Below are 57671 nucleotides of genomic sequence, written 5' to 3' on the forward strand. Positions count from 1 at the left end.
GCCGGTCGGCGCGGCCACCGCCACGCCCAAGGAAGGCCGCAGCATCGCGGCCGATCTGCGCGGCCTGCCCGCCGGCATGCCGGTCGAACTGCGCGTCATGCCGGGCCTTTATTGGCACCGCATCACCGAGGCCGCCGGCATCGGCTTCTTCAGCGACACCTGGAAGGTCGCCCCCGAAGCCGACCGCATCGGCTACCGCTTCAAGGGCGGCAGGCCGCTCGACTTCGTGCCGCGCGAGCCGCCGTTCGGCGCCGGCTCCGATCCCTCCAACATCACCGATGCCTGCTACCCCTATGGCTCCATCCAGGTGCCCGGCGGCACCGAGCCGATCGTGCTGCATCGGGACGCGGTGTCGGGCGGCGGCTATTTCCAGGTCGGCGCCGTGATCTCCGCCGACATGGATCTGATCGGACAGTTGCAGCCGAATACGCCCGTCAAGTTCATCAAGGTCGACATGGAGACCGCGCTGGCGGCACGCAAGGAGAAGGCCGAGCTGTCCGCGAAGCTGCGATCGGCGCTGGCGTAGCTCGTCATGCAGACCGCAATGGCCAAGGGATCGATGTTCGTCGCGCGGTCGGTGCCGGACGCACTGGCGGCGCTGGCCGAGCGCGGACCGACGGGAGCCGCCTTCGCCGGCGGCACCTGGATCATGCGGTCGCCGATCCGCGATGAGCCGCTGGCCGCCGACTACGTCGCAACCGGCAGGATTGCGGAGCTGACGGCGGTTACGATCGACAGCGACACGATCGAGATCGGTGCCGCCGTCACGCACACAAAGCTGGCCGCGGCGCTGGAGGGTTTGCCGGAATTCGCGGCGCTGGCGACTGCGGCAGGCAGCTCGGCCAATCCGGCAGTCCGCAACGCCGCCACGATCGGCGGCAATCTGGCGACCACGGCATTCGCCGCGGCGGATTGCGTGCCCGCCTTGCTCTGCCTCGATGCCGAGGTCGAGATCAGTTCGCGCGACGGACGCGAGCGGATGTCGCTCGAAGGTTTTCTCGGCATCAGGTCGACGCTCGCACCAGGTCACCTGCTCACTCGGATCATCGTGCCGCGTCACGGCCGCAGCAGCGCGCATGCGCGGCTGCCGCTTCGCAAGGCCGGCGACTATCCGGTGGCGATCGTCAGCCTCGCCATCAGCTGCGATGCCGCGGGCCGCGTCGCGACGGCGCGCGCCGCCGTCGGCTCGGTCGAGCCGGTCGCACGCCGCTGGCAGCGGCTGGAAGCCGCACTCATCGGTCATCCACTCGAGCCGGCGCGGCTGGCGAAGTTGGCCCAAGACTTCACTGATGACTTCACTGGCCGCGACAGCGTCGAGGTGCCCGCCTGGTATCGCCTCAGCGTGCTGCCGAGCCTGGTGCGGCGTGCGGCCACAACAATGCTGACGCATGCTTGAGATGGGAGGACGCCGCGGATGGGCCTGAGCTTGAGCATCAACGGCGACCGACTGACGTCGTCGGCCGATCCGATCACGCCTCTCGTCGATGTCCTGCGCGAGGAGTTTCATCTCACCGGCGCGAAGCCGGTCTGCCGCGAAGGATTCTGCGGCGCCTGCATGGTGCTGGTCGACGGCAGCCCGGCCCTGTCCTGCCTGACACCGCTGGCGCTGGTGGAGAATTGCGAGGTCCGGACCGCCGAAGGGCTGTCCGCCAATAGTGCACTGTCGCCGGTTCAGGCAGCGCTCGAGGAGGCCGATGCGGTCCAGTGCGGCATGTGCTTCCCCGGCATGGTGGTGAGCCTGACGCACGTGCTGGAGACCAACCCCGGCGCGACGCGAGATGACATCCGGGCCGCGTTGACCGGGAATATCTGCCGCTGCACCGGCTATGAACGCATCATCGAGGCGGCGCTCACCGTCATCCAGACATAAGGCAAGCCTCCGATGTCCGACGTCTCCGCCACGATGGACTTCCGCCGGCGCGACGCCCGCGACAAGCTGCAGGGCCGCACGCGCTACACCGTCGACCGCTATCTGCCGGGCATGCTGCACGCTGCGGTGCTGCGCGCCAATGTCGCGTCGGGGCGCATTCTCAAGCTCGATACCTCTCGCGCGTCGCGCATGCCCGGCGTCCGCGCAATCGTGACCGCTACTGACGCGCCCGGCATGATCGGCATCGGCATCGCCGACCATCCGTTGTTTGCACGCGACGTCATCCGCTACAATGGCGAGCCGCTGGCGGCCGTTGCCGCCGATACGCTGGCGCAGGCGCACGCCGCGCTTGCGGCGATCGAGGTCGAGATCGCGCCGACGCCAGCGCTGCTCAGCATGGCGGATGCGCTCGCCCCTGAGGCGGCGCTGATCCATCCCGACTGGGAGAGCTACGAGGTCATGTTTCCGGGCGGCGCGCGCGGCGGCAATGTCGCCTGGGAGGCCACCGTGGTGCGCGGCGACGTCGATGCCGCCTTCGCCCGGCCCGACGTTGTGATCGTCGACAGCAGCTTCCGCGTCGGCCGGCAAAATCACGTCGCGTTCGAACCGCGCGCCGTCGTCGCTGCTTACGAGGACGGACGGTTTCACCTGGAGACCTCGACCCAGGTGCCGTGGACGATCCGCAATGCCACCGCGCGGCTGCTCGGCGTGCCGGCGTCGCAGGTGCGCGTCACGGTGCCGCCGGTCGGCGGCGGCTTCGGCCTCAAATTCGATCTCGCGATCGAGCCGTTCGCAGCGCTGCTGGCGCGCGCCAGCAGCCGGCCGGTGCGCCTCGTCAACTCCCGCGAGGAGGAGATGCTGACCTGCCTGTTCCGCGAGAACGCCGAGATCCGCATCCGCTCGGCGGTGACACCAGACGGCGAGATCGTCGGCCGCGAGGCCGTGGTGCTGATGGACTGCGGCGCCTATGGCGGCGAGCAGATTTTCCTGACCACGATGACCGCGCATACGCTCGGCGGCAACTACAAGCTCGGATCGGTGCGGCTTGTGTCGCGCGCGGTCTACACCAACACCGCGCCGAACGGCGCCTTCCGCGCCTGCAACGGTGTCTACAACACGTTCGCGCTGGAGCGGCACACCGACGAGATTGCGGCGCGGCTCGGCATGGACCCGGTCGCCTTTCGCCGCCGCAACGTGCTCGGCGACGGCGATCTCGGCGCCACCGGACAAACCTTTGAAGGAAACGTGCTCGGCCCGATGCTCGACCGTATGGCCGAGATGCGGCCTGCTCCGCACATCCGCAGCGACGGCCGCCTGCACGGTCGCGCCACGACGGTCGGCACCTGGTTCGTGTTCGTCGGACCATCGGCAGCGACGGTGAACATGAATGCCGACGGCACGGCGACGCTGGTCACGTCGGGCGTCGAGATCGGCTCGGGCTCGATGATGCAGGGCCTGCCGCAGATCGTCGCGGCGACGCTCGGCCTCGATCCGGGACAGGTCATCGTGCGCGCGGCCGACACCGATGCCGCCGGCTATGACGTCGGCGTCGGCGGCGGCCGCACTACGGTGTCGCTCGGCGCCGCCAGCCTGTCGGCGGCGCAGGAGGTGCGCGCCAAGCTGCTCAAGATGGCGTCCGAGATGATCGAGGCCGCGCCCGAAGACCTCGTGCTGCGCGACGGCCGCATCGAGATCGCGGGCGCACCGGGTTCGGGCCGAACGATTGCCGAGGTCGCCACCCGCGCCCAGGCCACCTTCGGCCCGGTCTCGGGCACCGGCGCATTCACCGGCGGCCACGTGCCGGCCATGCCCGGCTGCGCGGCGGGGCATTTCATTGACGCCATCGAAATCCCCGTGTTCGCCGTGCATGATTGCGAGGTCGCGGTCGATCCCGACACCGGCCATGTCGAGGTCCTGAGCTACCGGGTGGTGCAGGATGTCGGAAGGGCGCTCAACCCGCGCGCCATCCGCGGCCAGATCCAGGGCGGCGTCACTCAGGGGCTGGGCTACGCGCTCCACGAAGAGGTGACCATCGGCGACGATGGCCGTGTCTGCCAGAGCGGCTTCGAGACCTACCGCGTGCCGCTGGCGCTGGATGTCGTCCCGGTGGAGATCACCCTGCACGAAGGCGCGCCCTCGGCGGGACCGCTCGGCACCAAGGGCGCCGGCGAAGTGCCGATCCTCAATGTCGGCGCCACGATCGCCTGCGCGGTCGCCAATGCCACCGGCAAGCGCGTCCAGGAACTGCCGCTGACGCCGCCACGGGTGCTCGGATTGATCCTCGGCCGCACGCCCGAGCTCACTTTCCCGCACATCTCCGATCGCTGGGATGACAATCTGGTGCGCCCGCATCGAGCATCGGAAACCTAGACGCTGCCTGAAGCCTGCCCTGCCCACGTTGCTGTTCAACAGGGAGTCCATGCGATGCGGACGAGTTACACGACCAGCGATATTCCCCGCCACGACCGGCGTCAGTTCTGGCAGGACATCGTCTCGCAGACCTACTTCCCGCTCGACCTGCGCTTTGCCAGCGGCAGCAATCTCGACGGCCATCTGCAGGCGTGGTCGCTCGGCCCGCTCTCGGTGTCGCGCAACGTCTCCGACGGCCTGCTCTATCGGCGCCAACAGCATCATCTCGTCGCCGAGCGCGAGGAGAGTTTTCTGATCACGGTGCCGGACCGCGGCGAAATCCGCTTCGTGCAGGACGGCAAGGATGTCCGCTGCGGCCCGGGCGCCTTTCTCGTCGAGCGCAGCCATTTGCCTTACGAATTCAGCCATCGCGATCCGGCCGCGCTCTGGGTGATGAAGATCCCGAGCGCGGTGCTGCGCACCCGAATCGCTCATCCGGAGCGGCTGGCGACCCTGCAATTCGATGCCACGCGCGGGGTCGGCGCGCTGTTCGTCGACACGCTGCGCATTGCTGCCATGCGCCTCGACGAGATGAGCGATGCCGCGCGCGCCGTGACGGGCACGCACCTCATCGAACTGCTGGCGATGGCGGTGGAGGCCGATGAGCGCCTGCTTACGGGCCACGCTTCGCCGGTCCGCAATGCGCATCTGCATCGCTGCGAGCACTTCATCCGGACCCATTTGCACGACGTCCGGCTGGCGCCGCAACGGGTGGCGGATCGCTGCGGCATCTCGCTGCGCTATTTGCACCAGATCTTCGAGGCGGAGGGGATCACCGTCTGCAGCTATATCCGCAACCAGCGGCTGGCGGCGTGCGACGCGGCGCTGCGCGACTCCCGGTGCCGCGACAGCCTTGCCGACATCGCCTATCGCTGGGGCTATGGCGACCAGGCGCAGTTCAGCCGGCATTATCGCAGCCGTTTCGGCCGCTCGCCGAGCGAGGCGCGCGCGGCCTATCGCGCTTCCGACCCGTGAGGGGTTATCGTTCCGTCCGGATCGCGATAGACTGCCCGCTTCCGCCATCAGAAAGTCCCCTCTTCCATGCGAACGAACTCCCTGCACAGCAAAGACATCGCCCACCAGATCCATCCCGCGACCAATCTGCGGCGGCACGAGCGCCTCGGCCCGATCGTGATCGACCGCGGCTCCGGCATCTATGTCTATGACGACGAGGGGCGCGAATATATCGAGGGTCTCGCGGGGCTGTGGAGCGTCGGCGTCGGCTTCGGCGAGAAGCGCCTGGTCGAGGCCGCGACGCGCCAGATGGCCAAGCTGCCCTACTATCACATCTTCGCGCACAAGACCCACGAGCCCTCGACCCTGCTGGCCGAGAAGCTGGTGTCGATGGCGCCGGCCAATCTCAAGCACGTGTTCTTCACCAGCTCCGGCGGCGAAGCCAACGATTCCGCCATCAAGTTCGTCTGGTACTACAACAACGCGCTCGGCCGGACCGACAAGAAGAAGTTCATCGCCCGCCAGGGGGCGTATCACGGCATCACCATCGCCGCCGGCAGCCTCACCGGCCTGCAGGCCAATCAGCGCGGCTTCGACCTGCCGCTGCCGTTCGCCAAACACCTCACCTGCCCGCATTACTACCGCTTCGGCCTGCCCGGCGAGAGCGAGGAGGCGTTCACCGAGCGGCTGGCCAAGGAGCTCGAGGACCTGATCCTCAGCGAGGGCCCGGATACGGTCGCGGCCTTCATCGGCGAGCCGCTGATGGGCGCCGGCGGCGTGATCGTGCCGCCGGTGAACTACTGGCAGCGCATGCAGGAGGTCTGCCGCAAATACGACGTGCTGGTCGTCGCCGACGAGGTCATCAACGGCTTCGGCCGGCTCGGCACCCTGTTCGGCTGCGACAGCTTTGGCATCAAGCCCGACATCCTGGTCTGCTCCAAGCAGATCACCTCGTCCTACCAGCCGCTGGCTGCGGTGCTGATCAGCGACAAGATGTACCAGGCGATGGCCGACCAGTCCGACCGGCTCGGCACCTTCGGCCACGGCTATACGGCGAGCGCCCATCCGGTCGCCACCGCAGTGGCGCTCGAAAATCTGGCGATCATCGAGGAGCGCAACCTCGTCGCCAACGCCGCCGAAGTCGGCGCCTACCTGCATGAGAAGCTCGCCCGCCTGGCCGACCATCCGCTGGTCGGCGAGGTCCGCGGCCGCGGCCTGATTGCGGCGGTCGAGCTGGTCGCGGACAAGGCGACCAAGGCCCGCTTCGAGCCGTTCGGCAAGGTCGGGTTGAAGTTCTTCGACACCGCCCACCAGCACGGCCTGATCATCCGCAACGTCGGCGACAGCATCGCGATCTGTCCGCCGATGATCATCACGACCGCGCAGGTCGACGAGCTGCTGAAGCGCTTCTCCGCGACGCTCGACGACGTCACCGATTGGGTGAATGCCGGCATGCCGGAGGGCTGAGGCGGAGCATGCACGGGCCGTATCGTCGGCCCGTGCGTTCGCCACCTCCGCACCGCTGCACAATGCAGTGCCCTCGCCCCCAAGGCGAAGCGAAGCTTCGCCAGGGTGGGAGAGGGCATCGCCGGCTGATCCGCAGGCTCGGTCGGGTGAGGGGTTCTCTCCGCGAGCGCGACTCGTTGAGACAGACCCCTCACCCAACCGAGGTCGTTGAGATGCCGTACATGCCCTCTCCCACCGTGGCGAAGCTTCGCTTCGCCTAGGGGGCGAGGGCGCAGTCACGGCCGTCGTGCCCGCGGCGAGGTCGATTGGTTTCCCACTTCTCCATAAGATTGCTCTCCATGAACACGCGGACAGAGTGTTTATGGTCCGATGTACAGCGGCCGCCCCGCCGCGGGATCTCTCCATGAACACGCCGTCGGCGTGTTCATGGTCCGGTGTGCAGTGCCGCCTTGGCTTTTGACCCTCTCCATGAACACGCCTCTCGGCGTGTTCATGGTCCGGTGTGCAGTGCCTCGGCTTTTGCCCCTCATGGTGAGGAGCGCCGCGGCTGTCAGTAGGCCGTTGTAGCAGGCTGCAAGCTCGCGGCGCGTCTCGAACCATGAGGCCGAGCTGGGGCCTCGCCCTTCGAGACGCCCGCCTGAAGGCGAGCTCCTCAGGGTGAGGGTTGAAAAGCTTTCTCCACGGAGACGAGAAGCGAGCCGAGCCGACACGTGATCTGCGTCTCTGATCAATGCAGTACACGCATTCTCGTTCTCGCGGCGCGATGCGCGTCCGAGCTTTGCGAAACGATCGCCCTCATCAATGAGAGGGCGCGAGGAAGGCCGGGCGCTGGCCGCACCCATGGCTGCGCGCAACACGCACGCGGTAGTCACCACAGGTTCAGCCGGACATCCGGCCTTCCCCGCGCGACGGGCTACGGCGTACTCCGTGCTCTCCCTGGTGCACCGGCTCTTTGGCCACCATCACCTGCGCGATACCCTCAGGCATCCTCGCAAACTTGATACCAGCGTCGGGGTATCAGGACCACACGGCTTGACCGTCCGCCACGGCACCAGTCGTCTGCGCGCAAGCGCGCCCGACACCGCAACGGCCATCGCTCCCCGCCTCCACGCATCGTGACGATCGCGAAACGCCCCTCGTCGATGAGGCAGGATGGAGGCAGTGAACATCAATTTCTGATAAAACGCAACACGAACATTGGGCCCTGCAGGGCAGGACCGCAATCAACGCATTGAAACCACTGGCGGAATATTTTTCTATCGTAGACGATTTCGCTGCTCCGAGATGACGCAACAGCCACGCACGGCCCCAATCTGATCATCGCGCGCTCGATCGAGTCGCCCGTCGGGCAAGCCCTCACACGTGCGATCTTTCAATATGTCAGCCGGCCGCCGTGAAGCAGAGACCGCCGGCCGAGTCCCACGACGACGCGAGCAGCCCAGTACGGACATCCCAAGCGCAGCCTGGGTAGTCCGAGTCGGGCCAATTGCAAACATCCGGCCGGGGTGCAGCAATACGATCATCGAGCGCTAAAGGATAGCACGTCGCTGCGCGTGAGTTTCACTCACGCTTCAGCAGCCACGGCAGATACCGTGAATTTTCGAATTAATCTTCTTCTGCTCGTCGACCCACTCGGCAGGCCATTGTCCGACTGCCCAGGGCAACTGCTTCCTGCTGGCAAACTTGATGGGGACTGTGAAGGTGAAGCTATCGTCCCTCACCTCTGCGGGCGGCTCCGGAAACGGCTCCGCTCGTTCAATCAGAGTTAGGGCCGCCGTATCGAGTATCTCGGAGCCGGCGCTTTCCACCAGTTCTCTGGAAATCAGTTTCCCCTGCCGATCAATGACAAACTTGACCTTGGCCGTGCCACTTTGACCGGCCGCCCCGGGCGGCAATGCTTTCTTGCTCACTAACAGTATGAAAATCTTCTTTATCCACGCTTGGCGAGCGTCTGCCTGAGCGCCAACACTTTCCGTTTGCGCATATGAGATAGACGCCGAAGCCAGTAGCAGTACGATCAGAGCGGCCAGTGAAGGAATTCTCGCGTTCATAGGCGGATTTCATCATACCCGAAGATAACTCACAACCAAAATTGCCGTATGGCGCAGTTACGCGAAGCGCCCATCCCGACGACGGCTATCTAGGGCAGGCCCGACATCACCAGCTGCGGCTAAGAATTGGGGCCCCAGTGCTCTCTGGCGCAAATTTTCCTGCACTCTGCGTCAAGCCCCCAATCGGGGTCGTGCGCATAATCCCTGTCGAACCCGCCACGTCCGCAGCACGAGCGATCGTTCGGCCCGCTGAACCGTGGTTCCGACCAAACCCGCGAAACTGCCGCGACGCCCGCCTGGCGCGTTCGAAAGGACCTTGCATCGTGCAGACCATCCGCGTGGCCGTCGACGTCGGCGGCACCTTCACCGACATCTGCATCATGGACGAGACGACGGGCCTGATCCGCGTCGAGAAGACATCCTCCACGCCGGATCCCATCGATGGCATCATGGGCGGCGTCGCCAAGGCCGGTATCGACCTCGCCGAGGTCGCGCTGTTCTCGCATGGCACGACCGTGGCGACCAACGCCCTCATCACCCGCCGGCTGCCGCGCACCGCAGTGGTCACCACCAAGGGGTTCCGCGACGTCATCGAGATCCGGCGCGCCAACAAGGAGGATCTCTGGGACACCTACAAGGACGTCGTGAAGCCCTACGTGCCGCGGCGCGACCGGCTCACCGTGCCCGAACGCGTCGATGCTGCCGGCCGCGTGATCGAGCCGCTCGATGTCGAGGCGGCCCGCGAGGTCGCGCGCATCCTCAAGCGCCGCAACGTGGCGGCGGTCGCCGTGTGCTTCATGAATGCCTATCTCAATGGCGAGAACGAGCGCGCGATGCGCGCGATCCTGCGCGAGGCGATGCCTGACGTGCCGGTCTCGATCTCCTCGCAGGTGCTGCCCGAGATCTTCGAGCACGAGCGGTTTTCGACCACGGTCGCCAACGCCGTCGTCAGCCCGGTCGTGGTCGACTACACCACGAGGCTCGGCGAGCGCCTCGCCAAGGATGGCTACACCCGCGATCTGCTGTTGCTGCACACCGGCGGCGGCGTGATGACGCCGGCCAGCGTCAAGGATTTTGCCGCCCGCCTCGCCGGCTCCGGCATTGCCGCCGGCGCCATCGCCAGCCGCACCATCGCGAGCCTGTGCGGCTATCCGCATTCGATCGGGCTGGACATGGGCGGCACCTCGACCGACGTGTCGCTGGCCTATGAGGGCCAGTCGCGCATCACCAAGGACTGGTATGTCGAGTTCGGCTATCCGATCCGCTTCGCCTCGATCGAGGTGCTGACCATCGGCGCCGGCGGCGGATCGCTGGCCTGGACCGATCCCGCCGGCTCCTTGCGCAACGGCCCGCAATCGGCGGGCGCTTATCCGGGCCCGGCCTGCTACGGCAACGGCAATCCGCAGCCGACCAACACCGACGCCAGCGTCACGCTCGGCCGGCTCGGCACCAGTCTCGCGGGCGGCAAGGTGATGCTCGATCCCGCGCTCGCCCGCCAGGCGGTGGAGGACGGCGTCGCCAAACCGTTCGGGCTCGGCGTGCATGAAGCGGCCGACGCCATCCTCAAGGTCGCCAACGCCAACATGTCCGATGCCGTCCGGCTGATCTCGATCAGCCGCGGCTATGATCCGCGCGATTTCGCGCTGGTCGCGTTCGGCGGCGCCGGCGCGCTGCATGGCGTCGACGTCGCCCGCGAGCTTGCCATTCCCGTCGTGATCGTGCCGCCCAATCCGGGCGTCACCTCCGCGCTTGGCTGCCTGCTCGTCGACATGCAGCACGACTTCTCGCAGAGCTGCATGGTCGATGCGGCGGCGGCCGATCCGGCTGCCATCGAGGCGCAGTTTGCCGCGATCGAGCAGGAGGCGCTGGATCGCCTCACCCATGAAGGCGTAGCATCGGAGAACATCGTGCTGCAGCGCTCGATCGACATGATGTATCGCGGCCAGTGGCGCTCCCTCGCGGTCAATGCGCCGCGGCCGCTGGGGGCGATCGAAGATCTCGTCGACAGCTTTCATGTCGAGCACCAGCGCGAGTATAATTTCCGCCGCGACAGCGCGCCGGTCAGCTTCTTCCGGCTCAATCTGAAGGCCGTCGGCATCGTGCCCAAGGCGGGATTTGCCGTGCACGGACCCACCGGGGTTACGCCCGAGCCGGTCACGAGGCGACCGGTCTGGTTCGAGGGTGAGGCGCATGACACGCCGGTGTTCGAACGCGAGCAGCTGCCGTGCGGCTTCAGCTTCCGGGGTCCTGCCATCGTCGAGCAGATCGACGCCACCACCGTGGTGCCGCCGGGAGCGACGGCCGAGGTCGACAAATATCTCAACATCATCATCCGCGTGAAGGAGTGACGCCATGGCTAAAGATCTGGCGCTCGATCCCGTGACCTTCGAGGTGCTGAAGAACTCCTTCATCACCAGCGTCGACCAGATGGGCGAGCAGGTGCTGCGCACCTGCTACTCCTTCGTGATCTACAATCACGACTTCTCCAGCGCGCTGCACGACGCCAAGGGCGAATGCGCCGCGCAAGGCAATCAGGACATCGCCGTCCATGTCGGCACGCTGCACTTCACCTGCCAGGAGGTGATGCGCCATTTCGAGGGCGACATGCACGAGGGCGACGTGTTTGCCATCAACGATCCCTATGCCGGCGGCACGCATTTCTCCGACGTCCGGCTGATCCGACCCATTTTTGCCGATGGCGAAATCATCGCCTTCAGCCAGTCGAACGGGCACTGGTCGGATGTCGGCGGCAGCGTGCCCGGCTCGTTCGACGTCGCCGCGCGCGAAATGTTCCGGGAAGGCTTGCGCATCACCCCGGTGCGGCTGTTCGACAAGGGGCGCTTCTGCAAGGACGTCGCGCATCTGATCGCCTCGAACACGCGCGATCCCGCTTCCATCATCGGCGACATCCAGGCCCAGGCGCAGGCGACCCAGGTCTGCGAGCGCGAGATCCTGCGGCTGGTCAACAAATATGGCCGCGACACCGTCGAGACGGGCCTCGCGGCCGTGCAGGACTATGTCGAGCGCTCGGCGCGCCAGCGCATCGCGGCGCTGCCCGACGGCACCTGGGAGACGGTCGATTTCATCGACCGCGATCCGGCCGGCGGCGAAGGCATGATCCCGATCCGGATCAGGATGACCATCAAGGGCGACCGCGTCACCTACGACTTCACCGGCAGCCATCCGACCATCGGCTCGATCTACAACTCCGCCTTCGGCGCCACGTTCTCGGCGGTGGCGGCCGGCATGAAGACGTTCTTCCCCGATCTGCCGCTCAATTCCGGCTTCTACCGCTGCTTCGACATCATCGCCCCCGAAGGCTCGATCGTCGACGCCAGATGGCCGATCGCGGTTACCGGCTTCCTGATGCCGTTCGAGAAGATCATGAACTCGATCTACGAGATGTGGTCGAAGCTGATGCCCGAGCGCGCGCTTGCCTGCGCCTTCAATCTCGAATATCTGCTCACCGGCGGCCTCGACGGCCGCACCGCCGACAAGCCGATCTTCATGTTCTACGACTGGCTGCCCGGCGGCTGGGGCGGCCGCAACGGCAAGGACGGCAGCAACGTCACCACCGCCTGCTTCGGCACCGGACTGATGTCGCAGCCGATCGAAGGCCAGGAACGCGCCAACCCGATCCTGACCACGGCCTGCGAGATCCTCACCGACTCGCCCGGCCCCGGACGGTGGCGCGGCGGCGCCGGCGTGCTCAAGACCTCGCGCATGCTGGAGGCCGAGAAGACCGTCATCTCCTACATCTGCGACCGCGAGCGCGCGGTGGTGTGGGGCATCGAAGGCGGCCTGCCCTCCATGCCCCACGGCCTCACTCTGCATCGCGCCGGCCACGAGAAAGAGGAACGGCTCGGCTCGATCTTCTCCGACGTGCCGATCGGCGAAGGCGACGAGTTCTCGCGCCCCACCGCCGGCGGCGGCGGCTTCGGCGATCCGCTGCTCCGCGATCCCGAGGCCGTGGTGGAGGATATCAAGGACGACTACGTCTCGGTGGCGCGCGCGGCGAAGGACTACGGCGTGGTGGTGCGGACGATCGACGCCGAGCTGTGCGACTACGAGGTCGACCTGCCGGCCACACAGGCGCTGCGGGACAAGATCCGCGCCGAGCGCGTCGCCAACGCCAGGCTCGATCCGGAGATCGTTGCCGCGCGCTATCGCAATGGCGAGCTCGACGCGATGGACGCGATCCGCCAGCATGCCGTCATCCTCGACTGGGACAGCGGCGCGCTGCTGCCGGAATCGACCCGCCAGTTCCGCGAGGTGTTCGAGCGGCGGTCGGTGGTGCCGTGGCGGTAGGTCGTCAGCGCGCCGTCACTTCGGACAGGGCTGCCCGGCGGCGCCCCACAGGGCCACGTCCTTGACGTGATCCTCGAATGTCCCGGGTGGTGTCGAGCGGCCGGCCCCGGGCGCCCATCCGCGCGGGATGAAGCCGTTCTGCGAGGCGTCGTGCCGCAGATGTTCGACGAGGCCGGCGGCATCGCGGCCACCGTTGCGCTGGGGATCCTTCAACTGGGCACAGATCTCGGCGCCGCTCTTGCCGAACCAGATGAACGCGACCGGGGCGAGCTGCCAATCGATGCCGGCGCGCGGCGGCGCCGGCGCAGGATCGTTCGGCATCGCCGAGGTCATGTGACACGTCCCGCACGGCGCCGCCTCGGCGCCGGCGCGGCTGTCTCCGCCGTGGATGTTCATGCCATGCACGCGCGGCTTGCTCTCGCCGGCCGGCGTCCATATCGGAATCGCCTTGGCATCGACATGGCAATTGGCGCAGCGCGGGTGGGTGATCACCGCCTCGATCCGCTTCCAGGCCTCCAGGCCCTGCGTCCGGCTGACGCTGCCCCGCGGCAGCACGTCCTTCGCGGCGTCGTCCTTGGTAGCTTCGTCCTTGGCAGCGACGATGCCCGTGAGGGCGGCGACCGACGACGCCGCGATGACCATCGCAATCACAGAGCGCTTCATGATCCGCCTCACACGAAATCGATGAATTTGTCGAACGGCATTTCGCGGATGCGCTTTCCGGTCGCGGCGAAGATCGCGTTCGCGAGCGCGGGCGCGACCGGCGGCACCGGCGGCTCTCCGACGCCCCGGACCTTGGGGTCGTTCTCGAGCCCGCGCACCTCGATGACGGGGCATTGGTACATGCGCATCGCTTCGTGATGGTTGTAGTTGGTCTGCTGGACCGCGCCCTTGGCATAAGTGAGTTCGCAATTGATCGCGTGGCCCAGCCCCCAGACGATGCCGCCCTGCACCTGGCTCTCGAAATTGACGGGATCGATGATCTTCCCGACATCCACCGCGGCCCAGACCTTGTCGATCCGGATGCCCCGGCTGGTTGCCGTGACCTCGACGACCTCGGCCACGGGCGTGCCGAAGGATTCGACGAACGCGACGCCGCGACCCCTGCCCTTGCCGAGCGGTCCCGTCCAATTCGACATCTCTGCGACGGTCTCCAGTACCTTGCGATAGGTCGGCACCGCGCACATCTCGATGCGCGCCTTCATTGGATCTAGGCCGGCCGCATGGATCAGTTCGTCGATGAAGCTCTCGGTGAAGAAGCCGCCCGCGGACGCGCCGACCGAGCGCCAGGTCGTGCTGGGCGACAGGCCTTGCGCCTCGTAGGTCGTGGCACGAAAGTTCGGGATGTCGTAGTAGACGTTCCACAGGCCGGCGGCCAATTGTGCATCGGGCTCCTTCAAGGGCGATCCCATGCGCTCGAGCAGCCCCTTGAACGGCGCCGTCGCCGCCAATTGCAGATCGAGCGCGACGATCTTGCCTTTGGCCACGCTGCCCTTGTGGCGGGCGATCGCGATCTGCCGCGGGATGTCCTGGAGAAAATCCTCCTCGCGCGAGAACACCAGCTTGATCGGCGTTCCCCGCATCTGGCTTGCGATCTCGGCCAGCGCCCGGACGTTCTCGAATTCGAGACGATGACCAAAGCTGCCGCCGGCCCATTGATTGTGGAAGGTCACCTGCTCCGGCTTGAGCCCGGCCGTTGCTGCCGCGATGGATTGGACCGCCTGGGGGCTCTGGTGGGCGACCCAGATCTCCATCCCCGCATCGGATGCGACGGCGACCCCGTTGAGCGGCTCCAGCGGCTGGTGACCGACATAGGGCGCGCGGTACTCGGCCTGGATCGGCTTGCCGGCTTTCAAGCCGGCGTCGATATCGCCGATCTTGCGCCACTCCTTGCCCAGGAATTCGGGCTTGAACGAGCGCTCGAGCGTCCTCCAGTGATCGGCCTGCTCGGCGGGATAGGTCGACGGCGTCCACTCGCAATCGATCGTGTCGACCGCCTTCATCGCGTACCAGCTGTTGGTCGCGATCGCCGCGACACCGTTCTTGAGACGAAGGATCGCCTTCACCCCCTGCATCGCCTGCGCCTTGGCGGCATCATAGGATTTCAGCGGCTGGCCCTTGTTGGGATTGAGCTTGACCGCGGCGTACAGCATGCCGTCCAGTCTCATGTCGATGCCGAACTTCAGCTCGCCCAGCACCTTCGACCGGACATCGAGGCGCATCATCGGCTTGCCCAGCATCCGCCACGTCGATGGGTCACGCGGCTTTGCATCGAGCACCGGCGCAATGTTTGCCGCATCCGCGGCGAGATCGACATAGGCGACCCGTGCGCCGCTCGGCAGGACCACATGGCCGGACTGCGTCCGGAGATCGGCGACGGCCACGCCGGTACGCTTGGCAGCAGCGGCCTTCAACGTTTCGCGCGCCACCGCGCCCGCAATCCGCAGTTTTTCGTAGGTATCAGGAATCGTGCTCGACCCGCCGGTCATCTGCAGTCCGGACTTTCGGAGATTTTCGAGCGCGGCGGCCCGCGCCTCTTCGGCGGCCGGGCTCTGGTCGGCAGCCAGGAACGGCGCGAGCTCCTCCTTGAAGCCCGTGTTGAAATAGGCCGGGCTCGGCCCCGCAAAGCGGATCTCGAACTGGCCGGGATCGAGGTCCATCTCCTCGGCGATCATCATCGGCTGCACCGAGCCGGTGCCCTGACCGATATCGGCGTGCTGGGCGATGAGGGTGATCTTGTCGGGGCTGATCTCGACCCATGGATTGAAGGTCACCGAATTAGGCCCGAGTCCCGCGGTCAGCGGGTTGCCATTGGCCGACGGGGCCGCCTGCGTCGCTGCGCCGTAGCTGCCGAACGCAACGCCCCCGGCCGTGGCCGCGGCGCCGACGATGAAGGCCCGACGGGAAACACTCTGCACGCTGCCCATCTCACTTCTCCGCCATTTTTCTTGCCGCCGCCGCGTGGATCGCGGCGCGAATGCGCGGGTAGGTGCCGCACCGGCACAGATTGCCGGACATGACCTGATCGATCTGGTCGTCGGTCGGCTTGGGGATCCGCTGGAGCAGCGAGATGGCCTGCATGATCTGGCCGGTCTGGCAGTAGCCGCATTGCGGCACCTGATGCTCGATCCACGCCTGCACGACCGGATTCTGATCCCGCCCGGCGAGCCCCTCGATGGTGACCACCGACTTGCCTGCGAGGTCGCCGATCCGCGACTGACAGGAACGCACGGCCGATCCATTGATGTGGACGGTGCAGGCGCCGCACTGAGCCACCCCGCAACCGAATTTGGCACTGGTGATCCCGAGTTCGTCACGCAGCACCCAGAGCAACGGCATCTCGGGCGCGACGTCGACCTGATGCCTGGTTCCGTTGACCGTCAGCTCGATCATGTCGATGGGTCCTCCACTCAGATGGCCGGTGCCGAAAGGCGCGAAGCGACGGCCCGGGCGCACGGCGACATTGCCGCGCCGAGGCCGGGCGGTATTTCCGAATCCTGCGGTATCATGTGCAATCCCTGCGCTGTTCCGGCGAACAACCACCGCCTCTTGCTTGCGCCGGACCGCAGCACAGCTCGCGATATTGTCCCGGCGTGAGATTCGTCGCCTTGCGGAACACGCGGGTGAAATTGGCCTGCGAGCCGAAACCGAACTCCAGGGCGATGTCGACCAGCGATGCGCTATTGCACGCGAGCGCGTGCCGCGCCGCCTGAACGCGGCGATCGGTCACGTAGCGGTGCGGCGACAGCCCGGTCGCCTCGCGAAACAGCCGGCAGAAATGAAACGGGCTGAGACAGGCATGCGCGGCCAGCTCGTCGAGCCTGATGTCGGTGCCGAGCGACGCCTCGATGTAGTCGAGCACGCGCTGCAGCCTGCGCGGAGCGAGCGCGGGCGATTTCTCCGGGGGACGCCAGCGATCGATCGTGTAATGGCCAAGCAGATGGGCCGCGAGCGCGGTCTGGAGCCCTTCGACGAACAGCGCGTCGGTCGGCTGGCGCGGCCGATGCAGCAGATCGCGAAGCGGCGAGCAGATCTGGAAGATCACCTGGTCGGCCAGGGCGTCCGCATAGGCGATCTCCACCTTCGCCGGATCGACATCGAAGTCGGCCAGCGCGCTCTGGTCGATGAGCGTCGGCGGAAGATAGAGATGAAGACACTCCATTCGATCGGAGAGTTCGAGATGGCTCTCCTGCGTTCCCACCGGGACGAGATAGGTCATGCCGGGACGGGCCAGGCTCTGTTGCGATTCGCCATTGCCGGTCCGGTTCACGATCCCGCCGCCCGACAGCAGCAAGACGAGCTCGTTGCAGATCGGAACGGGCGTGGCCTGACGGCCGGCCTCGAACTTGCGATGCTCGATGCCGAGGAGCGGCCAATCCTTGGCCTCGGCCAGCTTCTCGCTGTTCCGATATTTTTCGTCCCCATGCGTAGGGAGCGGCATCGTCACCTCCGCTCGTTCTGCGGCGCGTCCCGGCCACGCTGCCGGGCTGCACCGCATCTGCTATCAAGTAGTTGGCGAGGTCGCGTTCGGAGTCCAGGGAGCGAACGGTTAAAAGAGGTAAAACGAAGTGAAACAACGACTTCGGGGTGCACGGGATGCATGCCGAAGAGGCATCGCGGCCGGCCGCGCGATGCGCAGGATCCGTTCGTCTTCGCGCAAGAATCTGAAATACGTCGATGCGCGCCCGACCTAGAACGAACTGACAGAAACGTTCCTGTCGAAGCGAGCGGAGGTCGAAGTGAAGCTTGGTTGGTTCGCGCCTGGCGCGATGCCGTCTCCCCGGACCTGAAGGAGACGAGGCATGTCACTCAAGGATCTGCTGCCCGGCAAACTGGGCTTCGGTGCCGCACCGCTCGGCAACATGTTTCGCGACATTCCGGAGGATGAAGCGCTGGCGACGGTGGCCGCGGCGTGGGACAGCGGCATCCGCTATTTCGACACTGCGCCCTTCTACGGCGCAGGCCTGGCGGAGCTGCGTCTCGGCACCGCCCTCGCCGGGCGTCCGCGGGGCGACTACGTCGTCAGCACCAAGGTCGGCCGCCTGATCATGGACGAGATCGAGGACGTCGGCGCCCGCGACCTCGGCGAGAAGGGCGGCGTTTTCAAGTACGGACGCCCGAACAGGATCGTCAACGACTACTCGGGCGAGGCGACGCTGCGCTCGATCGAGGACAGCTTGAAGCGCTTGCGCATCGATCACGTCGATATCGCCTTCGTCCATGACGTGGCGCAGGACTTCTACGGCGACGAGTGGCTGGGCGTATTCGAGACGGCGCGCAAGGGCGCGTTCAAGGCACTCGACCGGCTGCGCGATGAAGGCGTGATCAAGGCCTGGGGGCTCGGCGTCAACCGCGTCGAACCGATCGAGCTGCTGCTCGCGCTCGATGGTCCGCGCCCCGACGGCTTTCTGCTGGCGGGCCGCTACACCCTGCTCGACCACGCCCAGGCGCTGCAGCGGCTGATGCCGATGATCGCCGAGCATGAGCTCGGCATCATCGTCGGCGGTCCCTACAGTTCAGGCGCGCTCGTCGGCGGTCCGAATTTCGAATATGCGCCGGCAGCGCCGGAGATCCTCGACAAGGTGGCACGGATCAAGGCGATCGCCGATCGCCATGGCATCAGCATGAAGGCCGCCGGCCTGCAGTTCGTGCTCGCCAATCCCGCTGTCGCCGCCGTCATTCCCGGCGCCAGCCGCCCCGAGCGCATCGCAGCCGATCACGCGGCACTCGCCGAAATCATCCCCGCCTCGTTCTGGTGCGAACTGCGCGCGGCCGGGCTGATCCATTCCGCGGCCCCCGTTCCCATGGCCGGGTGAAGGGCCTCGCGCAAGGTCTCATTTCCGCGGCCGAGCCGCTCCGTTCTGCAGACGGCCGCAATGGCGTGAACTCACGGACCATAGGAGAGCTGACATGACCGACGACATCGACAACGCCACCGCCATCGAGCGCCGGACCATGCTTCGCGTCGCCGGCGCAGCCGTGATCACCGGCCTTGCTGCCGGCAGCACGTCACCGGGCGGAACGGCCGCAGCTCAGGGCGCGGGCGGGACGCCGGCGAATGCACGCGACGACGCTCCCTTGGGCGCACGGCTGCAGGGCGTCCAGCACTTCGGTCTCACGGTGCAGAACATGGAGCGCGCCTACCAGTTCTACACGGAGGTGCTGGGCGGCACCGAGGTGTTCCGCCATGGCGACTTTCACGGCGACGGCGTGCAGAATACGCTGCTCGCCGACCAGGAGATCGAGGCGAACACGCGCAGCGTCAATCCGCGCACCATCGGCGTCCCCGATCTGCGAAGCGGCGCGCAGCGGCTCGACGTCCGCTTCATCCAGTTCGACAACATGGTTCTGGAGCTGCTGCAGTACCGCGAGGCCGATCAGCCGATGGGCAGCGCGGTCAGCTTCGCCGAGCCGGTGCAGCACATGAGTCCCGCCTTTCCGCGCATGATGCACATCTGCTTCTACGTGCGCGACGACGTCGATTTCAACAAGTTCATCGCCGATCTCGAAACCGAATCCGCTCGACGCGGCATGACCCAGGTCAGGGCGAACCGAACGGTCCGGGTCAGGACCGAAGCGGAGCGCAAGGCCGCGCCGCGCAGCGCCAACACCAATCGGGTGACCGAGGCTCCTTCGGACGGCTGGGAGCTGATCTATTGCAAGGGCCCCGAGGGCGAGCAGCTCGAATTCGTCAAGGCGCTCGGTCCGGTCAAGCAGCGCTTCAGCGAAGCGCTCGCCAAACGGCAGCAGACGATCACGCGCTGATCTGCCAAGGGCTCTGCGGTCGGCTGCCGCTGGAGCCTTCCGGTTCCTACGCTCGCGTCAGCGAGCCATGCCCATGCGAAAGGGATGTCCATGTCAACTCTGGTCCGCAAGTCGCTCGTGGCCACGCTGTTCGCCCTGTCCTCCCCGGGGATGCCGGCCGCGCTCGGCCAGCAGGTCCCGCTGCTCAACTACGAGGGAGTTCCCGATGGCGCCTACGCGGTGGTGGCTCAGGTCCGCGCCAGGCCGGGCCAGGAGGACGCGCTGCGGACGGCCACTCTGCCATTGATCGATCTGGTTCGCGGCGATCCCAAGAACCTGATCTATTTTCTCCAGGAGGACCGCGCCAAGCCGGGGCACTTCATCTTCTACGAAGTCTTCGCCAGCAAAGCCGATTTCGAGGCGCACAACGCCATGCCCTATGTCCAGGACTGGTTCGCCAAACTGCCGCAACTCGCCGACGGCGGCGTCGATGTCATGCGGATGACGGTCCTCGGCCCCTCGCGCAGATGATCTACGGCCGGACGAGCCTCCGCGCCATTGATGCCCGCTTGCTTGGCGGTAGCGGATTTCCCGACGACCGCCAGGCCCTCGTCGTCTCGCCTGCCTGAGAGCTTCCGCAACTGCCGATGACGGCCGTCGCTTGACGGCCACTCCGGATCAAAAAGCAGGCACGTGCTCGCACCGCGGGGCACCCGGCAGGTCGACAGCGGCCGTGGCTGCAGCGGCGTGGGTTTGGGGCGAGGCGAACGGCCGCCCTCCTCGCGCAAGTTCCCCTGCGCGGGACGCCATCCCCGGTTGCAGGATGGCGCGGACCCTTTCGCGCATAGAGGCCGCCCCCTGGCACACGACGCAATCGATTGATAGATATTCGCCCTGAGGCTTCCGCGCCTGTTCGTCAGACGTCGACGCTGAAGGGGCTCATGCGTCAAAATGTAGTGTACTCGTTTGGACCTTTCCGCCTGTTTCCCGACCGGCAACTGCTCATCCTCGACGGCGCTGCGGTCAAGCTGGGAGGCAGAGCGTTCGAACTGCTGCATGTGCTCGTCGAGCGCAGCAGCGAGCTGATCTCCAAAGAAGACCTCATGGCCGCGGCGTGGCCGGGCACCTTCGTCCACGAGAGCAACCTCAAGGTCAACATGCACAGTCTGCGGCGCTCGCTCGGCGACACGCAGAAGCAGTCGACCTACATCGCGACGATCGCCCGACGAGGATATCGGTTCGTCGCGCCCGTGCAACGAACCGTCGCGGATGCTGACGAGACGCAGGCTGCCCCCGACACGTCGCGCGCGAGCCGGCTCCCGGTCCCGCGCGACGTCATCGCGCGCGAGCGTGAGATCGCGCGTCTGCTCGACCTCCTGCACGGCACGTCACAGGTCACCGTGGTCGGGCCCGCGGGCGTCGGCAAGACCACCGTCGCGATCGCAGCTGCGCACATGCTGGAGAAAAATTGTGCCGACGGCGTCTGCTTCGTCGACCTCGCAACGATCAACGATCCGGCTCTCCTGCCGTCTGCCCTGGTCGCGGCGCTCGGGCTGCGCGGCGACATGGGCGATCCTCTGAGCGCAGCCGTGGCTTACCTGCAGGACCGGTCGATGCTGGTGCTGCTCGACAATTGCGAGCACGTGCAGCCCGCTGTCACGATCTTCGCCCGGAGCTTTTCCCGCCAGTCGGGACCATCGAAAGTCCTGGCCACGAGCCGCGAACCGCTCCGTGTGCCCGCGGAAACCGTGATGTGGCTCGATCCGCTCGATTTCCCCGCCGACAGGTCCCCCGCCAGTCTGGACGACATTCTCAGCTTTCCCGCCGTCGAGCTGTTCGCACGCAGGGCCTCCGAATGGACCGGCTATCAGCTCGTCGAGGCCGATGTCGACGCCGTCGTTCATATCTGTCGTTCCGTGGACGGACTTCCGCTCGCGATCGAACTGCTGGCCGGCGAGCTCGATGATCATCCGGTGCAGGACCTCGCGGCGCGGCTGAACCAGCATCTGGGCTTCCATGCCGATCGTTCGACTGCGGTGCCGGGACGGCATGATACGTTGCTGGCCGCAATCGATTGGAGTTTTGGTCTGCTTTCGCCGCAAGAGGCCGACACCTTCCGGCTGGCCTCGGTTTTCGCGGACGCGTTCGACCTGGAAGACGTGATCGCCGTCGCCGCCAAACAGGGCCTGTCGCCGATCGACGTCACCGTCGGCCTGGGCGGCCTCGTCATCAAGTCGCTGCTGACGGCCCAGGTCGATGGCCCTGGTCTGCGCTATCGTCTGCTCGACAGCACGCGCCGCTATGCGGCCAAGCGGCTCGATGAAGCGGGCCTCGCGGCCCGGTCGCGCCGCTGGCATGCCGAGCGCATCCTCACCTTGTTCGAGCAGTCGGAAGCCGAATGGGGATGGCGCGACAGCGGCGACTGGACCCAGCGCTACAAAGGTCGCCTCGCCGACGTCCAGGCGGCTTTGGCCTGGGCCTTCGGCGACGGCGGCAACGCCGAGCTCGGCGTCCGCCTGACCACCGCCACCGTCCCGCTGTGGTTCGAGACGTCACTCATTTCGGATACTCAGGCCAGGGTGAAAGTCGCCCTCGATCATGCGGAGGCGCTTCAGCTCGACGATCTCCTGAAGGCGAAGCTCGCGATCCCATATGCCTGGAGCATGATGTATGCGCGCCGCTTCCCGCCGGAGACCGAGGACACATGGATGAAGGCGCTCGCCTACGCACGGCGCGCCGGTCACCTGCACTCGGAATTTCATGCGCTGGTCGGCCTCGCCGTCTACCTGATGGATGTCGGGCGCATCGCGGACGCGATCGCGCGACTGCAGCAGTTTCGCACGCTGTGTGACGGGCACGAGGATTGGTCGATGGCCCCCGAAGGCGAGCGCACATTGGCCTGGGCCCGGGCGCATACCGGGCATTTGGCCGAGAGTCTGGAGGCGCTCGAACGGCTGGCGGTCCAATTTCCGCGGATTGGCAGGGACTCGCGCATGGCGGGCTTTCAAGTCGACCGCTCGATTGGAATACGCAACTATACGGCGTTGTTCGCATGGGTGAGCGGGCGTCCCGATCATGCGGCGTCCACCGCACGCGAGGCAATCGAGCTCGCCGACACGCTCGGGCATCTGGCGTCTCAGTCGAACGTGCTCGCGCTTGCCTGCTGCCCGGTGTCCTTTCTGAACGGCCATCAGGCGGACCTCGCGCACTACACCAGGAAGCTCGGCGGTATTCTCAAGGAAGAGACGATCGGGATCTGGCTGCCGATTCAGCGCTTCTATTCCGCCGTATCCGACGATCTCGGCGGCGATCCGACGGCGCTCGCCAGGATCAAGGCGTCGATCGACGAACTCATTGATAGCCGCTTCGTCATGCGGGTACCGGCGATGATGGGTATTCTGGCCGAGCGCTATTTACGGCGCGGCCTGGTGGACGAGGCGAACGACGCGATTGCGCTGGGGTTGCATTACGAGGCGCGTCAGGACGAACGATGGTGCCGATCCGAACTGATGCGGATCGAAGCGCTCATCCTGCGCCAGTCCGGACGTCATGATCGCGCGGAACGTCTTCTCCTCGACGCGATCGACGATGCCCATGCCATCATGGCGCTATCCTTCGAGCTGCGGGCAGCCAGTGACCTCGCGGCCTACTATCTCGAGGCCCATCGGCCGAAGGAAGCATTTGCCCTGCTCTCACCGATCTATCGGCGCTTCAGCGAGGGTTTTGCGACAGAGGATCTGGTCATGGCGTCACAGCTCCTGCGCCGGGCCAACACTGCAGCCACCGGACGCGCCAGCCATGCCTCCGGCGGATGAGCACGCGAGACATCGCCGGGCGTTCATCGTCCGCTGGTATTACGATGTAGTCCCGTCGGGCGCCTCGTGACGCCGAATCGGGAACGATCGTCGCGTGCACCGCTCTCGGCGTCGCGCGATCAAGCCGGCGGAAACCATCGCAAGACCGTGAGGAATGGGCGCGAAACAAGGCCTTGCATCTTTTCGATGGCCGCTCTTAGACTGCCGCCAGTCTGCACCTCCAATGAGGTCGTCGCGCGTCAGCACCCATGGCCGAGAACAGTTGTGTCAACCTCGCCCTGTTCGCAACGCAGCAAAAGCTGCTCTTTGCAGACTTCTTCAAGCTTTACCGCACCGTCGCGCAACCCTCCCGGATCTTCGTGATCGCGGCGGACGCGAACGCGATCGCTCGCGTTGAAAAGCTCGCAAGACGTACCAACAAGATCGCATTGATCGAGGGCAAGAGCTTCGTCGACATGGCGCTGCTGCGGGTGCCGATCTCGTTCCGCGACGTCGCGAGCCGAATCGAGAAGTGGGTGTCGGCGACCGGCGGTCGAGGCCCTGCTCTGCTCGCGGTGGACATGAGCTGGGGCCTGGAGACCAACTCGGCGACGGCCAATTTCGAGGGCTGGCCGGCACTTGCCGAGGCCCTCGCCCGGCAGTCGAAGATCTCGATCGCTTCGCTCTATAACCGCCGGGTGCTGATCGATGAGCAACTGCTGGTCGCGCTGCGCGGCCATCCGCAGGTTCTCACCGGCGACGGACCGGTGAACAATCCGCATTGGCTGCCGTCGCGGCTGCAGACGCGCGGCGCGCTGCGCGAGCAGGTGGATTTCTGGCTCGGCGCGATCGCGCCGGAGCTGCGGATCGGGACGTCGGCGGCAGCGCTGCACGCCGCCGAAGGCGCCGACCCGATGTGGCTGCTGCGCCGTACCGCCGAAGAGCCCGCGACCATTCACCTCGACAGCCGCGACCGCTGGAAGATCCGCTGTTTCGGACGCTTGCGGATCTACCGCAATGACGGCAGCCAGGTAAACTGGGACCCGCCGGGCGGCGCGACCCGCAAGACCAAGACGCTGTTCGCCTATCTCCTGCAGAAGGGCGGCCACGGCGCCGCCACCGACGAACTCGCCGATCTGCTCTGGCCCAATGCCGACGACATCGAGGCCGCGCGCAACCGCCTCTATCACACCGTGCGCTATCTGCGGCTGGCGCTCGGACAGCCCAACGGACGCGACGAGGCGCGCCACTATGTCCGACGCGAAGGCTCGCGCTACGTGCTGGTGCCGCCGGAACGCAGCTGGCTCGACATCTCGACCTTCGAGCAGCTCTGCCGCCAGTCGCAGGGCCACATCAAGGCCGGCGCCAGCGACGAAGCCCTGATCTGTCTGCAGGCCGCCGATCGCCTCTACACCGGCGACCTGTTCGAGGACATTCCGATCGAATATGCCGACGACGGCGAGCGCGACTGGTGCTGGAGCAAGCGCTATTGGCTGCGCGACATGTTCTTCAAGGTGCAGCGCGACGCCGCGCACATCTATCTCGAGCGCAAGGACTACTCGGCCGCGCTCGCCCATTGCCAGAAGGCGCTCGCGATCGATCCGTTGTGCGAAATGGCGCATGCCGAAGCGATGCAGGTGTTCAAGGCGCAGGGACGACGCGAGGCGATCGACCGCCAGTTCAAGCTCTATCTCGACTCGCTCAAGCATTTCGACAACCGGCCGAAGAGCACCTCGCTCCAGGAGCTGCATCGCCAGCTGACGGCCTGAGCGCGCCCGCCCGCCATCGGGCGGCGCCGCGATCCGGGCCAACCGTTTTCCGATGGAATCCGGTGTCCCGGACGAACATTTTATGACGTATTATCATAGAGTTAACGACTAAAGAAAACCCAAAGGCCACTGCCTAGAGTGAGCCGATAACAACGGTCGCCGTCGAGGGCGGCGAGGCGAATGGGAGGACGACATGCCAGGTTCGGCAGCTCAGCTGGCGCGATGCCCCTATAGCGACGCAGCGAAGGATTTCGATCCCTTCGAGATGCGCGATCCCTTCACGTTCTACGAATGGGCCCGCGCCGAGGCGCCGGTGTTCTTCTCCGAAGAGCTGAAATATTTCGTCGTCGCGCGCCATGCCGACATCAAGGCGGTGTTCGACGATTGGCGCACGTTCTCCTCGGAGAACGCCCAGGCGCCGCTTCGGCCGATGTGCGAGGAAGGCAAGCGCATCATGCGCGAGGGCGGGTTCACCGCCTATTCCGGGCTGTCGGCCCGCGTGCCGCCGGATCATACCCGCATTCGCAAGCTGGTCCAAGGCTGCTTCGGACCGCGCCGCTTCCGAGCGATCGAGCCGGAGATCAAGGCGATCGTCAATCAGGCGATCGATGCCTTCGCTGATCGCGGCCATGCCGACTTCTTCCGCGAATTCGCCTATGACGTGCCGGCGCTGGTGCTGTTCAAGCTGGTCGGCATTCCCAACGCGGACGTGCCGCGTGTGAAGTCGTGGGCCGTGAGCCGCGCGCTGCTGACCTGGGGTAACCTCAGCGACGACGAACAGGTCGCGCATGCGCGCAACATGGTCGAGTATTGGACCTATTGCCGCGAGCTCGTCTGCCGGCGTCACGACGACCCCTCCGACGATCTGCCGGGCGATCTGGTCCGGCTGCAGAAGGAAGGCGCCGAGATCAGCGACGAGGAGATCGCCGGCGTTCTCTACAGCGCGCTGTTCGCCGGCCACGAGACCACGACGACCTTGATGGCCAACGGCATGCGCGAGCTGCTGCAGCGGCGCGAGAACTGGGAAGCCATCGTCGCGGAGCCGCAGCTCATTGCGAATGCCGTCGAGGAAGTGCTGCGCTTCAGCCCGTCGATCGTGGCCTGGCGCCGGCGCGCGCTGAAGGACGCACAGATCGGCGGTGTCCCGGTGCCGAAAGACTCCAACATCCTGCTGCTGATCGGCTCGGCCAATCGCGACGACACCATGTTCGCCGCGCCGGACCGGTTCGACGTCCATCGCAGCGACGCACGCAGCCATCTGGCGTTCGGCTACGGCATTCACAGCTGCGTCGGCCAGCAATTGGCGCGCATCGAATTCGCGATCGCGCTCGGCGAGCTGACCCGCAGGCTGCCGGGGCTGCGGCTAGCCGCGGACCAGACCATCGACTTCGTTCACAACATTTCGTTTCGCGTGCCGACGGCGTTGCGGATCGAATGGGACGTCGCCTGACTCGAGGCGATCGCCGGCGGTGCACGTGTCGCGAGACACGTGTTGCAAGAGACGAGTGCTGCAAAAGACAAGTCCGGAGCCGATCCGGACGACAAGGTAGGGAACAGACGTATGGGCGCCAACGCAGCCGCATCCTTCATCGTGCCGTTCGAATCCGCGCGCGAAGCCGACTTCCCGCGCATCGGCGGGAAATGCGCGAGCCTGGCACGCATGATCGCACAGGGCGTGCGCGTGCCCACCGGATTTGCGGTCTCGACCGACGCCTACGCCCTTCACCTCCAATGCAACGGCCTCGAGGCGGCGATCAGCGAGCGCCTGTCGCGGATCGTGCTCGACAATGTCGACGACGAAGAAAAGCTGTCGCATGAGATCCGCGACGCGATCATCGCGCAGCCGATGCCGGCTGCGGTCGAGCAGTCGATCCGCGAGGCCTACCGCCGGATGTCGCCCGACGGCCAGTTGCCGGTCGCGGTGCGCTCGTCGGCAACCGCAGAGGACCTGCCCGATGCCAGCTTTGCCGGCCAGCAGGACACCTATCTCTGGGTGGTCGGCGAGGACGCCGTGGTCGAGAAGGTCAAGGCGTGCTGGGCCAGCCTCTTCAACGCCCGCGCCATCTCCTACCGCGCCGAGAACGGCCTCGGCCAGATCGACGTGCTGATGTCGGTCGGCGTCCAGAAGATGGTCAATGCCTCTGCCGCGGGCGTGGCCATGACGCTCGATCCCATCAATGGCGACCGCACCAAGATCGTGATCGACTCGGCCTTCGGGCTCGGCGAGCCCGTGGTCTCCGGCGAAATCACGCCGGACAATTTCGTCGTCGAGAAGGTGCTCCTCCAGGTCATCAAGCAGCGGATCGCCGAGAAGGATTTCGAGCTCGTGGCTGACCGCGCCGAGCGCCGCACCGTCGAGCGCGTGGTGGCGCCGGAGCGTCGCACCCTGCCCTCTCTCACCAACGCACAGGTCCTCGCCGTCGCCAGGCTCGCCAAGTCGCTGGAGCGCAGCATGGGCTGCCCGCAGGACGTCGAATGGGCCATCGACGCCGATCTCCCGGAGGACGAGAACCTGGTCGCGCTGCAGAGCCGGCCGGAGACCGTCTGGAGTCAGAAGAAGAAGCAGACGAGCACGATCTACGAGACCGGGATCGCGGGCGTGCTGGGAACGTTGCTGGCCCCGGTCCAGGCCAAGCGATGAACAACACCTGACGAACAACAGAGAAAACACCCAACGAACAATAGAGAACCCGAGGGGAAACGACGATGACAGCGCATGCGAAATTCCCAAGTCCCTATGACCTGAAGACGCCTGCCGGCGCCGAGGGCTGGGAAAAGCTCTATCCCTACTATCTCCAGTTCCAGAACAGCCTGCGCGACAAGGAGGACGGCAAGTTCTGGTTCTGCGACTCGCAGCACTGGCCGAGCCCGTTCAAGCCGTTCGACGCCGTCACCGTCGAATTCGCGGTCAAGTGCCTCGGTCAGTACAACACGCGGCATTATCTGATCCCGCCGGCGAATGGCGTCGAATACCGCATCCACAACGGCTATTGCTACATGAGCCCGGTCGCAGTCGCGCCCGAACTGATCGGCGGCCGCGTGCCGCATTTCATGGAGCGCGCCGGCTATTACTTCCAGAACTGGGATCGCCTGCTGGCGAACTGGGACAAGAAGGTCCGCGCCAACATCGCCGATCTCGAGGCGCTCAATTTCGAACCGCTGCCCGAAGCCGTGCCGCTGGAGTGGATCACGGGGGGGGTCGGCCTCGACAACACCTATGCGCTGACGGAGACCTATGACCGGGCGATCCAGCTGCTCTACAAGACCTGGCAGTATCACTTCGAATTCCTGAACCTCGGCTACGCGGCCTATCTCGACTTCTTCAGCTTCATGAAGGCGCAGTTCCCCACGATTCCGGACCAGGCCATCGCCAAGATGGTTCAGGGCGTGGAAGTCGACCTGTTCCGTCCCGATGACGAGTTGAAGAAGCTCGCCAAGCTCGCCGTGAAGCTCGGTGTCACCGATGCCCTGAAGAGCGGTTCGGTCGACGAGGCGCTTGCGGCGGTCGGCCGTGCGCCGAACGGCGCCGAATGGGTGACGGCCTGGAAGGAGGCCCAGGATCCCTGGTTCAACTTCACCTCCGGCAACGGCTTCTACTCGACCGACAAATACTGGATCGAGCATCTCGACATCCCGCTCGGCTATGTCAGGGACTACGTCGTCCGCGTGCAACGGGGCGAGGACATCGACCGGCCGACGGCGGCTATCGCCAAGGAGCGCGACCGCATCACGTCGGAATATTCCGAGATGCTCGATGCCGACGCGCGTGCCGCCTTCGAGGGCAAGCTCGGCCTCGCCCGCACCGTGTTCCCCTACGTCGAGAACCACAATTTCTACATCGAGCATTGGTCGATGAGCGTGTTCTGGCGCAAGATGCGCCAGCTCGGCGCCATCTTCCGCGACGCCGGCTTCTGGAAGGATGCCGACGACCTGTTCTATCTCAACCGTCAGGAAGTCCGCGACGCGCTGTTCGACTACGGCAATGGCTGGGCGGTCGGCGCGCCTGCGATCGGTCCGACCTACTGGCCGCCGGAGATCGAGCGGCGCAAGACAATCCTGGCCGCGCTCGCAACCACGCCGCCGCAGCCGGCGCTCAACAATCCGCCCGACGTCATCACCGAGCCGTTCACGATCATGCTCTGGGGCATCACGACCGAGAGCATCGGCCGCTGGCTCGATGGCGCCGCGAACACCAACAAGCTGTCCGGCATGGCGGCCTCGCCCGGCATCGTCGAGGGCCGCGCCCGCGTGGTGCGGTCGGCCGATGAACTCGGCCTGATCGAGCAGGGCGAGATCCTGGTCGCACCGGTCACCGCGCCGAGCTGGGCGCCGATCTTCGGCAAGATCAACGCCATCGTCACCGACATCGGCGGCATGATGTCCCACGCCGCGATCGTGTGCCGCGAATACGGCCTGCCGGCCGTCACCGGCACCGGGCGCGCGAGCTCATCGATCAAGAACGGGCAGATGCTGCGCGTCAACGGTTCGACCGGCGAAGTCACCGTTCTGTCCTGACCAACCAGCGGAGGCCGGCAACGGCCAGCCTCTGCTTCCCCACATGGAATACTGCAATGCTCGATAAGTCCGCTGTCGACAACCGCTATGACGAGGTGTGGCGCATCAGCGAGCCGTACATGCGCGCGCGCAAGAACGACGTCCACATTCCGCTGTCCTACGCCTATGCCCGCAAGCTGCTGACGCACTATCCGGATGCGGACGAGGACATCGTCTCCCTCGCGATCATCCTGCACGACATCGGCTGGTATGCGATCGACATGCAGGACATCATCGAGAAGGGTTTTGGCCCGAACATGATGCAGTCCGACGTGCGCTTTCTGCACGAAACCGAGGGCGTACGCATGTCGCGCGAGGTGCTGGAGCGGGCGGCCTGGCCGGAGGCGGTGATCGCCGCGGTCGGCGAGATCATCGACGGTCACGATACCCGCCCCTACCCGCGCTCGCTGAACGACCGGGTCGTGCGCGATGCCGACAAGCTGTGGCGCTACACGACCACGGGCGTCGCGGTTGCCTGCGACTGGTTCAAGATGACGCCGCGCCAATATGCGACGCGCCTGACCAGCCAGATCGCCGTGCTCGAGACCGAGGCCGGACGGCTGATGGCCGCGGAGGCATTGAACAAGACCCGGGCCGCTCTGATGCTCGACCTGATCTGAACGACGGACGACGGACATGGACATGTTCATCGACGGCCGATGGGTTGCAGCCCAAGGCGGCGCGACCTTCGACGTCCTCGATCCCGCCACGGGCGATACGGTCGACCGTGTTCCGGATGCCGGCCGCGCGGATGTCGACGCCGCGATCCGGTCGGCCGAGACGGCGTTCCAGGCCTGGAAGGCGACGCCCGTCGCCGAGCGCGCCCGGCTGCAAAAGGCCGCGGCGCGGTTGATGCGCGAGCAGGCCGAGGATCTCGGCCGTCTGCTGACCCGGGAGCTCGGCCGTCCGCTGGCGGGCGCGATCGGCGAAATTCAGCGTTCTGCCGAATTGCTCGACGTCTATGCCGAGGAAGGCCTGCGCCTGCATGCCGAGATGCCGCTGACCGGCGTCGCCGGCGAGAAGATCATCATCACGCGCGAGCCAGTCGGAGTCGTGATCGCGATCACGCCGTTCAACTATCCGGTGACGCTGCTCTGCTTCAAGCTCGGCGCGGCGCTGATGGCCGGCTGCACCGTCGTCGCCAAGCCGGCCGAGGACACGCCGCTGTCGACGTTGCGGCTCGCCGAGCTGTTTCGCGCCGCGGGCTTTCCGGACGGCTGCTTCAACGTCGTGACCGGCCGCGGCCCCGACATCGGCATGCAGATGATCGAGCATCCGACGCCGCGCAAGATCGCCTTCACCGGCGGCACCAGGGCCGGCAAGGCGATTGCCGCAGCCGCGGCGGGAACGATGAAGCGCGTCACGCTCGAACTCGGCGGCCAATGTCCGGCGATCGTCTGCGCCGATGCCGACATCGGCGCGGCCGCCGCGGCCATCGCCCGTCACGCCTTCGCCAATTCCGGCCAGTTCTGCTACCGCGTCAATCGCGTCTATGTCGAGCGTCCCGCCTATGCGGCGTTCCTCGATGCGCTCGCCGACAAGGTCTTGCAGCTCGACGTCGGCAACGGGCTGACGTCGAATTGCGCGCTCGGGCCCGTCGTCAACGAGAAGATCTACCGCAACAGCGAGCGGCATATCGCCGACGCACGAGCCAACGGCGCAACCATCCGCACCGGCGGAGCGCGGTTGACCGGCGGCGACTACGACAAGGGCTGGTTCCTGCCGCCGACGGTCATCGCCGATGCCGGCCCTTCCACACTGATCATGACCGAGGAAACGTTCGGGCCGGTGCTCGGTGTCGCCGCATTCGACGATCGCCGGGAGGCGCTGCGGCTCGCCAATGCGACGGTCTACGGCCTCGCCGCCTTCGTGTTCTCGCGCAACCTCGCGACCGCACTGACCCTGGCCGAGCGCCTCGAAGCCGGCTCGGTCTGGGTCAACGACATCCAGCGGTCGAACCAGCGCGCGCCGTTCGGCGGCATGAAGCAGAGCGGGATCGGCCGCGAAAAAGGCCGCTACGGCATCGAGGACTATCTCGAATACAAGACCATCTATCTCACCTACGACGCGGAGCTGCGATGACGCACTATCTGCGCGAACAGGATCTGCCGATCTGGCTTGCGGCGCGGCCGTGGCTCGACGTGCGTTCCAACGACGAGCATACGCTGATCTCCTATCGTCTCGGCCAGGCTCTGCTGCGCCTCCATCCCGACGCAGACGCCTCCGTGGTGCTGCCTGCGATCCTGATGCACGACGTCGGCTGGAAGAAGTTTCCGCCCGAGCAGCTCGCAGCGGCCGTCGGTCCCAATCCGCGATATCCCGAGTTGCAGCGCGCCCACGAGATCGAGGGTGTGAAGATTGCCGCGGAGGCGTTCACGCGGCTGGCCATCCCCGGGCTGCAAATTGACACCATCCTGGCGATCATCGACGGACACGACACCCGCAAGAAGCCGATCTCGCGCGAGGATGCGCTGATGAAGGACGCCGACAAGCTGTGGCGCTTCACCGGCCATGGGGTCGCGACGATCGGCGGCTGGTTCGAGACGCCGCCGCGGGAGACGCTCGCGATGCTCGAGAGCTTCGTGCTGCCGTCGATGCTGACCGAAGCCGGCGCCACCATGGCTCAGGCGCTGATTGCAGAAGGAGTCGCGTCGGCGTTCATGACGGATCTCCTGCACATCGAGGTACCCGCATGAGTCCGATCCAGCTGCAAGGCAAGCGCGTCATCGTCACCGGCGCCGCCGGCGGGCTCGGCCGCGGATTTGCGCTCGCTTTCGCCGCGGCAGGTGCCGAGGTCGTCGCCGCCGACATCCGCCTCGGCGGCGCCGAGGACACCGCGCGACTGATCGGCGAGCGCGGCGGCAAGGCGTACGCCGCCGAGGTCGACGTCGCCGACGAGACGTCCACTGCGGCGCTCGGGCAATTCGCGCTCGCGCGCCTGGGCGGCGTGGACGTCCTGATCAACAATGCCGCGATCTATGCCGGGCTCGAGCGCCGCGGCTTCGAGGCGATCCCCGAAGCCGAGTGGGACCGCGTGATGCGCGTCAACATCAAGGGCGTGTGGATGATGAGCAAGGCGGCCGCGCCGCTGATGCGGCGTGCCGGCGGCGGCGCGATCGTCAACGTCTCGTCGGCCACCGTCATGAGCGGCTCGCCGATGTGGCTCCACTACGTGTCGTCGAAAGGCGCCGTCATCGCCATGACGCGCGCGCTGGCGCGCGAGCTCGGCGACGACAAGATCACGGTCAACGTCATCGCGCCCGGCTTCACCCTCACTGAGGCGAGCCTCGGCCTGATGGAGAACGCCGCCGAATATGGCGTGTCCCGCGGCGCATTGAAGCGCGCGGCCGACGTCGACGACATGGTCGGCGGCGCGCTGTTCTTCGCTTCGAAGGCCGCGGCCTTCATCACCGGGCAGACCCTGATCGTCGATGGCGGCCGGCAATTCATCTAGGAACACGCAACCAGCCATGCCCAAAATTACCTTCATCGAGCCCGATGGCACCGTGCGCCTCGTCGAGGCCGAGCCCGACGAGAGCGCCATGCAGGCGGCGAAGCGCAACGGCGTCGACGGTATCATCGGCGAATGCGGCGGCTCGTGCATCTGCGCCACCTGCCATTGCCATGTCGACGAGGCCTGGCTCGAGCGCGTCGGTCCTGCCGGCGACGTCGAGGCCGACCTGCTCGAATTCGAGGCCACCGACGTCCGTCCGGAGAGCCGCCTGGCGTGCCAGATCCCGATGACCGAGGCGCTGGACGGCCTCGTGCTGCACGTCGTCGGCCGCACCCGCTGACCAGCGGCCGGCCCGCGCCGGTTCCGCATCCACTCCATCGATCCGTCGCCGGCGCGGCGATCGACGTGTTAGCTCGCGACGCATTCATGCTTCGGTCATGACCCGCGTCGAGCCCCTCCCCTGGATCAATCGACGCGCATCGTCGACGTCTGGACGTTACGACGTCGGCGTCCTCGATCCGTTTTTGCACCGCATCACTCAGCTGCTGCAGTTGGTAACTGCACGTATAAGATCGCGCGCCAGACTGCGTCTCGTCATTTCACGCGCACGATCTCGACCAAAGAAAAACCAAAGAACGCCCCCTACACTGACCTTCAGACAACATCGAAACGGCGGTCTCTCGAATCTGTCGTCGAAGATCGTACGCCATCGATACGCGTTGCACAAAGTCCGTCCATCAAGGGTGGCGGTGCGACACGGACCAAGAAGAATCAAGGCGACCACATAGCTCGGGAGGAGCAACGCATGCCGAAGCTACAGCGGCGGGACTATTACGATACGGCCCGCGACATGAACTGGGCATTCTCCTATGTCAAGGAGGATGAGGTTTTCCCCGAAGAGCTCACCAAGAGCTTCGGCATCCACGGCGAGCAGTGGTGGGGCTGGGACGAGCCCTACAAGCTGACGTATCGCGAATACGTCCACAACCAGGCCGGCAAGGACGACGGCATCTACTCGATCCGCTCGACGATCGCGCGCTCCAATCTGTACGACAATCTCGACCCCGGCTGGAAATCGGCGATCAAGGCGCATTACGGCGCGATTCCGGTGCCGGAATATTTCGCCTCGATCGGCGAGGCGCGGATGGCGCGGTTCGGCCGCGCGGCCGCATGGCGCAACATGGCCACGTTCGGCACCCTCGACGAATGCCGTCACGGCCAGGCTCAGATCTACTTCCCCTATTGCCTCCTGGCCAAGGACCCGCAATTCGACTGGGCCCACAAGGCGATGCACACCAACGAGTGGGGCGTGATCGCGGCGCGCAGCCTGTTCGACGACATGTTCACCGCCAACGACGCGGTGTCGACGGCGATCCAGCTCACATTCACCTTCGAGACCGGCTTCACCAATCTGCAGTTCCTCGGCATGGCCTCCGACGCGCTGCATGTCGGCGACATCGAATTCGGTGCGCTGATCTCCTCGATCCAGACCGACGAGGCGCGGCATTCGCAACAGGGCGAGCCGACCCTGAAGATCATGATCAACAACGGCAAGAAGGCCGAGGCCCAGAAGCTGGTCGACCAGATGTTCTGGCGCTCGTGGAAGCTGTTCGCGCTGCTGACCGGCATCTCCATGGACTACTACACGCCGCTGGAAAGCCGGACGATGTCGTTCAAGGAGTTCATGCAGGACTGGATCTGCCGGCAGTTCATGGACCAGTTCAAGGATCTCGGCATGGAGCTGCCGTGGTACTGGGAGAAGCACTTCCTCCCCGAGCTCGACTGGGTCCATCACGCCTATCACATGGGCGTGTGGTTCTGGCGGCCGACGGTGTGGTGGAATCCCGACGCCGGCGTGTCCGCCGCCGAGCGCGACTGGCTCGAGCAGAAATATCCGGGCTGGAACGATCGGTTCGGCAAGCTGTGGGACGTGATCGGCGACAACGTCCGCACGGGCCGGATCGAGAAGACCTATCCGGCGACGCTGCCGATCGTCTGCAACTGCTGCCACATTCCGATCTGCACCCCGAGCGTCGGGCAGGCGCCGCGGATCACCACGCACAACGGGCGCAAGCTCAACTTCTGCTGCGAGGTCTGCGAATGGGTGTGGAAGAGCCAGCCCGAGCGCTACGACACCCATCTCTCGGTCGTCGACCGCTTCCTGGCCGGACAGATCCAGCCGCCGACATTGGAAGGCGCGCTGCAATACATGGGCATCACGCCCGACGTGGCCGGCAACGACGCACAAAGCTACGCCTGGGCCGGCGTGTCGCGGCTCGCGGCGGAGTGATCCGCTGACCGCTGCAACGACCCGCATGACGTGAAAGGGCCGCTCACGAGCGGCCCGCCAACACCGACACAACAACAACAGACATGGGAGGTAAGCGTGGCCCTGTTCCCGCTCCAAGCCAGTTTTCGCGGCGACTTCGTCGTCCTGCTGATCCCCGTCGACGACGGCGACGACATGAGCATCGTGGCCGAGAAGGTCGCGCAGCACGCGGTCGGACTCCGTGTCGCTGAGAAGAAGGCCTCGAAATCCGTCTACCACAACGGCCGCGAGCTGCCGTCCGCGATGACGGTGGCGCAGTCCGGAATCCAGCCGATGGACTGGATCGAGGTGGCCTATGTCTGACGAGGCCGGCGTGACGTGGCGGCAGGTCGCGACCCTGGACGACCTCTGGGAAGGCGATTTTCTCGGCGTCGAGGTCGACGGCGAGGAGGTGATCATCGTGCATCTGCCGGGCGGCGAGCTGCGCTGCTTCCAGGGCATGTGCCCGCATCAGGAGATCCTGCTGGCGGACGGCAAGATCGATTTCGAAGCCGGCACCATCACCTGTTCGGCCCATGAATGGGAATTCAGCATGAACGACGGCCGCGGCCTCAACCCGCGGGACTGCCGCCTCTTCCGCTACGAGGTGAAGAAGGACGGCGAGGCCATTCTGGTCGGTGTGCCCAACGACGGACGGCTCCGCCGCCTGCGCCACAAGACCGAACAGGACGCATAGGACAAAGCCCATGACAACCACAGCCAACACACCGGCACTGAAACTGGTCGGCCCCGTCATCAGGGGCGTCGACGAAGACATCATCGACGCCGTGATTGCGGCGAGCGAGCAGGACAATCCGGACGTCGAGATCGTCATCGAGGACCGCGGCGGCTACGTCCGCATCCAGGCCGACCGAAACTTCCGCCTGACGCAGAAGAGCATGCAGGCGGCGCTCGGGCGGCCGTTCCGGCTCGCCGAGATCGAGCCGAGCCTGGTCTCGTTCGGCGGCCGGCTCGATTCGATGGACGACGAGTGGGTCTGGACGATCCACACATAAGAAATAATTCCGGGAGGAAGCGCCATGACCGCGATGACCACGAAGACGGCCGAACGTAAGCAAAAGAAGACCTGGAGCCTTTGGACCGAGCGCCGGCTGCCGTCGGAATACGAGGCCGTCACCTACAAGTTCCACAGCCATTTCCGCCGTGCGCCGGCGCCGTTCGAGCTGTCCGAGAACTGGTCGATCAACCAGTTCTATCTCAAGCATCGCGAAGGCTCGCGACTCATGCTGGACGATTGGGAGGGCTATCGCGATCCCCTCACCTACACCTATCGCCGCTATGTCGGCGACCAGAAGGACCGCGAAGTCTATTGCGACAATCTGATCGACGAGTTCGAGCGCCGGGACAGCTACCGCAAGCTTTCCGCGGCGTGGCTGGACTTCCTCGCCCAGTTCTATCTGCCGGTCCGGTTTCCCGGGCATGCGATGCAGATGAGCGCGGCCTATGTCGCGCAGATGGCGCCGTCGGCCTTCGTCACCAACACCTTCTACTTCCAGATGGGCAACGAGATGCGCCGCGTGCAGCGCCAGGCCTATCTGGCCAAGGCGCTCGCGCTCGACACCGGCCGCCCGGAACTCGCCGACAGCGGCATCGTCCGCACGGTGTGGACCCAGGCGCCGCAATGGCAGGGCCTTCGCGAGCTGATCGAGAAGCAGCTGATCGCCTATGATTGGGGCGAGGCCTTCGCCTCCCGCAATCTGGTGCTGCGCCCGATCTTCGATCACGTCTTCAATCGCGAAATCGCCAACCTGGCGCGGGCGAACGACGACGACCTGCTGGCGCTGCTGCACGACGACTTCAGCAACTATGACGAAGCCTATGCCGTCGAAACCACCAAGGCGCTGGTGCGCTATATCACCGGGAAGGTCCCCGCGCATGCCGTTCTGCTGCGGGAGTGGATCGCGAAGTGGATGCCGCTCGGCGAACAGGCCGCACGCGGCCTGAGCGAGGCACTTGCGGCCGCGCCCGGCTCCGACGGCGCAAAGGCGATCCTCGATCGCACCCTGACGGCCCAGGCGCGGCTGATCACCGATTGCGGCTTGTAGTTGGCAGGCGGTCGGCGTCCTGCGCCGACCGCCCGAGCCGGAAGGATGGCGTCGATGACCCGGCAACTTCGCATCGAACCCGACGGTGTCGCGATGGACGCGGCCGACCATGAAACCATCCTTCAGGCCGCGCGGCGCGCGGGCGTTGCGCTGGCCTACGAATGCGGCTGGGGCAGTTGCGGCTCCTGCAAGGTGACGCTGGTCGACGGTCAGGTCGAGCTGATCTTTCCCGGTGCGCCGGCCGTCAATCCGCGCGACGCGCGGCGCAACCGCATCCTGGCCTGTCAGTCCCGCGCGATTTCGGACATCACCATCACACGAGGTCCCGGCACATGGTCCGCGCCGGCGCCCCGATGCGTCGAGCAACCGGCTGTCCTGCGCGACGTCGTCGATCTCGCGCCGGAGGTTCGCCAGTTCAGCTTCGAGACGGCCGAGCCGATCGATTTCCGGCCCGGTCAGTATGCGATCCTGCATCTCGGCGCGGACCTGCGACGCAGCTATTCGATGTGCAACCTGCCGGGCAGCAATGTCCTGCAATTCATTGCCAGGCGCTACGATGGCGGCAAGGGCAGCAATGCACTGGCGGCGCTGACGCCGGGCGCGCGCATCACCATCGAGGCGCCCTTCGGCGCCTGCACCCTGCGGCGCCAGCCCGGCCGCAAGGTATTCGTCGCCGGAGGCACCGGCATTGCGCCGATTCTGGCGATGATGCGCGAGGCCGCGGACGCGCGCCTCGATTTCGGACCGCCCGCGGATGTGATCTACGGCGCGCGAACGCCGGCCGATCTCGCCGCCGGCGACATGCTGCAAGCGGCCATCGCGCGCGTTCCGCAGGCGCGATATCGGCCCGTGGTCGAGAACGCGCCATCGGGCTGGCCGCATGCGGCGGGCTTCGTCACCGATGCGATTAAGGCGACCGTGCCCGATCCGGCCGCGGCAGAGTTCTACGTGGCTGGCCCGCCGGTGATGGTCAATGCCGTCAAATCGCTCCTGCGCAGCGCCGACGTCCCGATCACGCAGGTTCACTATGACAGCTTCGGCTAGGACGAGCTTGCGCAGCGAGCCCCCCATCTGGACGATGGCGCCGGCGTTACGCCGTCTCGCGACGCGCCAAGGCGCGGCGCCGCGGTTGGAGCCGACGTGGCCCTGCCGCCAGCTCGACGACACCTCGCCTGCGGGATACGCCGCGCGACTCGCGTCATGCGCGTGCACGCTGGCCGGCGTCGAAGAGGTGCCGGCGCCGCTGAATGCTCGGGGCCGCGCCTGCGCGCTCGACGACATCCATGCCATGGGCCAGCCGGAAGCCTTCATCTTCGCGCCGGTATGGCTCATCGTTCGTCCCGACGGCTCGCTGCATCTGACGCTGCGGCCGGAATGGGCGCAGAAAGTCGTGGCCAAGGGCTGGGGCACGGTGCATCCGTTCGCGCGCTACATGGCCGGCGCCGTGCCGCCGCAGAGCCTCGTCATCTACGCGCCGCGCGATGACGGCGAGCTGACGATTGCCGCACGCATCATCGTTGCGGCCCATTGCTACGCGACCGGCCGCATCGGCGAGGTCGCGCTGCCCGATAGCCGGTGGTGAACCCATGACGGAACTACCGGCCATGACCGATGAAGGCGGCACCGCGCGGTTTCGCATCCGGCTCGAACGGCCGGACGGCGTCTTCAGCTTCGACGCGGCGGCCGACGAGTATCTGCTCTACGCCATGCGCGATGCCGGCATCGACAGTCCCTACATCTGCGAACAGGGCTGGTGCATCGCCTGTGCGGCGCGGCTTCTGGCGGGCGAGGTCGATCGCTCCGGCGCGCTCACGGTGTATGCCGAGGACGTCGAAGCCGGCTTCGTGCTGCTGTGCTCGACCAAGCCGCGTTCCGACCTGGTCCTGAGCCAGGACGAGCGCCAGACCCGCAGAGACATGATGCAGCACCGGCTCGAGCACAACCTGCTCGCACGCGCCTATCCGCCCGATGCCCGCGTCCGCTTCCGCCGCGGACGAGCCACGGCGCGAATCGACACGCGAGACGACCACTCGTCGTAATTCAGGGCGCATGGCCTTCGTCGCAAGGGCAATCGGCTGGGCATCCAAGCTCTCAGGGCGGTTCGAAATCGTGTGAGATCATCCGGTAAAGGCGAGGACCATCATCGTTCACTCCAACAACATCAACCCGACATGCCGATGGATGAATGAGACACGGTGCGGTTGGATCCTCGCAAAGCCTCGCCGTATTTGCTCGGTTCAATGCCATCGTCATTGCATCGGCACGAATTCTCGGAGTGCCTATCCCCGGTGCTTGGCCGCAGGAGGACTGCTGGGTCTTTTCATATCCAGACGTCCAACAGTTCCTTCTCGGCAAAACGTTTCCACTTCAGTAACGGCGCATGGACGCAGCGGAAAATGCTTGTGATCACGCGACAGATAAAAGCAGCGCGATCCCTTCTGGGGTGGGCGCAATTCGAACTTGCGTCGCAGGCGGGAGTTGCAATTTCAACGATCCGCCGCCTGGAAGGTCTGCAGGGCCCCATCGGCGCGCACTTCGAAACGATCGAAAAGATAAGAGCAGCATTCGAGAATGCTGGAATCGAATTCATGGGCAACCCCAGCCCTGGGGTTCGACTGAAAGCCCAACTCGGACGTGAGTTGCGACTTGCCACTGGCGAGGATGGCCGCGACTCCAGCTAATTACCAACATAGATCGACAAGATTGTATGTGAGATACGAATACTTGTATTCATGTTCCGAATAGGCAACGCGCCCGAACTAATGAGCATTCATTACTCGTTTTCCGATTACAAATAATAAGAATTCTTTTATCCCTAACATACTCGTCGTGCGATCCGCGAGGCTGACGGAATGGCGCAGGGAAGCTCGTCGCGCATCACCTGGAAAGGGGAACGTTATGGATTTTAGGAAAGTCGTTGTGGCTACTTTCGGTGTGACCGCCGTAGCACTTACCAACGCCAACGCCTTTGAGCTTGGCTCCACGGGCAGGTTGCAGCCACCCGGACTCGTCCTCGGCAACGCCGCAACGGCGCCGCCGCCAGGTCTCTACATGTTCAATCAGGCATTCACCTACCAATCCAACGCGGTCGGCCCCGGCGCGGATTTCATCAAGCGGAACCTCAATGGAGGGAAAGGTACGTCCGCCAGTGCAGACGCCGCAGCGACCGGCCTTCTCTGGGTTCCGGGTTGGACTTTCCTCGGCGGCACTTATGACGCTGTCATCGCGCAGCCCTTCATCAGGGCCGACTTCAGCTCTCCTTTTAATTTCTCCGATGCCGGGATGCACAACACGTTCATTGCGCCGGTCGAGCTGAGTTGGAAACTCGGAGACAGCGGTTTCTTTGTGAAATCTGGATTGGGTGTTTGGGCTCCCACCGGAACGCAAACGGGTACTGGCTTCCCGGGTGGATTTGCTCCCGCCTTGGCGGCTCTTGGTACAGCCCCTAGGGGCTTGTCCAATGGCTTGGGCAATTGGGGGAATCCGTGGTGGACGTTCCAACCGACCGTTGCGGTCTCTTACTTGAACGATGGCTGGAATCTCACGGCCAACACGTTTCTAGAAATCAATACGAAAAACACGATCACAAACTACACGAGTGGTGACGTCCTGCATGTTGAACTGACAGCAACCAAGACCATTGGCAAGTGGACTTTCGGGCCGGTTGGCTACTACATCGGGCAAATCACCGACGATAAGTCCAGCGCGTTCTACAATGGTGCGATCGGCTCCAATAGATACAACGTTTGGGCCGCGGGTGGCCTCGTCGGTTACGATTTCGGTCCTGCGGCACTGAAGCTGTGGGTCGTCAATGAGTTCTCAGCCAATGCCTCAGGCGGCACCATGTTTGGTCCCGGCGTTGACAGTGCGTTTGTCACCAAGGGATGGACGGTTTTTACTCAATTGAGCTATCGACTTTGGGCGCCGGATGAACCAGCGGCAACGCCCAAGCTCTACCGTAAATAATTAGCAGCATTGAGCATTGGCCCAAATGGCGCTGCATCTGCTGCTGCGCCACTCTTCCGATCGAAGCGGCAAGGCACGCCCATCGGCCCCTGTGACGTGCTGATCGCGCGGCCAGACCTTGGTGACCGCCAACACCGCCGAATTTAGTCGTGTCCCGGCCTCCAGGTCCTGGACTGGGCCGCGTGACTGGGCTCCCCGGTGCCGGATGAGCGGAGTTGAGGCGGCGGCCTGCCTGCATGGGCGCGACGGCAGCCCCATGCAGCTCGACGCACAATCGGAAATTGACTAGAATCTGGCGACAGCCGCTCGCGCGTTGCTGAGCCCAACTCGCCTCAGGCGCGATAGCGCTCGGCAACCAACGCGTTCGACAGATGCGGCAGCATGGCCTGCCGCGCGGCTTCCCAGGCGTCGAACTCGGCGCCGTCGGCGAGCGAGGGCACGGTGGCGAACTCACCGCGATCGAGCCCGCGCAACGCGGCGTCGACCAGATCGGCTGCGGTCATCACCCATTCTTTCGGCAGGTTGCTCGCCGGCAGGCCGGCAATGTCCCAGAACTCGGTGCCGGTCGCGCCGGGCAGCACGACCTGCACATGCACGCCGGTCCCGGCGAGCTCCTTGCGCAGCGACTGGCTGAAGGCGAGCACGAAGGATTTGGTGCCGCCATAGACGCCGTTCAAAACCTCCGGCCCGATCGCGACGATGGAGGCGATGTTGATGATGGTGCCCTGCTTGCGCGCGACGAATTGCGGTACGGCCGCGTAGGTCAGCCGCAGCGGCGCCGTCACGTTGATCGCCACCATCTTCTCCATTTCGTCGACGGCGGCGCTGGCAAGCGGCGCGGCGCTGCCGAAGCCCGCATTGTTGACGAGGTGAGTGATCGAGGCGTCCGTCGCCAGAACGGCCTCGACCTTGGCGAGATCGTCGCGCGCCGTGAGGTCGGCGACCATTGTCTTCACCTTCACGCCGTGGCGCGTCGTCAGCTTGTCGGCGATCGCGGTCAGGCGATCCTGGTTGCGGGCGACCAGGATGAGATCATGGCCGCGCGCGGCGAACCGATCGGCATAGACGGCGCCGATGCCCGAGGAGGCGCCGGTGATGAGGACGGTGCCTTTGGTCTGGCTGGTCATGGCTGGATTTCCCTTCTCGTGTCCGCCGGAAGCGGAGCTTGTTGCATTGCGGGAAGGTAGCGCTGGACCTACATGTCTCAAACGACATATAACCGGCAAATCGAGACATGAGGAGTATCGCGGTGCGCCAGATCGGCTTCATCATGGAGGACGGCTTCCAGATCATGGGCGTGGCGGCCTCGACCGCATTCGAATTCGCCAACATCCAGAAGGGCGAGCAGGTCTATCGCGTGACCGTCATGTCCGAGCATGGCGGCCCGATCCGCTCGACCTTGGGGGTGCGTGTCGACACCCAGCCTTTGGGGGATTTTCCCGACACGCTCATGGTCGTCGGCGAATTGCTGCCGCGGCCGGCCAGTCCCACGCTGCGCGCCTATATCGCGCAGGCGGGTGAGAAGTCCCGCCGCGTCGCCGGCGTCTGCACCGGCGCATTCCTGCTCGCCGAAGCCGGCCTGCTCGACGGCCGCAGCGCGACCACCCATTGGGCGCATGCGAGCGAGCTGCAGCGGCGCTTCCCCACTGTCCGCGTCGACGACGACCGCATCTTCGTGTCCGACGGCAACATCTGGACGTCGGCCGGCATGACCGCGGCGATCGACCTCGCGCTCGCGCTGATCGAGGACGATCACGGCGCCGAGCTGTCGCGCGCCGTGGCGCGGCGCCTCGTCGTCTATCACCGCCGCCCAGGCGGACAGTCGCAATTCTCGGCGTTGCTGGAGCTCGAGCCGCGCTCCGACCGCGTGCGCCGTGCGCTCACTTACGCCAAGGAAAATTTGCGCAACCCGCTGAGCGTCGAGGAGCTTGCGGAAGCCGCCAGCCTGAGCCCGCGCCAGTTCAGCCGAATCTTCCGCGAGGAGACCGGACAATCGCCGGCCAAGGCCGTCGAGCGCCTGCGGCTCGAGGCGGCCAAGGCGATGCTGGAGGATGGCCGCCATTCGATGGATGTGGTGGCGCGCGACACCGGCTTTGCCGATCGCGACCGCATGCGCCGCGCCTTCCTGCGCTTCTTCGGCCAGCCGCCCCAGAGCCTGCGCCGCAGCCTGCGGCTGATCGACGGAGAGCCTGAGGAAGCAGCAGCCGACATGTCCTGAATCGACGCGTCTGTGTCGTTTGAGGCGTCGCTCGCCTCTCCTACGCTCTCTCATCATCTGACGGACCGAGGAGAGAGATCATGAGCGACGATGCAACTATCCGCTGGCTGGCCACTTCACGCGGCAAGCTCGCCTGGCGCGAGGACGGCCCGGCCGCCGGCGTGCCGCTGCTGCTGTTGCAGCGCTTTCGCGGCACCATGGACGATTGGGACCCCGCCTTCATCCAGGCGATCGCGGCCGAGCGCCGCGTGATCCGCTTCGATAGCTCAGGCATCGGCCGCTCCGAGGGCGAGGTGCCGGATAGCATCGGCGGCATCGCCGCCGTCGCGGCCGAACTGATCAGTCTGCTCGGTCTCGGCCAGATCGACGTGCTCGGCTGGTCGCTCGGCGGCGTGGTCGGCCAGCAGCTCGCGCTCGACGCGCCGCATCTGGTGCGCCGGCTGATTGTCGCCGGATCGAGCCCCGGCCCCATCGCGGACGGACCGCAGGCGCATCCGCGTGTCGCGCAGGTGATGACCAGGTCGGAGAACGGACCGGAGGACTTCCTGTTTCTGTTCTATCCGGAAACGGAGACGGCGGTGGCCGCCGGACGCGCCTCGCTGGCGCGCATCGCCGCGCAGCCGCAGCTCGGACCGAAGGTGACGGCGGCCTCGTTCATGGCCCAGGTCAAGGCGATCTCGTCCTGGCCCGGCGTGCTGCATCGGGCGAAGGAGCTGCGCCTGCCGATGCTGGTCGCCAACGGCGCGCACGACGTGATGCTGCCGGCCTATCGCTCCTACGTGCTGTCGCAGCAGGCGCCGGACGCCAAGCTCGTGCTGTATCCAGACGCGGGGCACGCCTTCCTGTTTCAGGAGATCGACGACTTTGCCGCCGAAGTGGACAGATTTCTCACGCGCTGATGACAAGGCATCCCGGCACGCTGTGCCGGGATGCAGACTCTTCTGACAGATTCTATTAGACGCCGAGCTTCGCTTTCGCCAGCGGCAGGCTGCGCACGTGCCGGCCCGTCAGCGCAGCGACGGCATTGACCACCGCCGGCGCGATTCCCGGCAGGCCCGGCTCGCCGACGCCGCCCATCGGCGCGCCGCTCTCGACGATCTCGACCGTGACCTTCGGCATCGCGCTGCGCGACAGGATCGGATAGTCGTCGAAATTATGCGACTGCCGGACGCCGTCCTTGTAGACGAGTTCCTCGAACAACGCCGCCGACAGGCCGAGCGCCGCCGCCGATTCCACCTGCGACTTGACGATCGCGGGATTGACGATGCTGCCGGGATCGAACGCGATCCAGAGATTGTGGACCTGCACCTCACCCTGTTTCAGCGAGACCTCGGCGATGGTCGCAGTCTCGGAGCCGAACGGCGAGGCCAGCGCCACGCCGCGCGCACGCTTGCTGCCGTCGACCTCGTACGGTCCACGCTTCCAGCCGCCGGACATGTTCGCCACCGTCTCCAGCAGCTTCAGATGGCGCGGCCTGTCCTTCAGCAACGCGAGGCGCAGCTGATACGGATCCTGCTTGCCGGCATCGGCGATCTCGTCGAGGAAGCCTTCGTAGAAATAGTCGTTCATGGAGTGGCCGACCGAGCGCCAGAACGCGATCGTCACGGGGTGCGCGAACCTCGCATACTCCATGCTGCGATTGGGGATCGCATAGGGCTTCTCGACGATGCCCTCGACGGCGGAGCTGTCGACCTTGCCGCCGGCGGTGACTCCGAACCAGCGGCCCATCGGCCCCTCGCCGACGGTGCGCACCTGGATCGCCGTGGGCTTGCCATCCTTGTCGAGCGCCGCCTTGAAACGGCTGAAGCTCAAGGGGCGCAGCGCGTCCATCTTGAACTCCTCCTCGCGCGACCACAGCACCTTGACCGGACGCTGCGTCGCCTCCGCCAGCAGGATCGCCTGCTGGAACGGATTGGACGAGCCATAGGCGAAGTGCCGGCCGAAGAAGCCCCCGAGCATCGGCGAATGCAGGATCACCTTGTCCGGCGCGATGCCGGCAAGCTTGGCGGCGATGCCCTGGAACAACTCCGGCATCTGGTTGGGTACCCACAGCTCGAGCGAGCCGTCGGGATTGAAGCGTGCCATCGACGATGGCGGCTCGAGCTGGCCGTGCGCAAGATACGGCGCGTCGTACTCGGCTTCGACGATGGTGGCAGCGCCGGCAAAGGCCGCAGCGACATCGCCGTCCTTCTCCGCAGACACGCCGCTCGCATCGGATGCCTTCAACGCGGCGAGCAGGCCCGCCGAGGAGTAGTCCGCCGCGACCGCGTCGAAGCCGCTCGCCGGCGCCTTCGACCAGGCGACATCCAGCGCCTCGACCGCCCTGCGCGCGCGATACCAGCTATCGGCGGTGACCGCGACGGCGCCCGGCAGCCTGTGCACGGCGTCAACGCCCGGCATCGCCTTCACGGCCGCTTCGTTGCCGATGCGCTCCGGCTCGGTGCCGAGCACCGGGGCATGCTGGATGGCGGCATAGAGCATGCCGTCGACCTTCTGGTCGATCGCATAGACCGCCTTGCCGGTCGATTTGGCACGGACATCGAGCCGCGCCATCGGCTGGCGGATGTAGCGGAAGGTGGCGGGATCGCGCAGCGCCACGTTGTCGGCGGGTGCCAAAGCGAGCGCTTGCTCGGCGACCTCGCCATATGACACGCGCCGGTTCGACGCGGCATGCACCACCTGACCGTCCTCGGTCGTCAGCGTGTCCGGCTTGACGTTCAGCTTGGCCGCCGCAGCACGGATCAGCATCTCGCGGGCGCTGGCGCCGAGCTTGCGCATCACCTCATAGCTCGACCGGGTCGAGAAGCTGCCGCCGGTCAACCGCAGACCGTTAATGATCGCGTAGTCGGGACCGGGCGGCGCACATTCCACCTCGAACCGGCTCGGGTTTACGTCGAGCTCCTCGCCGACGATCTGGGCGAGACCAGTATTGATCCCCTGCCCGCCTTCGACGAACGGGCTGAGCAGCTTGATCGTGTTGTCCTTGCCGATGACCAGGAACGCCGGCACGCGCGTGCCGGGCTTCACGGACACCGCACTCTGCGCCTCCGCGCGCAACGCCGGCAGCAGCGTGCCGAGCACGAAGGCGCCCACACCCAGTCCGAGCAGGCGGCGGCGCGACAGGTTGGTGACGCCCTGCGCCGAAATCAGCGGCAGCGCGGCGGACAAGTCGGTCTTGAGGAAGGCATTCATGACGAGGTCTCCTCAGGCCCGGGCCGCACGACGGATCGCGGCAGCAATGCGGTTATACGTGCCGCAGCGGCAGAGATTGGTCATGGCGTCGGCGATGTCGGCGTCGGACGGCTTCGGATTCTGCTTGAGCAGCGCGGTCGCCGCCATCACCTGCCCGGACTGGCAATAGCCGCATTGCGGCACCTGGTCGGCCACCCAGGCCTCCACGACCTTGCGGCCGACGCCATCCTGCTCGATCGCATCGATGGTGCGAATGTCGGACGCGCCGATGCTGTCGAGCGGCACCTGGCACGACCGCGTCGCCTGGCCGTCGATCATGACCGTGCACGCGCCGCATTGCGCGATGCCGCAGCCATATTTGGTGCCGGTCAGCCCAAGCGTATCCCTGAGCACCCAGAGCAATGGCGTATCGGCCTCGGCCGCGACCTCGTAGTCGCGGCCGTTCACGTGAATCTTCGTCATGACGGTCTGCACCCTGATGTGAAGCGATCAGGCTACAGGCGACCGAGCCGCTATCACATGACAAAAGTCCGGCAATTCCGGACATCATGCGTGATGGACCGTCGCGGCCGATCGACGCCTGGCCGCAGTCGCGTATCCCCGCGATTAGGCACCCAGCCTGTCGCTGTGGATCTTGCCGGCCTTCATCACCAGGGGAATGCGATCGCCTTGGCCGAGCAGACATGAAATGTCATGCAGCGGATTGCCGTCGACGACGAGGACATCGGCGAAGGCACCCGGCGCGATCCGCCCGAGCTTGCCTTCCATGCCGAGCACTTCGGCACCGACAAGCGTAGCGCTCGCAATCGCCTCGCGTGGACCAAGAATCTCGGCGCGAATCCGGAACTCGTCGCTCTGCAGCCGCTGCGACGGGCCCAGCAGGTCGCTGCCAAACCCCATCTTGACACCGGCCTCGCGATAGATCGCGAGCGAGCGCAGGCCGGCGTCGCGCACGTCGGCGATCTTGGCGACGCTCTCCGGCGGCAGGCCGTATTGCGCGCCCTCATTGGCCAGCGCTTCGTAGGTGACCAGCGTCGGCACCACGTAGACGCCGTGCTCGGCCATCAGCCGCGCGGTCGGCAGGTCGACGAGGTTGCCATGCTCGATGGTGCGCACGCCGCAGCGCACCGCGCGCGCAATCGCTTCCGCCGTGTAGGCATGCGCCAGCACATAGGTGCCGCGTCCCCTCGCCTCGGCGACGATGGCGCGGACTTCGTCCTCGGAATAGCCGAACGCGCCGACCGGATCGGTCGGCGAGGCGACGCCGCCGGAGGCCATGATCTTGATCTGGTCGGCGCCCATCTGCAGCTCCTCGCGCACCGCCTTGCGCACGCCGTCGACGCCGTCGGCCACGCGCGCCAGCGCACCGACCCGGACGCAGCACGGGCATGGCGCGTTGTCGGAGAGAAAATCGGTGCGCGCCCGCATGTCGCCATGGCCGCCGGTCTGGCTCAGCGCGCGGCCGGACACGAACAGCCGCGGACCATCGGTGAGGCCGGTGTCGATCGCCTGCTTGAGCGCGTAGCCGGCGCCGCCGGCGTCACGCACCGTGGTGAAGCCCCGCCGCAGCATGCCGCGGAGCAGAATCGCCGAGCGTAGCGTCACCAGCACGTTCGGCATCTGCACCTGCTGCGCGAGATTGAGCTCGACGGCGATGGCATGCACATGCAGGTCGATCAGGCCGGGCATCAAGGTGCGGCCCTTCAGGTCGATCCTCCGGTCCACGCTCGTCGGCAGCGGCTTGTCCGAGACCTCCTTGATCAGGCTGTCCTCGACCAACACATGCATGCCCTCGCTCAATTCGGGCTGCAGCGGATCGAGCAGAGAGGCGTTCTCGAACAGGATGGTCGGCATCATCATTTCCTTAGCGCAGGACCGGAGGTCCATTAGACGGGCGATCAGTCCGGGCCACGATGCCCCGCGCCGGCGGCGCGGCGCAAGGCTCCCTCCTGCATGGGTGTCATCATGTGCGCTGAGATCACCGGCCCGTCAGAACCGTGCGGCGATCTCCACGAGCTGCCGGTGCGCCCTGTCCCGCGCCGCGCTCGTGTGCCCGGCCGGTCCGCTGGTCGGGCCGATCGCAACGAACCTGACGTCGCGGAGCCCCATGAAGCGCAGCGCCTCGCGCAGATAGGGCGTCGCCAGATCGGTCCGGCTGCGGCTCATGCCGGTCGTGAAATCACCGCCGCTCGCCAGGATCACCAGTGTCGGGCGGTCCTTCAACAATGGGAGATAGCCGATGACAGGATCGAAGCGGAAGGTGAGGCCCGGCTGGTTGATGATGTCGAGCCAATGCTTGAGCTTGTAAGGGATGCCGAAATTCCACATCGGCGTCGAGATCATCACGCGCTCGGCGAGATCGAGCCGCACCGCCATGCGCTCGGCGGCCGCGAACGCGGCGCGCTGGCCGTCGGTGAAGGCGCGGCCGCCCATGCGGGCGTATTTCGCCTGCAGGATCTCGCCGTCGAACTCCGGCAGCGACTCGCGCCACAGATTCATCTCGTCGATCTCCCAGCCCGGCCGTACCTGCCTGAAGCGGTTGAGAAAGGTGCTCGCAGCGGCGCTGGACTCGGAGTCCGCGCGCGGCGAGGCGACGAGATGAAACAGCTTGGGCATCCCCTACCCCAGCGCCTTGATCACGGCATCGGCCCTGGTCACGACGGAGACGTTCTGCAGGGCGAAGTTGATCGCCGCATGGTGCCAGTCGGCGTTCATGGTCGAGCAGCAATCCTCCGGCACCACCATGAAGTAGCCCTTGTCGGCACCGGTGCGCGCGGTGTGCTCGACCGACATGTTGGTCCATGCCCCGGTGTTGATGATGACGTCGCGCCCGGTGGCCTTGAGGATGGTCTCGAGCCGCGTGCCTTCCCAGGCGCTCATCCGCATCTTCTCGACCACGAAGTCGCCGCTGCGCGGCTCGAGCCCGGCGACCGGCGCCGCTCCCCAGCTGCCGCGCACCATGGCCTTGCTGTCGACCAACCCTTCGAACAGCGGCGCGTTCAAGGTCACGCCGGGCGCGCCGGGCTCGACGACGAACCAGACGTGGATGATGACGACGCCGCGCGCACGCGCGACCTCGGCGAGCCGGCGGACGTTGTCGACGACGCGCTGCTGCTTGGCATGCCCAGGCGCGCCGGAGTCGGAGAAGGCGCCACCGTCCATGATGACGTCGTTCTGCAGGTCCTGGATGATCATCGCACAGCGGCGCGGATCGAGCTGCATGTCGCCAGATGCCAGCTGCGGCGCCGCTGGCGCTGATATCGCGCTGGACATCGCCGGGTCTGCCGTTGACGCCCCGCGACTTCGCGCGCTCATATACGGCTCGTGGCGCGGACCGAGCTTGGTCGCGATCGCATAGACCGAATGGGTGGCGGTGAGATAGAGCGTGCGAAACTCAGGCCCGCCCCAGGAGAGATTCGCGACCAGCTCCGGCACGCGCACCTTGCCGAGCAGTTCGCCGGTGGGGGCATAGACCCAGACGCCGCCGGGTGCGGTGACCCAGATATTGCCGCGCTGATCGCATTTCATGCCGTCGGGCACGCCCGGCTCGAGCTCGGAACGGATGCCGCTGGCGAAGACGCGGCCGCTGGACAGCGCGCCATCGCTGCCGACGTCGAAGACGCGGATCAGCGCCTGCACGGTGTCGTTGACATAGAGCAGCGTCTCGTCGGGCGAGAAGCACAGCCCGTTGGGCTGGTCGAACAGATGGCGGTCGACCAGCAACCGCGGTGCGCCGCCGCCCGGCGGCACGCGGTAGACGCCCTGGAAGCCGAGTTGGCGCGGCCGCTCGACGCCATAGACCGGCATGCGGCCATACCAGGGATCAGAAAAATAGATCGCGCCGCTGGAATGGACGCAGACATCGTTGGGACTGTTCAGCTCCTGGTTCTCAAAATGCGAGGCCAGGATCTCCCTGCGGCCGTCGGGACGCTCGCGCACCAGCGACGACGTCGCATGCTCGCAGACGATCAAATTGAGCTCGGCATCGTAGGTCATGCCGTTGCACTTGTTCGACGGCCGCCGCATCTCGACCACGCCGCGCTTCGCATCCCAGCGGCGGCGGACATCGGCCGGCATGTCGGAGAACAGCAGGAACTGCTCGACCGGATGCCAGATCGGCCCCTCCGTGAACTCGAAGCCGGTCGCAACCTGCGCGACAGGTGCGTAGGGGTCGATCAGGCTCTCGAATTCAGGGCGCAAGGTGACGTGGGTCATGACTGCTCCTGCTGCTCGGGCCGATCACGCCGGAAACCAGTGCCGCTGCGGCAGCGACTGCACCACCGGGCCCGGCACCTGGTCATGCAGCCGCCCCGTCACCACGCCGCCCTCGATCTTGGCGGGGCGGTCGTGAACCGGCAGCAGGTAGCGTGAGCTCGACAGCAGCTTCTTGATCGCCGCCTTCTCGGCGCGCTTCGACGTGCCGTGATTGCCGGTCGTGCGCGGCTCGGCGTCCTGGATCTCGTTGAACGGCGTCACGATCTGGTCGTTGAAATCGTAGATCACGTCGCCACAGATGGTGGCGATGCCGTCGGCTGTGTGGACATGGATGTTCATGGAGCCCTCGGTATGGGCGTTGGCGGCATCGCAATAGACGCCCGGCATCAGCTCGATCGGCCCGGTCAGCTCGAGATCGAGGAAGCGCAGCGCGCTCTTGGTGTGCAGGCGGTCGATCAAATGCTTGATGTCGGGCGCCGGATATTGCGGATGCATCAGGCCCGACACCGAGTATTCCAGCTCGCGGCGGTTCAGCACGACCGTGGTGTTCATCGGAAACAGATCGTCCTTGCCGGCATGATCGATGTGCAGATGGGTGTGGCACACATAGCGGACGTCGCCCATGCGCACGCCGTGGCGCGCCAGCTGGTTCTCGATCATGTTCTCGTGGTACTGCAGCCCGCGCATGCCCAGCGTCTCCATGATCTGGTTGGAGCGATAGCCGGTGTCGACCACGACCGGGTACGGCCCGCCGAGGATCAGGAAGCCGAGCGTCAGCACCCGGCGGGTGCGGCCGCAGTCGCGGCCGAGCACGAGGAAGCTCGATTCCAATTCGATATCACCATAGTCGAGAACCTTGATTTCCAGCGCCATGAGCGTTCCCTGTTGCTTTTGTTGTCGTTGCGCGCAGCATCATCCGAGCCGATAGACCCGCCGCGCGGTCTCTCCCATCACCTGCGCACGCGCGCGCGCATCGAGGCCCTCGATCGCGCCCTCATAGGCTGCGACGAGCACGCAGTAATCAGTCCACAGCTTCTCGATCGGAAAGTTCGAGCCGAACAGGCAACGTTCAGGGCCAAACAGCTCGATCGTCTCGCGCACGACGTCGGCGACATGCGCGGGATCGTTGCGACGGATGAAGGTGCCGAGGCCCGAGAGCTTGCTGACGACATTGTCGCAGGCCGCGAGCCGCTGCATGCCCTTGTGCCATTGCTCGCGCCCTGCGGGCGACAGATCCTCCAGCATCCCGGCATGCTGCAGGATGAAGGTCACGGACGGACAGCTCTCGGCGAGTGCCGCCGCGCCCGCCATCTGGCCGGCGAACACCTGCAGATCGAACGACCAGCCGTAGTCGGCGAGCCGGGCGACATTGGCGCGGATATTGGGATCGCTGCAGAGATCGGGCTGCGCAGCAAAGCGATACAGAGGGTTCTCATGCCAGTGCAGCTGCATGCGGACGCCGCGCACCAGCGGATAGCGCGCGAGCCGGTCGAACTGCGGGCGCGCATCGGCAACGGCGACGTCAGCATAGGCCACGATCGCGTGCGGAAAGCCGTGCTGCTCGGCAGTCCGCTGCACCCAGGCCGCCTCGTCCTCGAAGCCGTCCTTGGCCCAGTTGGTCTGGACATAGACCGACTGCGTGACGCCATTGCCGGCGATGTCGTCGAGATATTCCGCAATGGGATAATCGCGGCGGATCGGCTCATAGGGGCCAAAAATCCGCGGCTGCATCGGCCCGACCAGCCAGGGCAGATCCGCCTGCCGCCAGATGTGATGATGCGCATCGACATATCCGTTCATGCCGCCCTCCTCTGCGCCAGCGACAGCACATGCGCGACGATGGCCTCGTCCGAGCCGCCGGCAACGATGTCATCCACGAACGGCGCGATCGCCTGCAACGCCTCGGTCTGCGGCTTGAAGCCCGGCCCGGTCGCCAGCGGCGTCAGCCAGCTCAGGCGCCAGGCGCGCAGCGACAGTTTTCGCACGGCGTCGCGGAGCGCCTGATGATCACCGCGCTCCAGCCCGTCCGAGATCACCAGCACCGCCGCGCCGCGCGCATAGGTCGAGAAGCGCGGCACGGCCAGGAACGCCTGCAGCGCCTCGCCGATCCGGGTGCCGCCGTCCCAGTCGCTGACGAGATGCGAGGCGGCGAGCAGCGCCTGCTCACGCCGCTTCAGCCGCAACGGTCGCGTCACGCGCGTCAGCCGCGTGCCCAGGGTGAAAACCTCGGCCTGAGGCACCGCCTGCACCAGCACATGCGCCAGCCGCATGTTGTCCTCGGTGCGCGCCTTCATCGATCCGGAGACGTCGATCAGCAGCAGCAGCCGGCGCAACCGCGGCCGGCGTCTCAGCCGCCGCAGCGACAGCACCTCGCCGTCGCGCCGCACGCTCTCGCGCATCGTTCGGCGCAGGTCGACGAAGCTGCCGCGCCGCGCGCGCATGCGCCGGTGGCCGCGCCGCTTCGGCAGCTTCGCGCGCGCCTGCCGGGCGAGACGCTGCAGCGCATTGCCGCCGGTCGTGGCGGCGAGGCGGCGCGCGACCAGCGCCTCGGCGCGTGTCGCCGCCAGACCGGACTCGTTCTGCTCCTGGGCGAGGTCGGGATCGACGGCGCCGTCGCCTTCCTCCTGCAGCCGGACGACGTCGTCCTGCTGGTCGGTCTCGCTGAGAGCCGTTGCGTCAGTCACGCCGAAATGGATATCGAACAGCAGATTGTAGGTCGCGAGCCGCTCGGGCGGCGGCGCCAGCGTTGCCGCGCCGGCGCGGCGGATGTCGTCGAGGCTGCGCGGCCCCAGCAGTTCGATGGCGGCCAGAAATGACGTGGTCTGCTCCGGCGCCACGGCAAAACCGTTCCGGCGCAGCAATGCAGCGAAAGTGACGAAGATTTCGGCCGGCTGCGGCAGACGCGGTTCGCTCATGTCATCGCCTCCGCCAGGAGCGCATCGAGCCGGGGCGCGATGAAGGACAGATCCTCCTCGTCCTTCAGCGCGACGCCGATCGAACGCTTTAAGGCATCGGGCCAGCGCGCGCCGGTCTGGTTCAGCAGCGTCGCAGCCTCCGCCCAGTCGACCGCCTCGGCAATGCCCGGAGCCTTGCTCAGCGGCTCGCGCCGCAGCTTGGCCACCGCCTGAACCACGGCCCGTGCCGTGCCCTCAGCCACGCTGGAAGCGCGCATCATCACGATCCGCGCCTCGCGCGCCGCGTCGGGATAGTCGATCCAATGATAGACGCAGCGGCGGCGCAGCGCTTCATGCAGCTCGCGGGTCCGGTTCGAGGTCAGCACCACGATCGGCCGCTCGGCGGCGCGCACCGTGCCGCGCTCAGGAATCGAGATCTGGAAATCGGAGAGGAATTCGAGCAGGAAGGCCTCGAACTCCTGGTCGGCGCGATCGATCTCGTCGATCAGCAGCACGGTGGCGTCTGGCGCGCGCAGGCAGGCCAGCATCGGCCGCTCGATCAGGAAACTCTCGCCATAGATGTCGATGCTCTCTTCACCAGCCTGCCGGATCGCCAGCATCTGGCGCGGATAGTTCCACTCGTAGAGCGCGGCGGCTGCGTCGATGCCTTCATAGCATTGCAGCCGGATCAGCTTGCGGCCGAGCACCGCGGCAATCGCCTTGGCCGCCTCGGTCTTGCCAACGCCGGGCGCGCCCTCCAGCAGCAACGGCTTGCCTAGCGCGAGCGCCAGATAGGCTGCGGTCGAGAGCCCGTCATCGGCGAGGTAGTAGGCCGCACGCAGCGCCTTCTCCAGCGCCTGCGGCGAGTCGATGCCGACGATGTTGCTGCGGACCACCATGCGCCGTCACCGCCGCGTCTGCGGCCGGGCGCCGCCCTGCGCCTTGATCGCGCGCAGCACCTTCTCCGGCGTGATCGGCAACTCGTCGATGCGCACGCCGACGGCATTGAAGATCGCGTTCGCGATCGCCGGCAGCACCGGATTGGCGCACATCTCGCCGGGGCCCTTGCCACCGAACGGACCATCCGGCGCCGGCCGCTCCAGCACGGCGATGTCGTGCGGGCAGATGTCGCCGGGACCCGGCATCAGATATTCGACGAAGTCGCGCGGGCCCTGCTTCGGATCGGGATAATACGGCTCGGTCGTCTCATAGAGCGCGTGGCTCATGCCCATCCAGGCGCCGCCGACCAGCTGCTGCTCGACCAGCCGCGGATTGAGCGCGCGCCCGAGCTCATAGGCAGAGTCCATCCTGACGACGCCGACCTCGCCGGTCTCGTCATCGACCTCGACCTCCGCGACGAGACAGGCATGCGCGTAGCAGGTCGCCGGCGACATCTCGCCGGTCTCCGGATCAACGTCCGACAGCGGCACCAGGAAGATGCCCCGCCCGGAGATCGTCTTGCCCTGGCGGAACTGCGCGGCGATGGCGACGTCCTTGACCGAGATCGAACGATGCGGCGCGCCCTTGACGTGGATGTTGCCGCGGCCGTCGGTCTCGAGATCCCCAGCGTTGACTTCCAGCTCCTCGGCTGCCGCCTCCATCATGACGCCGCGCGCCTCCTTGGCCGCCGCCATCACGGCATTGCCGACGCGATGGGTGCCGCGCGAGGCGAACGAGCCCATGCAATGCGGCCCGGTGTCGGAATCTGCGGTGTCGACATAGACGTCCTCGACGGGCACGCCGAGCGTCTCGGCGCAGATCTGCCGCGTCACCGACTTCATGCCCTGCCCGAGATCGATCGACGATAGCGCCACGGTGAACTTGCCGCTGGGATTGGAATGCACCAGCGCCTGGCTCGGATCGCCGCCGAGATTCATGCCGATCGGATAATTGATGGCCGCCATGCCGCGGCCGCGGTGCCTGGTCATGTCAGCGCCTCCTGGTTCCGAACACCGACGAGAACCGCGTCGCACCGTGCCCCGACGAAGGCGCCGGGCTCGTGGGCGGGGGTGGTGACGGTTCGGGCTGTGGCGATGCCGAGAGCCCGCGATCGTAGCTGGTGCGCTGCTGCGCCGGCGCGGAACGCGGCTGTAGTGGCTCGCGCGGCGTCGACGGCACCGATGCCCGCGCGCCACCGCCATCCCGACGCGAGGACATCCGGCGAAACTCCTCGCGGATCGGCCATTTGGCCTTCTCGGCCGCAACCTGCACGCATTCGATCAGCGCGGTGTTCTTGGCCTCGCGCCGGTGCGCCTTCATGTCGCCGTCGCGATAGGCATTCAGGATCCGGAACTCCATGGGGTCCATGCCGATGAGATGCGCGAGCTTGTCCATCTGGCATTCGAGCGCGAAGTCCATGCCGGTGATGCCGAAGCCGCGCATCGCGGTGGCCGGCGTGCGATTGGTGTAGACGCAATAGACATCGCCAGAGACGTTCGGGATCGTATAGGGACCCGGCAGGTGTGCGGCACATTTGACGACCGCGTAGCTCGACAGCCGGGTATAGGCGCCGGAGTCGAAATAGGCTCGGATCTGGCGCGCGACGATGCGGCCGTCGCGCATCACGCCGTCCTTGATATAGATGCGCTCGGCGCCGCGCGGCGGCCCGAACTGCATCTCCTCCTCGCGCCCGAAAACATAGCGCACCGGCCGTCCGGTCAGGATCGCGGCCAGGATGGCGAGCGGCTCGGTCAAGGTGTCGACCTTGCCGCCAAAACCGCCGCCCACGGTGCCGCCGATGAAGTGGAAGGTGTTCGACGGCAGGTCGAGGATCTTGGCGCAGGTGTCGAGCGAAAAGAACAGCGCCTGGGTCGAGGTGTAGACGACGTAGCGGCCATTGGTGTCGGGCGCGGCGATCGCGCCGTTGGTCTCGACCGGCGCATGCTCGATCGGCGACATCTGGTAGCGCTGCTCCAGCACATGATCGGCGCCGGCGAAGCCACGCTCGACATCGCCGAAGCGCAGCTTCTGGTGATCGTAGCGGTCGTGATAGGTGAACGTGTTCTTCGGATAGGTCTCGTTGACGGTCGGCGCGCCCGGCTTCAGCGCCTCCTCGACGTCGAACACCGCCGGCAGCGTCTCGTAGTCGATGCGGACCTTGGCGGCTGCCTCGGCCGCTGCGCGCGGCGTGTCGGCGACGATGGCAACGACCGGCTCGCCGCGATAGCGGACCTTGTCGACGGCGAGCGTCGGCTCGTCGTCCTTGCCGAAATTGATCAGGCTCAACAGCGTATTGAGATTGCATGGCACGTCGCTGCCGCGGATGATCCGCAGCACGCCTTCGCTGCGCTCGGCCTCGCTGGTGTCGATCCGGCGCAGCCGGGCGTGCGGCTGGGTGGACCTGACGACCTTCAGATGTTGCATGCCCTGCAACTTATGGTCGTTGAAATAGGTCGAGGTGCCCGTGACATGGCCCAGCATGTCCTGGCGCTGCGTGCC

General features: G+C 66.1%; 50 protein-coding genes (2 of these 50 running past the window's edge). 33 read left to right on the top strand and 17 right to left on the bottom strand.

Annotated elements, in window-relative coordinates:
- From ACQR1B_RS12480 to ACQR1B_RS12505, 6 genes are all read left to right on the top strand, one after another.
- A protein-coding gene (locus ACQR1B_RS12480) for a biotin-dependent carboxyltransferase family protein (RefSeq protein WP_434831813.1) crosses the window boundary here: on the top strand, window positions 1-526 show its 3' portion. Its footprint begins 452 nt before the window's first position; 526 of the gene's 978 nt are visible here — the last part of the coding sequence; the start codon falls outside the window, past its left edge; the stop codon is at window positions 524-526.
- Window positions 527-532: 6 nt separating this feature from the next.
- The gene (locus ACQR1B_RS12485; protein ID WP_434831812.1) at window positions 533-1396 is read left to right on the top strand and encodes an FAD binding domain-containing protein; all 864 of its coding nucleotides are present in this window, start codon (window positions 533-535) and stop codon (window positions 1394-1396) included.
- Between the two features lie 18 nt (window positions 1397-1414).
- Window positions 1415-1870, top strand: a complete 456-nt coding sequence (locus tag ACQR1B_RS12490; RefSeq protein WP_434831811.1) for a (2Fe-2S)-binding protein — start codon at window positions 1415-1417, stop codon at window positions 1868-1870.
- A gap of 12 nt (window positions 1871-1882) precedes the next feature.
- A complete protein-coding gene (locus ACQR1B_RS12495) occupies window positions 1883-4240 on the top strand; it encodes a xanthine dehydrogenase family protein molybdopterin-binding subunit (protein WP_434831810.1) in 2358 nt (785 codons plus the stop codon).
- A gap of 54 nt (window positions 4241-4294) precedes the next feature.
- The gene (locus ACQR1B_RS12500; protein WP_434831809.1) at window positions 4295-5254 is read left to right on the top strand and encodes a helix-turn-helix domain-containing protein; all 960 of its coding nucleotides are present in this window, start codon (window positions 4295-4297) and stop codon (window positions 5252-5254) included.
- Between the two features lie 66 nt (window positions 5255-5320).
- Window positions 5321-6700: an aspartate aminotransferase family protein gene (locus ACQR1B_RS12505; RefSeq protein WP_434831808.1), complete on the top strand. Its 1380-nt coding sequence runs from the start codon at window positions 5321-5323 to the stop codon at window positions 6698-6700.
- A gap of 1571 nt (window positions 6701-8271) precedes the next feature.
- Here the strand turns inward: ACQR1B_RS12505 and ACQR1B_RS12510 are convergent.
- Window positions 8272-8751, bottom strand: coding sequence for an energy transducer TonB family protein (locus ACQR1B_RS12510; protein WP_434831807.1), 480 nt, complete (start codon window positions 8749-8751; stop codon window positions 8272-8274).
- 323 nt (window positions 8752-9074) lie between these two features.
- On the opposite strand from ACQR1B_RS12510, the gene ACQR1B_RS12515 reads away from it, so the two are divergent.
- Window positions 9075-11099, top strand: coding sequence for a hydantoinase/oxoprolinase family protein (locus tag ACQR1B_RS12515; protein WP_434831806.1), 2025 nt, complete (start codon window positions 9075-9077; stop codon window positions 11097-11099).
- A 4-nt stretch (window positions 11100-11103) separates the two neighbouring features.
- Entirely contained in the window at window positions 11104-13059 is a 1956-nt protein-coding gene (locus ACQR1B_RS12520; protein WP_434831805.1) for a hydantoinase B/oxoprolinase family protein, read from the top strand.
- Window positions 13060-13074: 15 nt separating this feature from the next.
- Here ACQR1B_RS12520 and ACQR1B_RS12525 read toward each other — a convergent pair whose 3' ends face one another.
- The 4 genes from ACQR1B_RS12525 to ACQR1B_RS12540 all read right to left on the bottom strand — a co-directional run bounded on the left by ACQR1B_RS12525 (window position 13075) and on the right by ACQR1B_RS12540 (window position 17500).
- Window positions 13075-13722 (bottom strand): hypothetical protein, encoded by a 648-nt coding sequence (locus ACQR1B_RS12525; protein ID WP_434831804.1) that lies wholly within the window; start codon window positions 13720-13722, stop codon window positions 13075-13077.
- Between the two features lie 8 nt (window positions 13723-13730).
- Window positions 13731-15986, bottom strand: a complete 2256-nt coding sequence (locus ACQR1B_RS12530; protein ID WP_434831803.1) for a xanthine dehydrogenase family protein molybdopterin-binding subunit — start codon at window positions 15984-15986, stop codon at window positions 13731-13733.
- A 1-nt stretch (window position 15987) separates the two neighbouring features.
- Window positions 15988-16452, bottom strand: coding sequence for a (2Fe-2S)-binding protein (locus ACQR1B_RS12535; protein ID WP_434831802.1), 465 nt, complete (start codon window positions 16450-16452; stop codon window positions 15988-15990).
- A gap of 112 nt (window positions 16453-16564) precedes the next feature.
- Window positions 16565-17500 carry a helix-turn-helix domain-containing protein gene (locus ACQR1B_RS12540; RefSeq protein ID WP_434831801.1) on the bottom strand — a complete coding sequence of 312 codons (936 nt, stop codon included), beginning with the start codon at window positions 17498-17500 and terminating at the stop codon, window positions 16565-16567.
- 361 nt (window positions 17501-17861) lie between these two features.
- Between ACQR1B_RS12540 and ACQR1B_RS12545 the strand changes: the two genes are divergently transcribed.
- From ACQR1B_RS12545 to ACQR1B_RS12655, 23 genes are all read left to right on the top strand, one after another.
- Window positions 17862-18875: an aldo/keto reductase gene (locus ACQR1B_RS12545; RefSeq protein ID WP_434831800.1), complete on the top strand. Its 1014-nt coding sequence runs from the start codon at window positions 17862-17864 to the stop codon at window positions 18873-18875.
- 94 nt (window positions 18876-18969) lie between these two features.
- A complete protein-coding gene (locus tag ACQR1B_RS12550) occupies window positions 18970-19824 on the top strand; it encodes a VOC family protein (RefSeq protein ID WP_434831799.1) in 855 nt (284 codons plus the stop codon).
- 90 nt (window positions 19825-19914) lie between these two features.
- Window positions 19915-20334 (top strand): putative quinol monooxygenase, encoded by a 420-nt coding sequence (locus tag ACQR1B_RS12555; protein WP_434831798.1) that lies wholly within the window; start codon window positions 19915-19917, stop codon window positions 20332-20334.
- Window positions 20335-20744: 410 nt separating this feature from the next.
- The gene (locus ACQR1B_RS12560) at window positions 20745-23618 is read left to right on the top strand and encodes an ATP-binding protein (RefSeq protein WP_434831797.1); all 2874 of its coding nucleotides are present in this window, start codon (window positions 20745-20747) and stop codon (window positions 23616-23618) included.
- Window positions 23619-23866: 248 nt separating this feature from the next.
- A complete protein-coding gene (locus ACQR1B_RS12565; protein ID WP_434831796.1) occupies window positions 23867-25366 on the top strand; it encodes an AfsR/SARP family transcriptional regulator in 1500 nt (499 codons plus the stop codon).
- Between the two features lie 193 nt (window positions 25367-25559).
- The gene (locus ACQR1B_RS12570; protein WP_434831795.1) at window positions 25560-26816 is read left to right on the top strand and encodes a cytochrome P450; all 1257 of its coding nucleotides are present in this window, start codon (window positions 25560-25562) and stop codon (window positions 26814-26816) included.
- Window positions 26817-26927: 111 nt separating this feature from the next.
- On the top strand, window positions 26928-28007 hold the full coding sequence (locus ACQR1B_RS12575; protein ID WP_434831794.1) for a PEP/pyruvate-binding domain-containing protein: 1080 nt from the start codon (window positions 26928-26930) through the stop codon (window positions 28005-28007).
- A gap of 65 nt (window positions 28008-28072) precedes the next feature.
- Window positions 28073-29881 carry a PEP-utilizing enzyme gene (locus ACQR1B_RS12580; RefSeq protein ID WP_434831793.1) on the top strand — a complete coding sequence of 603 codons (1809 nt, stop codon included), beginning with the start codon at window positions 28073-28075 and terminating at the stop codon, window positions 29879-29881.
- A 56-nt stretch (window positions 29882-29937) separates the two neighbouring features.
- Window positions 29938-30540: an HD domain-containing protein gene (locus tag ACQR1B_RS12585; protein ID WP_434831792.1), complete on the top strand. Its 603-nt coding sequence runs from the start codon at window positions 29938-29940 to the stop codon at window positions 30538-30540.
- Between the two features lie 16 nt (window positions 30541-30556).
- Window positions 30557-32002, top strand: coding sequence for an aldehyde dehydrogenase family protein (locus ACQR1B_RS12590; RefSeq protein ID WP_434831791.1), 1446 nt, complete (start codon window positions 30557-30559; stop codon window positions 32000-32002).
- Window positions 31999-32616: an HD domain-containing protein gene (locus tag ACQR1B_RS12595; protein WP_434831790.1), complete on the top strand. Its 618-nt coding sequence runs from the start codon at window positions 31999-32001 to the stop codon at window positions 32614-32616. The genes ACQR1B_RS12590 and ACQR1B_RS12595 overlap by 4 nt, the downstream gene beginning before the upstream one ends.
- Window positions 32613-33374, top strand: coding sequence for an SDR family NAD(P)-dependent oxidoreductase (locus ACQR1B_RS12600; protein ID WP_434831789.1), 762 nt, complete (start codon window positions 32613-32615; stop codon window positions 33372-33374). Before ACQR1B_RS12595 ends, ACQR1B_RS12600 begins: the two co-directional genes overlap by 4 nt.
- Window positions 33375-33390: 16 nt before the next feature.
- Window positions 33391-33714 carry a 2Fe-2S iron-sulfur cluster-binding protein gene (locus ACQR1B_RS12605; protein WP_434831788.1) on the top strand — a complete coding sequence of 108 codons (324 nt, stop codon included), beginning with the start codon at window positions 33391-33393 and terminating at the stop codon, window positions 33712-33714.
- Window positions 33715-34179: 465 nt separating this feature from the next.
- The gene (locus ACQR1B_RS12610) at window positions 34180-35664 is read left to right on the top strand and encodes an aromatic/alkene/methane monooxygenase hydroxylase/oxygenase subunit alpha (protein WP_434831787.1); all 1485 of its coding nucleotides are present in this window, start codon (window positions 34180-34182) and stop codon (window positions 35662-35664) included.
- A 96-nt stretch (window positions 35665-35760) separates the two neighbouring features.
- Complete coding sequence (locus ACQR1B_RS12615; RefSeq protein WP_434831786.1) at window positions 35761-36006, top strand: toluene-4-monooxygenase system B family protein; 246 nt, start codon at window positions 35761-35763, stop codon at window positions 36004-36006.
- Window positions 35999-36379, top strand: coding sequence for a Rieske 2Fe-2S domain-containing protein (locus ACQR1B_RS12620; protein ID WP_434831785.1), 381 nt, complete (start codon window positions 35999-36001; stop codon window positions 36377-36379). Before ACQR1B_RS12615 ends, ACQR1B_RS12620 begins: the two co-directional genes overlap by 8 nt.
- 10 nt (window positions 36380-36389) lie before the next feature.
- Window positions 36390-36698 (top strand): MmoB/DmpM family protein, encoded by a 309-nt coding sequence (locus ACQR1B_RS12625; RefSeq protein ID WP_434831784.1) that lies wholly within the window; start codon window positions 36390-36392, stop codon window positions 36696-36698.
- 24 nt (window positions 36699-36722) lie between these two features.
- Window positions 36723-37748, top strand: coding sequence for an aromatic/alkene monooxygenase hydroxylase subunit beta (locus ACQR1B_RS12630; RefSeq protein ID WP_434831783.1), 1026 nt, complete (start codon window positions 36723-36725; stop codon window positions 37746-37748).
- A gap of 54 nt (window positions 37749-37802) precedes the next feature.
- Window positions 37803-38792 (top strand): 2Fe-2S iron-sulfur cluster-binding protein, encoded by a 990-nt coding sequence (locus ACQR1B_RS12635; RefSeq protein ID WP_434831782.1) that lies wholly within the window; start codon window positions 37803-37805, stop codon window positions 38790-38792.
- A gap of 34 nt (window positions 38793-38826) precedes the next feature.
- Window positions 38827-39330 carry a hypothetical protein gene (locus ACQR1B_RS12640; RefSeq protein ID WP_434875129.1) on the top strand — a complete coding sequence of 168 codons (504 nt, stop codon included), beginning with the start codon at window positions 38827-38829 and terminating at the stop codon, window positions 39328-39330.
- A 4-nt stretch (window positions 39331-39334) separates the two neighbouring features.
- Window positions 39335-39787, top strand: a complete 453-nt coding sequence (locus ACQR1B_RS12645; protein WP_434831780.1) for a 2Fe-2S iron-sulfur cluster binding domain-containing protein — start codon at window positions 39335-39337, stop codon at window positions 39785-39787.
- A 357-nt stretch (window positions 39788-40144) separates the two neighbouring features.
- Entirely contained in the window at window positions 40145-40429 is a 285-nt protein-coding gene (locus ACQR1B_RS12650; RefSeq protein WP_434831779.1) for a helix-turn-helix domain-containing protein, read from the top strand.
- 238 nt (window positions 40430-40667) lie between these two features.
- Window positions 40668-41714 carry a SphA family protein gene (locus tag ACQR1B_RS12655; protein WP_434831778.1) on the top strand — a complete coding sequence of 349 codons (1047 nt, stop codon included), beginning with the start codon at window positions 40668-40670 and terminating at the stop codon, window positions 41712-41714.
- Window positions 41715-42046: 332 nt separating this feature from the next.
- On the opposite strand, the gene ACQR1B_RS12660 is transcribed toward ACQR1B_RS12655, so the two are convergent.
- Window positions 42047-42841, bottom strand: coding sequence for an SDR family NAD(P)-dependent oxidoreductase (locus ACQR1B_RS12660; protein WP_434831777.1), 795 nt, complete (start codon window positions 42839-42841; stop codon window positions 42047-42049).
- A gap of 122 nt (window positions 42842-42963) precedes the next feature.
- On the opposite strand from ACQR1B_RS12660, the gene ACQR1B_RS12665 reads away from it, so the two are divergent.
- Window positions 42964-43932, top strand: coding sequence for a GlxA family transcriptional regulator (locus ACQR1B_RS12665; RefSeq protein ID WP_434831975.1), 969 nt, complete (start codon window positions 42964-42966; stop codon window positions 43930-43932).
- Window positions 43933-44012: 80 nt separating this feature from the next.
- Entirely contained in the window at window positions 44013-44831 is an 819-nt protein-coding gene (locus tag ACQR1B_RS12670; RefSeq protein WP_434831776.1) for an alpha/beta fold hydrolase, read from the top strand.
- Between the two features lie 55 nt (window positions 44832-44886).
- Here ACQR1B_RS12670 and ACQR1B_RS12675 read toward each other — a convergent pair whose 3' ends face one another.
- From ACQR1B_RS12675 to ACQR1B_RS12725, 11 genes are all read right to left on the bottom strand, one after another.
- Entirely contained in the window at window positions 44887-47124 is a 2238-nt protein-coding gene (locus tag ACQR1B_RS12675; protein WP_434831775.1) for a molybdopterin cofactor-binding domain-containing protein, read from the bottom strand.
- Window positions 47125-47136: 12 nt separating this feature from the next.
- The gene (locus tag ACQR1B_RS12680; protein WP_434831774.1) at window positions 47137-47586 is read right to left on the bottom strand and encodes a (2Fe-2S)-binding protein; all 450 of its coding nucleotides are present in this window, start codon (window positions 47584-47586) and stop codon (window positions 47137-47139) included.
- A 144-nt stretch (window positions 47587-47730) separates the two neighbouring features.
- On the bottom strand, window positions 47731-48978 hold the full coding sequence (locus ACQR1B_RS12685) for an amidohydrolase family protein (protein WP_434831773.1): 1248 nt from the start codon (window positions 48976-48978) through the stop codon (window positions 47731-47733).
- A 135-nt stretch (window positions 48979-49113) separates the two neighbouring features.
- On the bottom strand, window positions 49114-49740 hold the full coding sequence (locus ACQR1B_RS12690; RefSeq protein WP_434831772.1) for an FMN-dependent NADH-azoreductase: 627 nt from the start codon (window positions 49738-49740) through the stop codon (window positions 49114-49116).
- A 3-nt stretch (window positions 49741-49743) separates the two neighbouring features.
- Window positions 49744-51339, bottom strand: coding sequence for an isochorismatase family protein (locus tag ACQR1B_RS12695; protein WP_434831771.1), 1596 nt, complete (start codon window positions 51337-51339; stop codon window positions 49744-49746).
- Window positions 51340-51363: 24 nt separating this feature from the next.
- Window positions 51364-52212: an MBL fold metallo-hydrolase gene (locus ACQR1B_RS12700; protein WP_284421344.1), complete on the bottom strand. Its 849-nt coding sequence runs from the start codon at window positions 52210-52212 to the stop codon at window positions 51364-51366.
- Between the two features lie 39 nt (window positions 52213-52251).
- Window positions 52252-53139: an amidohydrolase family protein gene (locus ACQR1B_RS12705; RefSeq protein ID WP_434831770.1), complete on the bottom strand. Its 888-nt coding sequence runs from the start codon at window positions 53137-53139 to the stop codon at window positions 52252-52254.
- Window positions 53136-54254, bottom strand: coding sequence for a VWA domain-containing protein (locus tag ACQR1B_RS12710; protein ID WP_434831769.1), 1119 nt, complete (start codon window positions 54252-54254; stop codon window positions 53136-53138). Before ACQR1B_RS12710 ends, ACQR1B_RS12705 begins: the two co-directional genes overlap by 4 nt.
- Window positions 54251-55132 carry an AAA family ATPase gene (locus tag ACQR1B_RS12715; RefSeq protein ID WP_434831768.1) on the bottom strand — a complete coding sequence of 294 codons (882 nt, stop codon included), beginning with the start codon at window positions 55130-55132 and terminating at the stop codon, window positions 54251-54253. Before ACQR1B_RS12715 ends, ACQR1B_RS12710 begins: the two co-directional genes overlap by 4 nt.
- 6 nt (window positions 55133-55138) lie before the next feature.
- Entirely contained in the window at window positions 55139-56161 is a 1023-nt protein-coding gene (locus tag ACQR1B_RS12720; RefSeq protein ID WP_434831767.1) for a xanthine dehydrogenase family protein molybdopterin-binding subunit, read from the bottom strand.
- A 1-nt stretch (window position 56162) separates the two neighbouring features.
- Window positions 56163-57671, bottom strand: the 3' portion of a protein-coding gene (locus tag ACQR1B_RS12725; protein ID WP_434831766.1) for a xanthine dehydrogenase family protein molybdopterin-binding subunit. 66 nt of this gene lie beyond the right edge of the window; only the last 1509 of its 1575 coding nucleotides appear in the window; its start codon lies beyond the right edge, outside the window — the gene reads right to left on this strand; it ends in the stop codon at window positions 56163-56165.

Origin of the sequence: Bradyrhizobium oligotrophicum, from assembly GCF_051168495.1 — a bacterium.
Taxonomy (GTDB): Bacteria; Pseudomonadota; Alphaproteobacteria; order Rhizobiales; family Xanthobacteraceae; genus Bradyrhizobium; species Bradyrhizobium oligotrophicum_A.

Coding starts and splice junctions, on each gene's coding strand:
- ACQR1B_RS12540 (WP_434831801.1), bottom strand. CDS start 17,500: ATGCCGCTCCCTACGCATGGGGACGAAAAATATCGGAACAGCGAGAAG.
- ACQR1B_RS12610 (WP_434831787.1), top strand. CDS start 34,180: ATGCCGAAGCTACAGCGGCGGGACTATTACGATACGGCCCGCGACATG.
- ACQR1B_RS12535 (WP_434831802.1), bottom strand. CDS start 16,452: ATGATCGAGCTGACGGTCAACGGAACCAGGCATCAGGTCGACGTCGCG.
- ACQR1B_RS12560 (WP_434831797.1), top strand. CDS start 20,745: ATGCGTCAAAATGTAGTGTACTCGTTTGGACCTTTCCGCCTGTTTCCC.
- ACQR1B_RS12600 (WP_434831789.1), top strand. CDS start 32,613: ATGAGTCCGATCCAGCTGCAAGGCAAGCGCGTCATCGTCACCGGCGCC.
- ACQR1B_RS12715 (WP_434831768.1), bottom strand. CDS start 55,132: ATGGTGGTCCGCAGCAACATCGTCGGCATCGACTCGCCGCAGGCGCTG.
- ACQR1B_RS12680 (WP_434831774.1), bottom strand. CDS start 47,586: ATGACGAAGATTCACGTGAACGGCCGCGACTACGAGGTCGCGGCCGAG.
- ACQR1B_RS12555 (WP_434831798.1), top strand. CDS start 19,915: ATGTCAACTCTGGTCCGCAAGTCGCTCGTGGCCACGCTGTTCGCCCTG.
- ACQR1B_RS12565 (WP_434831796.1), top strand. CDS start 23,867: ATGGCCGAGAACAGTTGTGTCAACCTCGCCCTGTTCGCAACGCAGCAA.
- ACQR1B_RS12580 (WP_434831793.1), top strand. CDS start 28,073: ATGACAGCGCATGCGAAATTCCCAAGTCCCTATGACCTGAAGACGCCT.
- ACQR1B_RS12705 (WP_434831770.1), bottom strand. CDS start 53,139: ATGAACGGATATGTCGATGCGCATCATCACATCTGGCGGCAGGCGGAT.
- ACQR1B_RS12570 (WP_434831795.1), top strand. CDS start 25,560: ATGCCAGGTTCGGCAGCTCAGCTGGCGCGATGCCCCTATAGCGACGCA.
- ACQR1B_RS12670 (WP_434831776.1), top strand. CDS start 44,013: ATGAGCGACGATGCAACTATCCGCTGGCTGGCCACTTCACGCGGCAAG.
- ACQR1B_RS12625 (WP_434831784.1), top strand. CDS start 36,390: ATGACAACCACAGCCAACACACCGGCACTGAAACTGGTCGGCCCCGTC.
- ACQR1B_RS12545 (WP_434831800.1), top strand. CDS start 17,862: ATGTCACTCAAGGATCTGCTGCCCGGCAAACTGGGCTTCGGTGCCGCA.
- ACQR1B_RS12525 (WP_434831804.1), bottom strand. CDS start 13,722: ATGAAGCGCTCTGTGATTGCGATGGTCATCGCGGCGTCGTCGGTCGCC.
- ACQR1B_RS12550 (WP_434831799.1), top strand. CDS start 18,970: ATGACCGACGACATCGACAACGCCACCGCCATCGAGCGCCGGACCATG.
- ACQR1B_RS12630 (WP_434831783.1), top strand. CDS start 36,723: ATGACCGCGATGACCACGAAGACGGCCGAACGTAAGCAAAAGAAGACC.
- ACQR1B_RS12595 (WP_434831790.1), top strand. CDS start 31,999: ATGACGCACTATCTGCGCGAACAGGATCTGCCGATCTGGCTTGCGGCG.
- ACQR1B_RS12605 (WP_434831788.1), top strand. CDS start 33,391: ATGCCCAAAATTACCTTCATCGAGCCCGATGGCACCGTGCGCCTCGTC.
- ACQR1B_RS12495 (WP_434831810.1), top strand. CDS start 1,883: ATGTCCGACGTCTCCGCCACGATGGACTTCCGCCGGCGCGACGCCCGC.
- ACQR1B_RS12505 (WP_434831808.1), top strand. CDS start 5,321: ATGCGAACGAACTCCCTGCACAGCAAAGACATCGCCCACCAGATCCAT.
- ACQR1B_RS12660 (WP_434831777.1), bottom strand. CDS start 42,841: ATGACCAGCCAGACCAAAGGCACCGTCCTCATCACCGGCGCCTCCTCG.
- ACQR1B_RS12690 (WP_434831772.1), bottom strand. CDS start 49,740: ATGCCCAAGCTGTTTCATCTCGTCGCCTCGCCGCGCGCGGACTCCGAG.
- ACQR1B_RS12510 (WP_434831807.1), bottom strand. CDS start 8,751: ATGAACGCGAGAATTCCTTCACTGGCCGCTCTGATCGTACTGCTACTG.
- ACQR1B_RS12685 (WP_434831773.1), bottom strand. CDS start 48,978: ATGCCGACCATCCTGTTCGAGAACGCCTCTCTGCTCGATCCGCTGCAG.
- ACQR1B_RS12645 (WP_434831780.1), top strand. CDS start 39,335: ATGACGGAACTACCGGCCATGACCGATGAAGGCGGCACCGCGCGGTTT.
- ACQR1B_RS12695 (WP_434831771.1), bottom strand. CDS start 51,339: ATGACCCACGTCACCTTGCGCCCTGAATTCGAGAGCCTGATCGACCCC.
- ACQR1B_RS12520 (WP_434831805.1), top strand. CDS start 11,104: ATGGCTAAAGATCTGGCGCTCGATCCCGTGACCTTCGAGGTGCTGAAG.
- ACQR1B_RS12485 (WP_434831812.1), top strand. CDS start 533: ATGCAGACCGCAATGGCCAAGGGATCGATGTTCGTCGCGCGGTCGGTG.
- ACQR1B_RS12650 (WP_434831779.1), top strand. CDS start 40,145: ATGCTTGTGATCACGCGACAGATAAAAGCAGCGCGATCCCTTCTGGGG.
- ACQR1B_RS12710 (WP_434831769.1), bottom strand. CDS start 54,254: ATGAGCGAACCGCGTCTGCCGCAGCCGGCCGAAATCTTCGTCACTTTC.
- ACQR1B_RS12490 (WP_434831811.1), top strand. CDS start 1,415: ATGGGCCTGAGCTTGAGCATCAACGGCGACCGACTGACGTCGTCGGCC.
- ACQR1B_RS12500 (WP_434831809.1), top strand. CDS start 4,295: ATGCGGACGAGTTACACGACCAGCGATATTCCCCGCCACGACCGGCGT.
- ACQR1B_RS12640 (WP_434875129.1), top strand. CDS start 38,827: ATGGCGCCGGCGTTACGCCGTCTCGCGACGCGCCAAGGCGCGGCGCCG.
- ACQR1B_RS12590 (WP_434831791.1), top strand. CDS start 30,557: ATGGACATGTTCATCGACGGCCGATGGGTTGCAGCCCAAGGCGGCGCG.
- ACQR1B_RS12530 (WP_434831803.1), bottom strand. CDS start 15,986: ATGGGCAGCGTGCAGAGTGTTTCCCGTCGGGCCTTCATCGTCGGCGCC.
- ACQR1B_RS12675 (WP_434831775.1), bottom strand. CDS start 47,124: ATGAATGCCTTCCTCAAGACCGACTTGTCCGCCGCGCTGCCGCTGATT.
- ACQR1B_RS12635 (WP_434831782.1), top strand. CDS start 37,803: ATGACCCGGCAACTTCGCATCGAACCCGACGGTGTCGCGATGGACGCG.
- ACQR1B_RS12585 (WP_434831792.1), top strand. CDS start 29,938: ATGCTCGATAAGTCCGCTGTCGACAACCGCTATGACGAGGTGTGGCGC.
- ACQR1B_RS12720 (WP_434831767.1), bottom strand. CDS start 56,161: ATGACCAGGCACCGCGGCCGCGGCATGGCGGCCATCAATTATCCGATC.
- ACQR1B_RS12700 (WP_284421344.1), bottom strand. CDS start 52,212: ATGGCGCTGGAAATCAAGGTTCTCGACTATGGTGATATCGAATTGGAA.
- ACQR1B_RS12620 (WP_434831785.1), top strand. CDS start 35,999: ATGTCTGACGAGGCCGGCGTGACGTGGCGGCAGGTCGCGACCCTGGAC.
- ACQR1B_RS12575 (WP_434831794.1), top strand. CDS start 26,928: ATGGGCGCCAACGCAGCCGCATCCTTCATCGTGCCGTTCGAATCCGCG.